The organism is Arthrobacter rhamnosi (assembly GCF_054510855.1).
In genome coordinates this window covers 225,901-281,445 of sequence record NZ_JBTNDT010000004.1, presented here as the reverse complement: position 1 = coordinate 281,445, position 55,545 = coordinate 225,901, and the positions used below count along the sequence as shown (strand labels likewise).

Below are 55,545 nucleotides of genomic sequence, written 5' to 3'. Positions count from 1 at the left end.
CCTCGTCCATGAAGACCACCTGGTCGGCGACCCTGCGGGCGAAGCCCATCTCGTGCGTCACCACCGCCATGGTCATGCCGCGCTCGCACAGACCGGCCATGAGGGTGAGGACGCCCTTGACGAGTTCCGGGTCGAGGGCGGAGGTGGCTTCGTCGAAGAGCATGACCTCCGGTTCCATCGCCAGTGCACGGGCGATGGCCACCCGCTGCTGCTGTCCGCCGGACAGGTCGCGCGGCCGGTGGTCGGCGCGCTCCCCCAGCCCCACCTCGGTGAGGCGCCGTCGGGCGCGCTCGGTAGCCTCGCTCTTCGACATCCCCTTGACCTTCCAGAGGGCGAGGGCGACGTTCTCCAGGGCGGTGTGGTCCGGGAAGAGGTTGAAGTGCTGGAACACCATGCCGATCCTGCGGCGCAGGACGTCCGGCCGGACGCGCAGGGCGTCCTCGCCGTCGAGCAGGACGTCACCCGAGCTGGGCTCGTGCAGCCGGTTGATGCCCCGCAGCAGGGTCGACTTGCCGGACCCGGACGGGCCGATGATGCAGGTGGTGGTGCCGGGTGCGATCTCGAGGCTGACGCCGCGGAGGACCGGGACGTCGCCGTACGCCATGCACAGGTTCTTCAGCTGGAGGCTGGAACCGCGGAAGGTGAGCTGGTCGGCGGAGGTGCTGGTGGTGCTGCTCATGTGTTGCTCCCTGTGGTGAGCGGGGTGACCGCATCGAGTTCTGTGACTTCCTTGAGCCCGCTCGTCGGAGCCGTGGGCCGGCGGCGGCCGGTGCGGAAGCGCTGGTCGAAGTAGTTCACGAGGTGCGTGAGCGGGACGGTGACGACGAGGTAGAAGATGCCCGCCAGCACGAGCGGCGAGAGGTTCCCCGTGTTCACTGCGGCGTCCTGGCCGACGCGGAAGAGTTCGCGCTCGGAGACGAGCAGGCCCAGGAAGTAGACCAGGGACGAGTCCTTGACGATCGCGATGAACTGGTTCACGAGTGCCGGCAGCACCCGGCGGACGCCCTGCGGGATGACCACGAGTGCCATGGCCCGTCCGTAGTTCATGCCGAGGGCACGGCAGGCCTCCAGCTGGCCCTTGTCGACGCTCTGGATGCCGGCGCGGAAGATCTCGCCGATGTAGGCGCTGGCGATGAGGCTCAGCGCGATGATGCCCAGCGGGTAGGGTGACGGCCCGAAGATGCTCTGGCTGACCTTCGCGAAGCCCTGCCCGATCAGGAGGATGGTCAGGATCGCGGGGAGGCCCCGGAACAGGTCGGTGTAGATCCGTGCGGGGACCCGCAGCCAGCGGGAGGTGGAGATGCCCATGACGGCGACCACCATCCCGAGGACGAGGCCGATGACGGTGGAGGCGGCGGAGATCACGAGCGTGTTCACGAGGCCCACCGTCAGGAGCTGCGGTGCGACGGTGAGCATCGAGTCGACGTCGAAGAAGGTCTTGACGAGGTTGTCGAGGAAGTCCATGAGGGGCTCTCAGTTCGTTGGGTGCGACACCGGGGAGGCGCGCAGTGCCGGCCGTGCGGCTACTTGCTCGTGGGAGCCGGGGTCGCCGTCTGCTCGGCGCTCGGCAGGTACTGCTCGGGCATCGGGGAGCCGGGGAACCACTTCTCGTAGAGCTCCTTCCACGTGCCGTCCTCCATGGCGTCGCCGAGGGCTTCGTTGAGCGCGGCCTTGAACTCTTCCTTGTCCTTGGCGATGGCGAAGCCCGCCGGTGCGTCGAAGGACGGGATGTCCGCTGCGGACACCAGGCCGAACTTCTCCATGTAGTCCTGCGCTGCCTCGTAGTCGAGGAAGTGCGCGTCGACGGCGCCGCTGTTCACCGCGGCGATCGCGGTGTTGTTGTCGGGGAACCGCACGAGGTCCGACTCCGCGAAGTTCTTCACCGCGTAGGCCTCCTGCAGCGTTCCCTGCACCACGCCGATGCGGTGGCCCGCGACGTCCTGCTCGCTGCCGATGCCCGAGTCCTCGCGGGTGATGAGGGTCAGGTAGCCGGCGAGGTAGCCGTCGCTGAAGTCGACGGTCTGCTGGCGTTCCTCGGTGATCCCGATCGCTGCCACTCCGACGTCGAACTGCTCGTTGGCGACGGCGGAGAGCAGGCCGGAGAAGTCCTGGCCGGTGAAGACGACGTCGTCGACCCCGATGCGGTGGGCGACGTCGGTGAACAGTTCGACGTCGAAGCCCGTGAATTCCCCCGACTCGTCGGTGAAGGTGTACGGCTTCGAATCCCCGAGGCTCGCCACGCGGATGGTCCCGGGCTCGATCAGGCCGTAGGGGTTCTCCTCCCCGCTCGAGGCGGCGGTGCCGCCGCAGCCGCTCAGGGTGAGGGTTGCTGCGAGTGCGGCCGCAGCCAGGGCGAGGGGGCGGGAGAGAGTGCGCATCATGTCCGGGTACTCCAAAGGGTTCTGGTGGGGGTGGTGGCCCATGCTCGCTGTCGGCAATGCCTTGGCCTTGCTTGTTGAGTCCGGTCTCACCTGCCTAGAATGAGACCGGACTCACACGGGTTGGTGAAGAACGTACCCCGCGCTCCGACGTAGGTCAACTCTTTTCGGAAAGGGCTTCATGGAATCTTCTTCAGCGTCCCGCTACACGACCGTTGCCGATGTCGCACGCCTCGCCCAGGTGTCCAAGGCCCAGGCGGCACGCGCCCTCGGCGGCTACGGCGCGGTCAGCGACGAGGTCCGCTCCCGCGTCCTGGCTGCCGCGGAAACACTGCAGTACCACCCCAACGAGCTGGCCCGGAGCATGAACACGGGCCGCTCGAAGACGATCGGCGTCGTCGTCGGGGACATCGAGAACCCCTACTTCAGCCTCGCGATGCGCGGCATCTACGACACCTCGAAGGCCGGCGGCTTCGACGTCATCCTGATCAACACCGGGGAGGACCTCGCCACGGAGATCGACGCCGTCAACGTGCTCCTGGACAAGCGGGTGGACGGGATGATCGTCGCGCCTGTCACCCGGTCCTCCAGCACGCACCTCAACCGCGTGGTCGAGTCGGGACGCCCGGTGGTCCTGCTGGACCGGAAGCTGCCGAGCCTGCCGGTGGACTCCGTCGTCGCCGAGATGCGGCAGGTGTCCTACGAAGCCGCGCGCCACCTCCTCGACGAGGGGCACACGCGGGTCGGCTACATCTCCTCCCTCGACGTCGGTGGTGTCGGGTTCACGCTGGACCTGGACCTCGGCACGAATCCCGTCACCGAGAGGATCGCGGGCATCCGCCGGGCCTTCGACGAGGCCGGCGTTGCCCTGCCGACCGACCTGATCCGCCTCGGGGCAGGCAAGCAGCACAGCATCGGCGATCTGGTGCAGGCATTGGTGGCGGGTCCGGATCCGGCCACCGCCATCGTCGCCTCCGACAGCGTGATAGCCCTCGAGGCCCTCGCGGAACTCCAGCGCGCGGGCGTCCGCATCCCCGACGACGTCTCGTTCCTCATGTTCGATGAGCTGCCCTGGGCCTGCCTGATGACGCCGCCCATCACGGTGGTCGCCCAGCCCGTGTACGACCAAGGCGTAGCCGCCGCGGCGCTGCTGCTCCGGCGCATCGGCGGGGACCGGAGCGAGCCCGAGCACCTGGCCCTGCCGTCCCGGCTCATCCGCCGCGGATCGGTCGCGCCGGTCGGGTCCGCGATAGCCGCTGCCTCGGCCTGACGCCGGGGAAGCGCGGATTCGGGGCACGCTCCGGAAAGGCCGATACTGGCAGGACGACCACTACCACCCGCCACCCGGAGGATTCATGAAGATCGCACTGCTCGGCGTCGGACGCATGGGCCACGAACTCGGCGTGCACCTGCTCGCCGCCGGCCACGAACTCACCGCGTGGAACCGGACGGCCGGTGCCGTCGAACGCCTCCGCGACGCCGGGGCCGCACAGGCGGATTCGCCCGAGGACGCCGTTCGGGACGCCGACGTCGTCCTGACGGTGCTCTTCGGCCCGGACACCGTCCGCGAGGTAGTGCTGTCCGGGCTGGAGCTGCCCGCCGAGGCCGTCTGGTTCGACGTCACGACCGTCTCCCCCGACGACGCCCGCGAGTTCGCCGAGTACGCGGCTGCCGCCGGGGTCCGCTACGTCCACGGGCCCGTCATCGGGAGCCTCGCCCCGGCACGTGCGGGCCAACTCGGTGTGCTGCTCGGCGGCGCGCCGGAGGATGTCGACGTGGTCGAACCCCTCGCCGCCCTGTGGGGTGACAGCGAGCGCCTCCGCCGCGTCGCGACGCCGTCCGACGCCGCGACCGGGAAGCTGCTCGCCAACCTCGCACTCGGCATCACCCTGCAGGGCCTCGTCGAGGCGCTGCGCCTGGGCAAGGCGAACGGGCTCGACGCCGCAGCCGTCCTCGACCTGCTCCAGGGGACCGGCCTCGGGGCCATCGCCGGCATGAAGGGCCCGGTCATCACCGGGGGTACCTTCGGGGACACCCAGTTCTCCGCGGACCTGCTCGCCAAGGACGTGCGGCTGATGCTGCGCTCCACCCCCGATCCTCTCCCCGCTGTCACTGCGGTCCTGCAGTCACTCACCGAGGCGCAGCGCGCGGGAGCGGGCGACGACGACATCGCCGTGATCGCGAAGCCGGAACTGGGCTAGGCAGCGACACCGCAGGCCGATGCGAGACGCCGGCACGGCGGAAGGCCCCGATACTGCGGCCGACGTCAGGACGCCGACATCAGGACGCCGACGCCGGAACGAGGCCAGGACTGACGGCCGGGGCCGGGGACCCCGTCAGTCGACCTGCGGGAAGCCGAGGTCGATCGCCGACGTGGACGGGTCGGGCCAGCGGGTGGTGACGACCTTCCCGCGGGTGTAGAACCGGATGCTGTCCGGCCCGTACATGTGGGTGTCGCCGAACAGCGAGTCCTTCCAGCCGCCGAACGAGTACGTTCCGACGGGCACCGGGATCGGGACGTTGACGCCCACCATGCCGGCTTCCGCTTCGACCTCGAACTGGCGCGCCGCTCCGCCGTCGCGCGTGAAGATCGCGACCCCGTTGCCGTACTGGTTGTCGTTGACGAGGCGCACGGCGTCGGCGTAGGTCTCGACGCGGACCACGGCCAGCACCGGGCCGAAGATCTCGTCGTCGTACACCTTCATGCCGGGCTTCACGTGGTCCACGAGGGAGACGCCGAGGAAGAAGCCGTCCGAGTCGAAGTGCTGCTGCGTCCCGTCGACGACGACGGTGGCACCCTCGGCGGGGGCGTTGGTGACGTAGGAGGCCACCCGGTCCCGGTGCTCCGCAGTGATGAGCGGACCCATCTCGGAGTGCGGATCGATCCCCGGGCCGATCCTCAGTGCACCGATGCGTGTCCTAACCGCGTCCACGAGCTCGTCGGCGATCCAGCCCACGGCGACCACGACGCTGATGGCCATGCACCGCTCCCCCGCGGATCCGTAGGCGGCGGAGACGGCCGCGTCCGCTGCCATGTCGAGGTCGGCGTCGGGCAGCACCACCATGTGGTTCTTGGCTCCGCCGAGGGCCTGGACGCGCTTGCCGTTGGCCGCCGCGCGCGAGTAGATGGTCCTGGCAATCGGCGTGGAGCCGACGAAGCTCACGGCTTTCACGCCGGGGTGGTCGAGAATGGCCTCCACGGCCTCGCGGTCCCCATGCACCACGTTGAGCACGCCGTCCGGCAGCCCGGCCTCGGAGAAGAGCTCGGCGATGAACACCGAGGAGGACGGGTCCTTCTCACTGGGCTTCAGCAGCACCGTGTTCCCGCAGGCGATGGCGCTGCCGATCATCCACAGCGGCACCATGGCGGGGAAGTTGAACGGCGTGATGCACGCGACCACGCCCACGGGCTGGCGGATCGAGTGGACATCGACGCCGGTGGACACCTGCTCGGACCGCTCACCCTTGAGCATGTGGCCCAGCCCGGTCGCGAACTCGATGTTCTCCAGCCCGCGGGATATCTCGCCCTCCGCGTCCGAGAGGACCTTGCCGTGTTCGCTGGTCAGGATCGCGGCGAGCTCGGACTTCCGTTCGGTGAGCAGCTGGCGGACCCGGTAGAACACCGCGGCCCGCTTCGCCAGGCTCGCCGAGCGCCAGCCGGGCAGGGCGGCCTCCGCTGCGGAAACGGCCTCGTCGACGCGCGACGGCGATGCGAGGGCCACCTCCTTCTCCTGCTTCCCCGTGGCGGGGTTGAAGACGGGGCCGAAGCGCTCGGCGTCGGCCACGCGTGCGCCGTCGATGTAGTGCGGGATCTGCTGCATGGGAATCCTTCGGTTGGAGGCTAGAGCGTGCCGTCGACGAGCTTGATGATCATGGAGCAGTCCTTGCCGCCCTGGCCGTCGTCGATGAGCCGCTGGAAGAGCTGCTGGACGTGCTCGCCGATCTCCAGCGGGGTGTTCGTATCGCGTGCCGCCGCGACCGCGAGCCCGATGTCCTTGTTCGCCAGGTCCGTGGTGAAGGTCGGCGCGAAGTCGTTGTTCGAGGCGGCGGTCTCCACCACTCCGGGGACCGGGTACCAGGTGCGCAGCGCCCAGCTGTCACCCGAGGACACCGAGGCGATGTCCCAGAACACCTGCTTGTCGAGGCCGAGCCGGTCCGCGAGCACCGCCCCCTCGGCCGTCGACGCGAGGTTGATGAAGAGCATGAGGTTGTTGCAGATCTTCGCGGCCTGGCCGGTGGTCGGGCCGCCGGTGGGGATGATGTTCCGCGCCATCGGTTCGATGAACGCGGTGGCATCCTTCACCGCACCCTCCTCACCTCCGATCATGAAGGTGAGCGTCCCGGCCTTCGCCCCACTGATGCCGCCCGAGACGGGGGCGTCCACGAAGCGGAATCCCTTCTCGGCGGCTGCCGCGTGGAGGGCCGCCGCGGAGTCGATGTCGATCGTGGACGAGTCGACCAGCAGCGTCGACGGATCGGCGGAGGCCAGGATCCCGTCGTCGCCGAGGTACACCGCCCGGGCGTGGTCACCCTTCGGGAGCATCGTGAACACGACGTCCGCCCCCTCGGTCACCTCCGCGATCCCCGACACCGGCGTGACGCCGGCCGCCTCGGCAGCCGCTACCGCGTCGGCGCTGAGGTCGAAGCCCCGCACCGTGTGGCCCGCCTTCACCAGGTTGGCGGTCATGGGGCCGCCCATGTTCCCGAGTCCTATCCAGCCGATCGTTGCCATGTCCGGGCTCCTTCGCTCGTGGGTCTGCAGAGGGACGACGACGACGCTCACCTGCCGCCGTCGTCGTCCCGGTGGTTCCGGTATCGCGCAGTTCCGGCCTGCGGCCACTACTGCGTCGGGCTACTGCTTCGGGCTACTTCTTGGCGGCGGCGAGCAGGTCCGCCGTGCCGCGGGCATCGGCCTCGTCGACGTCGAGCAGCGAGATGCCGCGGGTCTCGCGGAGTAGGAGGACCGCGACGATGGTCACGCAGCAGGCGAGCAGCAGGTAGACGGCGACCGGGGTCGTGGATCCGTAGTCCCGCAGCAGGGTCGTCGCGATGATCGGCGCGAGGGACCCGGCGACGATCGAGGTGACCTGGTAGCCCAGGGAGACGCCCGAGTACCGCATGCGGGTCGGGAACATCTCGGCCATGATGGCGGGCTGGCCCGCGTACATGAGGGCGTGGAACATCAGTCCGATGCTGACGGCCGCGAGGATGATGGCGTCGTTGCCGGTGTCCATCATCGGGAAGGCGAAGAAGCCCCAGGTGGCGCCGAGCACGGCACCGGCGAGGTACACCGGCTTGCGTCCCACCCTGTCGGAGAAGCGCCCCACGACCGGGACTGCGCAGAAGTGCAGGAAGTGCGCCACGAGCAGGAGCAGGAGGATCCGCGTGCGGTCCTCGCCGACCACGGTGCTCAGGTACGTGATGCTGAAGGTGACCACGAGGTAGTACAGGATGTTCTCGGCGAAGCGCAGGCCCATCGCGGTGAAGACGCCGCGGGGGTAGCGGCGGAAGACCTCTGCCACTCCGTACCCCTTGGCCTCCTCGATGACCTCCTTGCGGGCCTCGAGGAAGATCGGCGCGTCGTTGACCTTGGTGCGGATGTAATACCCGACAAGGACGATCACGGCGGAGAGCCAGAATGCCACGCGCCAGCCCCAGCCGAGGAACGCCGTCTCGTCCAGCACGGCCGAGAGACCGAACAGGACGCCCGTGGCGAGGAGGTTGCCCAGCGGCACGGCCGACTGCGGCCAGCTGGCCCAGAAGCCGCGGCTCCGGTTCGGGCTGTGCTCGGCGACCAGGAGGACGGCACCTCCCCACTCACCGCCGACGGCGAATCCCTGGATGAAGCGCAGCACCACGAGCAGCCCCGGGGCCCAGTAGCCCACCTGGTCGAACGTGGGCAGGCAGCCCATGAGGAACGTCGAGACGCCCACGAGGATGATGCTCAGCTGCAGCAGCTGCTTGCGCCCGTACTTGTCACCGAAGTGTCCGAAGACGATGCCGCCGATGGGACGGGCCACGAACCCGACCGCGTAGGTCAGGAAGCCGGCGATGATCGCATCGAGCTCCGAGTCGGCGTTGGGGAAGAAGACGGTGGCGAAGACGAGCGTCGCCGCCGCCGCGTAGAGGAAGAACTCGTACCACTCGACCACGGTGCCGGCCATCGAAGCGACGACCACCTTCTTCAGGCCCGACTGTTCGACGTCGGCCTCCTGGCGGTGCGGCGGGGTGTGCTGGGTTGAACTCATGCGGGCTACTCCTTCGGTGTCTTCGTCGACACGTCCTCGGTGGTGCGGTTCGCCGTGAGCGGCCTCCGCTAGCCGGTGCGCATTGTGATGACGGGCACACCGGAGCGTTAGAAGTATTTCGCCCCGGCGGTGGCATGATCAACGCCGATTAGTGCAGAGCCCTTCTGCATTTACGCACAAGGCGACGCTGCGGCTGGGCGTTCGAGTGATTCCGAATGACCTGTGTGAGGGGCCAACCATCCGGGTACGGTACGAAGTATGGCTACCCCCGATACTCCCGGTCCCGACGCAACCCACCAGCGCCCCGAGGGTGTTTCCGACATCACGGTCGAAGCACTCGGAAAACTGTCCGAAGCACTCGAGGTCGTGGAACATGCCCGCGGACTCCTCTACGGATTCCACCGACTCACCGGCACGGCGGATCTCAACCTCTCCGAAGCCGAAGAACTGTTCCGCAAGGCGGGCCACACGGACATCGCCGACAAACTCGCGAGCGAGATCATCGGCCGCAACGTGATCGAGGGGCGGTGGACGTTCCAGATCATGGAGGACTATGACGACCACTACTACTCCGAGTTCAAGGCCTTCGAGAAGGAAGCCCGCGACGCCTTGGTCGAGGGCAAGCGCCACCTCTTCGAAGCGGAGATGAAGGAAGACCGCCGCACCAAGGGTAAGGAGCACCACGAGGCCCTGCCACCCGAGGCCTGAACGCCGCCGCTGCTGCTCCTTTCCAGCGTTTTTCCTGAGTTTTCCGGATTGTCCGAAGCATCTGTTAGACAAGGGAAGTCACGAATCGAATCCTGCGTGGAGTGCGGATCGCTGTGACCACGTATCTGGGGGCACAAGTACATGCAATTCGGGGACATGCTGCGTCAGGCGCGCAGCGCCAAGGGACTGACCCAGGAGGAACTGGGAGCAGGGGTGTATTCCACCCACTACATCTCCCTCCTCGAGCGCGGACAGCGCCAACCGACTCCCGAGATGGTGCAGCATTTCGCGGCGCGCCTCGGGATGGACGCGCAGACGCTCAACTGGTGGGTCGAGCCACCGGGCGCCGAAGATCCCCCCGCGCTGGCAACCGCGATGTTCGCAGCGAACTATGCGCGGGACATGCACGACGACGCCCTCGCGGCGTCCGAGGCCGAATACGCTGCGAGCATCGCCTTTGAGCAGCGCAACGCTGCGGCGTGGTGGGACATGTCCCTCCTGCAGGCGCAGTCGCTGATCGCACTGCGCCGGTTGGAGGACGCGGAGGCCGTCCTGCTGCGGATGGAGAACTCGTCGCTCATGGTCGCAACGCCGGAAGTGCGGTCCGTCGTGCAGGCACGACTTTCCATCATTGCGCGCAGCACGGGGCGCCTGCTCGAGGGCATCGACCTCGCCCGGCAATCCGTCGAGTCGGTAACGCACCTCGCCGAGCCGTCGCCGGCCCGCCTCCAGGCCGCGTTCATCCTCATCGCCGCGCTGTCCGTGAAGGGCGACCTCGAGGAGGCGTGGGAGGTGGCCCAAACCCTCAGCATCTGTGAAGGCGCTCCATCCGTGCCGTCACTCCTGGTAGCACGGGGGGCCTGGGCGGTCGGGAACGTCGCCTTCCGCCGCGGTGAGGTCGACGTCGGACGTGAGCAGCACGCACTCGCCGCCAGGCTCCTGCTTCCCCAGACGGACCTGACCGCCTGGGCAGAGTTCCACAAAGCGAGTGCGACCTTCAAGCTGCATGCGGGCATCGTCGACGATTCCGTCCGAGAATCGCTGCGCAAGGCGGAACAGGGTCTGGACCTTATCGGTACGCCCAGCCAGCACCTCGAACTGACCATCGCCAAGGCCTACTTCGCCATCCTCACGGAGGATCTGGACACGGCGGGCAAACTCCTAGGAGAGGTCGCCGACCAGCGCAACCTCCTCGAGTTCGAGTTCACGGTAGATCTCGAGGCTTGCCTCGGGCAGTACTACGCGGCAAGGGAGCACCACGAGAAGGCCGCGCACCACCTGTCCGAAGCGGCCCGTCTCTACTCCGAGGCCGGAGCGGACGAGAAGGCCCGCGAGCTGATGGACCAGGTGCAGTCGCTGTCCGACTGAGCGCCCTCCTGACTGACCGGTGTCAGACAAGGTCTTTTTTCGGCACACCGTAGACAGTCGCCCGGGGCAGTCCTAGCATTTCACCAGCACGGGGACTCCTGGGGGACAGGGCCGTGCGCGTAGTCCAGCGGCCTTGCCGCTGCTCGGTGCTGGGGCCGGTCAGAGAGTCTCGACGATCCCTCGCACCCAAGGACGAACTTCATGAAGGGTACAAGCACGCCCATCGTGGTGGCCGCACTCGCGGTCGCCCTCATCTCACCAGCCGGCGCCGCAACCGCGACGCCCGGCTCCTCGCATTACAGCTGGACAGTCACCGCCGGTGAGCCGGACACACTGGCGACCGGCCTTGTCGGCCCGCTTCGCGTCGCCGTGGGCCGGGGTAATACGGCCTACGTCTCGCAGAATTTCGGCGGACAGCTCACCAGTGTGGATCGGAAGGGGGTCCTGGCCACGCTCATCGACAAGCCCGGCATCGAGATCGGAGGCGTGTCCACCCATCACGGCGAGGTGTATTTCACCGAAAGTGCCGGCGGTGGGCCCGAGGGTGAGGGCCCGCTGATCGCCAACGTCAGCGTTCTCGAGAAAGGTGCCGTCCGCGTGATCGCCGATCTCGCCGCGCTCGAGACCGCCAACAACTACGATGCCGCCAACGCCTATGGCTTCCAGAACCTCGACCCCGCATGTGCAGGACTGATCGCGCCGGAGCTCGCGCCCATCGTGCTGCCCCATGGGGGCGAGACCTACTCGCACCCCTATGCAACGGCGGTGTCGAACTCCGGCCGCTACGTGTACGTAGCCGACGCCGGCGCCAACGCTGTGTTCACCATCGACACGCGGAGCAACACCGTCAGCGCGGCCGTCCTCGAACCTGTGCCGACGCTGATCACTCCGGAGCTCTTCGCCTCTGCCGCCGAACAGGGGTTCGAGCTGCCCGACTGCGTCATCGGGTCCACCTTCAACAGCGAACCCGTCCCCACGGACATCGAACTCGGCCCGGACGGCATGCTCTACCTGACGTCGCTGCCGGGAGCCCCCGAGGATCCCACGCTCGGGTCGGTACGCCGGCTCGACCCGGCCACCGGCAGCATCGAGGTCATCGCGTCCGGCCTCACGACACCGACCGGGCTGGCGCTCGACCGGCGGGGCAACATCTTCGTCGCCGAGTTCTTCGCCGGCAGGATCTCTGTCATCGCCGCGGGGACTTCCGAGGCGGTCCCCCTCCTGGAGGCTGTCCTCCCTGCCGACGTCGAGATCGACGGCAAGTACCTGTACGCCACGACGAACGCACTACCGAGCGAAACGGAACCGCCGAACGGCATGCTGGTCCGCTCACGCCTGGACTACAGCAGGCAGTAGTCGCACAACGACGACGCCGTGTCCCGAGTAGGGGCACGGCGTCGTCACGCCTGACCGAACCGAAGATGCGCTCAGGCGTAGATGCTCTTGAAGTACCGGCTCCACGGCTCGGCCTGGTCGTGGCCGGTGCCGGAGAAGTCGTGCACCGTCATGCCGACCGTGGCCCCCCACGCATTCCGGCCGAAGAACCGGTACAGGGTGTCGCCGGTGCGCAGGCCGAGGAAGTGCTCCGTCAGGTAGTCGAGCTCGGCGTCGAGCGGTGCGCCGTCGGGTCCGATCACCGTGACGCGCTCCCCCTGCACCGCGCCGTCGAGCTCCAGGGCGCTGATGAGGCGGGTGAAGCCGTCGGGCACCGCGGAGGAGGCGGGTGCCTGGATGTCCGTGAACGTGACGGGCATGCCGTCGAAATAGCGCAGGTACTGGTCAAGGGTGTGGAGATAGAAGTGCGTGTGCAGCGAGGCGCCGTCGTACTGCTGGTCCCAGTCGTCCACGAAGATGCCGCTGTGCACGTAGTGGAGCCTGGTTCGCTCGTCGCCCAGCGGTTCGAGGACGTGCTCGAGCTGGTTGAACCAGCCGTCCTCTCCGTCCATGCGGTTGACGAGGTGGTGCGGCCTCTCCTCCACCGGGAAGGAGGAGGGCCAGTCATCGGTGGGGAACATCCACGCGGGCGTGCCCGTGGTGACGGCCTCCCATACCCGTTCGGGCGCCCCGCCCACGATGGTGTCCACGACGATCTCGAAGGACCCGTTCTCTTTCATTGCTTCTCCTCAAGGGCTGGCCCGGTGGCCGGGCTGGTAGGTGGGGTATCGATCGGTGCCGGGCGGTGCGCCCGCGCATCCTTCAGTGTCGGATGGAGCGCGACGACCACCCGGTGGCGCCGTCCGCCCGCGCCTGGCCGGTGGTATCGAGCCGCAAGTTGCCCGACGGCGGTGCCGAGCTCCTCCGCGAAGGCCGCACGGTCGGCGGCGGAGGCGAAGGTCACCTCACCGTCGATCGCGAAGGTCGGCAGGGTCTTCCCCGCCGTCGCGGCGCCGGTGATGAGCCGGCCCACCTCCTCGACGAGGCGCGCTGCGAGCGCCAGCAGCCAGAACGCGGAGAACCGGTCGGTGAACCGCCGCGGGTCGGGTGCCACGGAGGCCAGGGCTGACGGTGAGATCACGAACGACGCCGCAGTCGCCTGCAGCACCCGCTCGGTCATGTTGCCGCGCCGCCGCTCCTCGACCAGTTCGACCAGGCCGACGGCTTCGAGCGCGCGCAGGTGGTAGTTGACCTTCTGCCGCGGCAGGTCGGTCAGGGACGCGAGCGACGACGCCGAGCCGGGCTCGCGGAGCAAGTCGAGTAGCCGCGACCGGGTCGGGTCCAGGGACGCGACGGCGGCTGCAGGGTCCTCGATGACGCGGATGTCGTCCATGGGTCCACTGTCCTGCCGACAAATGTTTTTGTCAATACTATTTTTACTGTCAGTCCGCAGCGGGGTTCGCGGCGCCCTTCTGCCAGGGCCACCTGCCGCTGATCTCGAGCTCGAGCGACCAGCTGAGGAAGGTCCGGATGAGGACGATCAGGGCCAGCACTCCGACCGATTCGAACGTAGGCGTCACCGCCACGGTGCGGATGATGTCGGCGGCGACGAGCAGTTCGAGGCCCAGGAGGATCGAGCGGCCCAGCCGCTGGCGGTACCGGTGGTATACGCCGTCCTCCGTGCGGCGCCGGAGCAGCGCGCCTCCCGCCAGGAGGGTGGCGATGACGGCGCCGATGACGATGGCGGCGACACCCGCGGCGTCGACCGCCTCGCCCACGCCCTCCATGACCTCCTGGAAGTTCACCCGGCCGCCCCGAGGGGATACGTCGGCGTGGATCGGGTGTCCGTCATCGTGATGCTCCTCCGCGATAGTCCGTTTTTCGGCGCTCGTCCGACGCTACCCCTGCATACCGCGTGCTCGCGCGCCGGCACGCACCGTGTCAGGTCTGTGGCCGGAACCGCCGGATGCTGTAGACGATGAAAACCGCAGCCAGGAGCCCGGAGACGACGAGGCCCGATCCGACACTCCAGCCACCGGGCAGCCACCAGCGGTCATCGAGCGGCCACCACCCCGGCACAGCCGGGTGCACGCCCCACAGGACACCGAGCAGCACGAGGATCAGGGCGCCGAGGAAGCTGAGGACGATGTTGCGCTTCGTCTTCACTCCCTGCGCGGCCGCAGCGAAGGCCTTCCGCTTGACGGGCTGCAGCCAGCGCCGCGCCCACTCGTACTGCTGTGCCAGAACCGCCAGCCCGGCCACGAGGGCCAGCAGGCCGGGGCCGGGAAGAACGAGGGCGGCGAGACCGATGACCACCAGGAGCCATCCCACGACGAGTCCGATGACGCGACTGGCACCGTGGGGCGTGGTCCGCCCGGCAAATACTGCACCGGTCCTGCGCTGTCGAGGGGTCCGCGCCATCAACAATTCCTCAGTAGGCTTTGCATTCCTCTATCGTTGAACTGATCAACGCTGGTGGCAACACCCGCCCGGTTCCGGGCAGGGCGTTTGCATCACGGCAGAAGCACGGCATTGCACGTCACTGGGCACGGCACGGGCAGGACCGACGTGGCGGGACCACCAGCAGTATCAGGGACTTCCCGCGCACCGCGGGCACAGAGAAGGAGATTGACCATGATTGGATTCATCCTCGCCGGCCTCATCATCGGCGCGCTCGCACGGCTCATCAAGCCGGGCAAGCAGAACCTCGGCCTGCTCGCCACGCTGCTGCTGGGCCTCGTCGGCTCGGTCATCGGCGGTGCTATCGCGAGCTTCTTCGGTACCGGCAACATGTGGGAACTGAACATCTTCGGCTTCATCGTGTCCGTCATCGTGGCAGTACTGCTGATCGGTGTCGCCGAGAGCGTCGCGGGCCGCCGCCACGTCCGGCGCTAGGACTTACCAGCACCCCGAAGGGGCGGCTCCGGCCGCCCCTTCCGCATGCCCGGACCCCTGCCCGACGTCGGCCCGGCGTATGCCCCGGCCCGGTCCGACGCGCCGAGGAGGTCCCGCACCGCGCCGGCGATCTGTGCCGTCTCGCCCGTCCGGATTCCAGGGCGTCCCGCGAGATGCCCCAGGTCCGAGTCGAGGAGCCGGAGTTCCGCGTGCTGCAGGCCTTCCACCTCACGGGCGCTGTCGGCCGGGGGGAAGTAGAGATCCGTGCTGCCGGGCATGACGATGCACCGTGCGGACACACCAGCGAGCGCTTGCTCGAATCCGCCCCGTCCGCGGCCGATGTCCGCCCGCTGCCACGTCCCGAGCATGGCCAGCAGGTCGTTCGCGTCCCATGCTGCATGGTCGGCGGCCCACTCCTCCAGCAGGTCCTCGATCGACGCGTAGCCGAGCGAACGGTAGGTCCCCGCCCGGAAGAATTCCTGCGAATAGGCCCAGCCCGCGTAGACGGCACCGAAGGCGCGCAGCCCGCGGACCGGAGGAGCGCCATAGCGGCCCTCCGCGAAGGCAGGGTCCGCCTGCAGGGCCGCCTTCACGCCTTCGAGGAACACGTGGTTGTGTGGCGAGCACCGCGCCGCTCCGGCGACGGGAAGAATCGCGTCCACCAGGTCCGGGAACCGCGCGGCCCACTCGTAGGCCTGCAAGGCGCCCATGGACCACCCCGCCACCAGGGCGATCCGCGTGACCCCGAGCGCTGACACGAGTCGCTGCTGGGCGATGACGTTGTCGGCGATGTCGACGTCGGGGAAGGCGGCGCCGGCGATGTCCGGATGGGCCCTCGACGGGGAGGTGGACACGCCGTTGCCGAACATGTCGACGGCAACGACGAACCACCGCTCCGGGTCGAACACCCGGCCCGGGCCGATCCACGGCTCGTAGCTGGCATGTGTCCCGGTGTAGTACGAAGGCAGGATGATGCAGTTGGTACCCTCGGCGTTCAGAGTGCCATGAGTCGTGTAGGCGAGACGGGCCTCGGGTAGGTCCAGGCCGGAGAGCAGCCTGAACCTCCCGAGATCGAAGGACGCGTGCATGCCGGCCTAGAAGAACTTGAGGTAGCGCTTGGTCTCCCATTCGGAGACGTGCGCCTGGTACTCGTCCCACTCCTGGCCCTTGTAGTCCAGGTATGCGTTGTACATCGCCTCGCCGAACACGTCACGCGACAGCCCGTCCGCCCCGAATTCCTCGAGGGCCTCGCCCAGGGTGCGGGGCAGGAGTCCGAGGCCCTTCGCCAGGATGTCCGCCTCGGAGTAGTTGTACATGTTCTCGGTGTGCGGCTCGCCCGGATCCAGGTTCTCCCGGATGCCCTCCAGCCCCGCCGCCAGGATGATGGCTGCGCCGAGGTACGGGTTGCAGCTGATGTCCGCTGCCCGGCATTCCACCCGGCCGCCGCCCAGCGGGACGCGGATCATGTTGGTGCGGTTGTTGTCGCCGTAGCTGACGAACACGGGCGCCCAGGTCGAGCCCGACATGCTGCCCTTGCGGACCAGTCGCTTGTAGCTGTTCACTGTGGGCGCGATGACGGCGCAGATGGCGGGGGCGTGCTTGAGCACCCCGGCGATGAACTGGTAGCCGAGCTCGGAGATGCCGCAGCCGCGGGGGTCATCGTCCGATTCGAAGAGGTTCTCCCCGGTCTCCACGTCGGCCAGCGACATGTTGAAGTGGGCCCCGGACCCGCTCCTGTCGGCGAAGGGCTTGGGCATGAAGGTGGCGAAGTAGCCGTGCTTGCGGACGATCTCGTTGGCCATGAGGCGGAAGAAGACGGCCCGGTCGGCCATGGTGAGCGCATCGGAGTACTTGAAGTCGATCTCGAACTGGCCCCTGGCGTCCTCGTGGTCGAAGGAGTACACGCCCCAGCCCATGGTGGTCATGGCCTCGACCAGTTCGGTGAGCCAGTCGAGGTTGTCGAGGGCCGCGGGCGCCGTGTAGCAGGGCTTGTCCAGGTTGTCGCGGTCACTGGCTTCCGTCACCCCTGCCGGAGTGTCCTTCAGGACGAAGAACTCGGTCTCGATGCCCAGGTTGAAGGTGTATCCCATGGCGCGGGCGGCCTCGAGCTGACGCTTGAGGATGTTCCGCGAGGCGGCCTCGAAGGGCTCACCCCCGGTGTACAGGTCGCTGGCGAAGAAGGCGACGTCCTTGCGCCAGGGAAGCTGTACCGCACTGTCCAGGTCGGGACGGGCGGACAGCTCCTCGTCGCTGATGTCCTGCGGCATCCCGTCGAGGGCAGCGCCGGTGAACAGCTCCGATCCTGCGGCCATCTGGGGCAGGTGGGAGAGCGGCACGAACTTCGTCTTGATGTTGCCGTGGATGTCGACGAAGCTCGCCATCGCATACTTGACGCCCGCCTCCTGAAGCTTGCGCTGGACGGTCTCCACTGCTGCGCCTGTGGTTACAACACTCATGTCGATCTCCCTCTACGATCTCCGCCGGGACCGCTCCGGCCCCTTTTCGATAAGCTATTGAAAAGCTTCGCCGGAGCCAATTTCGATGAAGTGTCGATATTGTTTCCGGGGCGTAAATACCTGAAGGGCGGGCCTTCTTCCGCCCGATGCCCGGCGTCTGCGTAGATACGCTGGCGCTTCCACCACCACGAGGAAAGACACTTATGAGTCGCACAATCACGACCGGCAGCACGGGTGCCGGCAGGCCCCGGCTCAGCGGCGCCACCGGCGCATCGCCGAGGAACGACATCATCCGTGAGGCGACCGCCCTGTTCGTCGCCAAGGGCTATGCCGAGACGACCATGAGCGAGATCGCCCGCAGTTCGGGGCTCCGGCAGTCCTCGCTGTACTACTGGTTCTCCCGCAAGGAGCACATCCTGCAGGCGCTCCTCGAGGAGAACCGGGGGTCCCTGGAACTCGCGCGGCGGCTGGAGCCCTCGGCCGGCAGCGCTTCCGCCCGCCTCTACGCGGTGCTCGCTGCCGATACCATCCAGCTCTGCTCCTCGCCGCTCGACTTCTACGAATTCGAGCGGGTGGCACGAGCACAGCCACAGAACTTCGGGGCCTTCTTCGACGACTACGCGGAGCTCCATGCCCTGACCGCATCGATCATCCGGCAGGGCGTGGAGCAGGGCGGACTGCGCGACGTCGACCCCATCCCTGCCGCCACCGCAGCCCTGGCCCTGAACGAGGGGCTGCAGCGCCACTACCGCCAGCCCCTCCCCGGCGCCACCGAGACCTACTCGATGGAAGGTATCGCGGGCCTGAGTGCCGACACCTCCCTGCGGTCGATGCTGGCCTCGCCGGCCACCCTTCCCGACATCCGCAGGGAGGCCGCCCGCCTCATCCCCGAAGTGGCGCCCGAGAGTTAACCAGCGCGTAACAGATTCGATATGGCATCGAAAACGGCCGGGCCAAGCATTTAGATAGCGTATCGAAACGCTGCGGCCCGCGAGCGCAGGCCTCCCTCCCACCGTTCTGGAGACTTGCATGGACACTGCAGCAATCGCGGGCAATACGGCGTGGGTCCTGACCGCCGTCGTCGCCGTCGCCCTGATGCTTCCCGGCCTGGCCCTGTTCTACGGCGGCATGGTCAGCCGCAGGACCACCATGAACATGATGCTCATGGTCCTCGGATCCTTCTGCGTGGTCGGCATCCTGTGGGTCGCGTTCGGCTACTCCGCCGTCTTCGGCAACTCGATCGGCGGTCTCGGCCTACTGGGAGATCCCACCGAGTACGCGGGACTCGGGCAGCTCCTGACAGCACCCGACGACGCCGCCCTCCCCCCGCTCGCCCTGGCCGCACTGCATCTCATGTTCGCTGGCCTCACCGCGGGGATCGTCGCCGGAGCGGCAGCCGACCGCATGAAGTTCGGCGCCTGGCTCGTTTTCGCCGGCGCCTGGGCGACGCTGGTCTACTTCCCGGTGGCACACTGGGTCTTCGCCTTCGATTCGGCCGACGGGGCGGTGCAGGGCGGGTGGATCGCGAACACGCTCGGCGCCATCGACTACGCGGGCAGCACCGCGATCCATGTGAACTCGGGAGTGGCCGCACTCGCGCTGGCACTCGTGCTCGGCAAGCGCCGCACGTGGCCCGTGCAGCCTAAGGCACACAATCTTCCCTTCACCCTGCTCGGCGTCGGCCTGCTCTTCACCGGCTGGATCGGCTTCGATGGCAGTGGCCTCGGCGCGGCAGACAACAATGCGGCGGTCGCATCGTTCAACACGATCGCCGCCACCTGCGCCGGCGTCTGTGTCTGGCTCCTCGTGGAGCGCCTGCGCGACGGCCACCCCACCACCCTCGGCGCGTCCTCGGGTGCCATCGCGGCCCTTGTGGCCATCACGCCGTCGTGTGGAGCGGTGACACCGCTCGGCGCCCTCGCCACCGGTGGTGCCGCAGCCGTAGTCTGCTACTTCGCCGTGTCGCTCAAGTACAAGCTCGGTTTCGACGACGCCCTCGACGTCACGGCGCTGCATTTCATCGGCGGTGTCGCAGGCGGCCTCCTCATCGGCCTGATCGCCACCCCCGAAGCGCCCAGCGGCGCGCAGGGCCTGCTCTACGGAGGGGGCTTCGACCTCCTGCTCCGGCAGGCCACCGCGATCCTCTCGGTCTTCGCCTACACCTTCACGGTGACGTGGCTGCTCGCGAAGGTACTGGACAAGACGATGGGCATCCGGGTCCCCGAGGCGGTGGAGGCGAAGGGCCTGGACATCAGGCTCCACGCCGAGAACGCATACGAGAACGGCTCGGACAAGGCCCACTCACCACGGGGCCACGCGGAGCAGCTGCACCACCTGGACGCTGAACCGATGGCGGCCGAGGAACCTCGGGTGAGCTGACAGGTCTGTCCCAGGAGGGCGGTGGCTCTACGCGGCCGCCGCCCTCCTGCGTGTCCGGCACGCCCCGCCCCTCCCGCTCGTTCACCCGGTATAGACGCCTCACCCCTCCCAGCTTGCAGGTGTAGCGTTGACGTCAGATGGGGCGAAGATTCGTTCGGAAGGCTCAATCATGAACAAGAACTGGCGCTGGCTCCCCGCCGGCATCGTTCCGGTGGTCATCGTCACTGCTGCCGTGAGCGGTTCGGCCGTTGCCGAGGCCCAGCCGCAACTCCCCGCCAGGACCGCGCAGGAGCTGCTCGAGTTCGTGGCCACCAGCGCCGACGACGCCTACTCCGGCACCGTCGAGCAGTCCTCCAACCTCGGCCTGCCGGACCTGAGCCTCGCCTCTCCCCCGGGCCGTACCCCCAGCTCGGACCCGACGTCCATGGTCCTCGAACTCCTGACCGGTGAGCACTCCGCCCAGGTCTACGTCGACGGGCCGGACAAAGCCAAGGTCCAGGTGCTCGACCAGCTGGCCCAGCGCAGCGTCGTCATCAATGAGACCGACGCCTGGTACTACGACTCCAGCGCCAACGAAGCAGCCCACGCCGTCCTGCCCGACAAGGACGCCGTGAAGGCCGAACTCGAGGCGAAGCTGCAGGAGAAGATCGCCGAACACCCCGAGCTGCAGGACATCCCGCGGACGCCGGCGGAACTCGCGCAGGCCTTCCTCGCGAGGATCGATCCCAGCACCGAGGTGACCGTCGACGGCACCAGCCGCGTCGCCGGCCGCAGCGCCTACGAACTTCTGCTGACCCCCGAGGACGCAGCGACCCTGATCGGGTCCATCGCGGTGAGCATCGATTCCGAGACCGGGGTCCCGCTCAGCGTCACCGTGCAGGCCAGGGGCCAGGAGGAAGCTGCGTTCGAGGCAGGCTTCAGCGCCGTGGATTTCAGCACCCCCGATGCGGGCATCTTCGAGTTCACCCCGCCGGAGGGCGCCGCCGTCACGGAGGCACCCACCGCCGACGAGGCGACGGCCCACGTCGACGAGGCGAAAGCGCGCGTCGACGGCAAGGACCAGACCGCCCCCTCCGAGGAGCCCGTGGTGATCGGCGAGGGCTGGAGCACCATCGTGGAACTGCCGGTCGGCAGCGCCGCGCAACTCGGGCTGAACCTCGGCACCGGCGAAGCGGCCGGCATGGGCGACATCATGGAGGTCAAGCCCGGCATGGATCCCGAGGAGGTCGCCGGCGCCCAGGCCATGCTGGAGCAGGCACTCACCGAGGTCGACGGCGGCCGCGCCCTGCAGACGTCGCTCGTCTCGGTGCTGATCACCGACGACGGACGCATCCTCGCAGGAGCCGTCAGCGCCGACCAGCTCGTCGCCGCGTCCCGCCGGTGACCGCGATTGCCCGCCCGACCCGCACGCCGAGTGCGGGCCCGCGGGTCAGCGCGGGTCCGCGGTCGCCCGCGGGAGAGTTCGCGATCGAGACGCACGGGCTGACCAAGGTCTTCGGCCGGCAGAAAGCGGTGGACGGCGTCGACCTCGCAGTACCCCGCGGCACGGTCTTCGGATTCCTCGGCCCCAACGGGTCGGGGAAGACCACCACCATCCGGATGCTGCTCGGCCTCGCGTCAGCCTCCAGCGGCGACATCCGGCTGCTCGACGGCGACATGCCGAAGGACGCCCGGACCGTCCTGCCACGGGTGGGTGCCCTCGTCGAGGGTCCCGCCATCTACCCGTTCCTCTCCGGGCGGGCGAACCTCCAGCGGTTCGACGCCGCCGACCGCCACACCTCCCCCACCACCCGGAACAAGCGCGTCGACGCCGCCCTCGAGCGCGTGGGCCTCGGCCACGCGGCGCGGAAGCGTGCGCACGCCTACTCGCTCGGCATGAAGCAGCGCCTCGGCATCGCCAACGCGCTGCTCGCCCCGCGGGATCTGCTGATCCTCGACGAGCCCACCAACGGCCTCGACCCCCAGGGCACGCGCGAGGTCCGCAACCTCATCCGTTCCCTGTCCGACGACGGCACCACCGTCTTCGTCTCCAGCCACCTACTAGCCGAGGTGGAGCAGATGTGCACCGGGATCGCCATCATGAGCGCAGGCCGCCTGGTCGCGCAGGGCACGCTCGACGAGCTCCGCGCCGAGGGCACCGCCCACGTCCGCATCACGACGCCCGACCACGCCGACGCCCACCGCGTCCTCACGGGGCTCGGCCTCACCCCCGAGCGCCACGGGCGCGACGACGTCCTCACCGCGGAGCTCTCCGTCCCCGGCCTCCTGCCGGAGACCGTAAACGCGGCCCTGGTGCGTGCGGACGTCCGGGTGCGAGGGTTCGAGGCCAGTGGCGCCTCCCTCGAGGACCGCTTCGTCGCGCTGACCGGAGAGGGGTTCGACGTTGCCGGCTGAATCCGTCGAGACCCGCCCCCGCACGGGAGGCCTCGGACTGACGCTCGTGCTCTCCGAGATCAGCGTCCTGTTCCGCAGGGTGCGCACCTGGGCGATGATCGGCGCACTGGCGCTCATCCCGATCCTCATCGCCGTCGTCGTCCGGGTGTCCTCGGACGAGTCGGCGAGCGGTCGCGGTCCGGCGTTCCTCAACAGCATCACCCAGAACGGGCTGTTCGTGTCGCTGACGGCCCTGACCGTCGCCATTCCCCTGTTCCTGCCGCTGACCATCGGCGTCGTCGCGGGCGACACGATCGCTGGCGAGGCGAACCTCGGCACGCTGCGCTACCTGCTGGTGGCCCCGGCCGGGCGCATCCGGCTGCTCCTCGTGAAGTACGCGGGGGCGGCGCTGTTCTGCTTCGTGGCGACGCTGACCGTCGTCATCACCGGCGCCATCATCGGGGCGCTGCTGTTCCCGATCGGGCCCGTGACGCTGCTGTCCGGCGACACCGTGGGCATCCCCGGCTACTTCGTGCGGCTGCTGCGCCTGGCCCTCTACGTGACGGTGTCCCTGATGGGCCTCAGCGCCATCGGCCTGTTCATCTCGACGCTCACGACCATTCCGGTCGGCGCCATGGCCGCGACGGCCGCGCTGGCCGCCGTCTCGCAGATCCTCGGCGCACTCCCCCAGTTGGAGTGGCTGCACCCCTGGCTGTTCACGAACTACTGGCTGGGCTTCGGGGATCTGCTGCGGCAGCCGATCGTGTGGAACTCGTTCGCCGACAACGCGCTGCTGCAGTTCGGCTACATCGCCGTCTTCGGGACGCTGGCCTACGGGCGGTTCAGCACCAAGGACATCCTGAGCTGAGCCCGCCTACGTGACCTTGCGGCGCCCGATCCAGGCGAGCAGCCCCGTCACTGCGGACTCCAGCGTTCCGAGCACGTCTGCCGGTGTCTCCTCGACGGAGTCCTCGGGCCGATCCAGGCCGAACCACTCACGCAGCTCACACTCGCTGACGGCGCGGATGGCTTGACCCGCACCGATGTACTGGAGCGCCTTCCGCTCCTTGTTGCTACCCGAGGTGAGGAAGACCGTGCGCCGGCTGGCATCCTCCTGACCGACGACGAGCATCGTGGTCTTCTTCGTGACGTTGTTGGCCGGAGTTGCCCCGAGGGCGGCGATCCGGCCCATTGCTTCCTCGCGCGTCATCGTGGTGAGGTCCCCGGTGAACACCACGATCTGGCCGTGGAGGGGGTTCGACGGGTCCGCCTGACCATTGGCCTGAGGAAGCTCGGCGAGGGTCGGGGTTTTGGCGTAGCGGTGGGAACCGGTCGACGACGTCGGCTTCGTCGCCGGCCAGAGCAGGTCCAGCGAGTAAAGTGCATGCTTGCGCGCGATGGCGACGACGGCGGCCGCGCAGATCTCGGCGTCGCTCCCCGCGTCGTGGTGCTGGAAGGCTCCCAAACCCAGGGCCTTCGCGACATGCGGGAGCTTGTTCGAGTCGAGGTCGAGGAGGCGGCGCGCGAGGTCGACGGAGCAGTGGAAGGTGGCGTCCGGCACTGCCAGCCCTGACTCAAGGCAGGCACCACGCAGCACCGAGCGGTCGAAGGATGCATTGTGGGCGACGAACCGGTCATCGCCGGCGAAGGCTCGGATGCGCTGCAGGCTCTCGGGCCATTCCGGAGCAGTCCGGACATCACTCGGGCGGATGCCGTGGACCGAGACGTTCATGGGAGCGAACTCACTGACGGAGCGTGGTGGCCGAATCAGCCACGACGCGGTATCGACGACGACGCCGTTCCGTACCTTCGCCAGACCGACCGCGCAGACCGAGCCGCGCTTGCTGTTGGCCGTCTCGAAGTCGATCGCGGTGAAGTTGAGACCGTGCACTGTTCCCCCTGAGGCTGTCGCCACTCGTCCGCGGCCCTGCCCAGCCTATCGGCCCGCACCAGGCGCGCCTTCTCCCGGCCTCTCCTGCAATGCGTAAATCCTGCGGCAATCCTGTCTCCAACCGGGCGGACGAACCAGCGCGCCACTGCGCATCGCCCGGTAGATTCGACCTACCCGGGCGAGGCTCAGCTCGCCCGGGCTTCAGGTCCAGGGGGACTCGCATGGCGTCGGGAAGCGGAACATGAGTGCGGCTGTCCCGCTCGACGGCGACGAAGCGTACGTCGAGCCCGCGACGCTCGGGCTGCTCAAGCGGCGCGTCCCCGGCCAGTCCGTCATGGAAGAGCTGCTCGACGGCCACGGTGCGGTGGACACGCGCGGGCTGCTGGCCCGGGTCCTCGGCGTCCACCCGCTGAAGGGTGATAGTCGCCCCTGGTACTGGGGAGCACTCGGCGAGCGCGCGGTGGGTCGAACCCTCGCCGCACTGGGACCGGAGTGGACCGTCCTGCACGCCGTTCCGGTGGGTGAGAAATCATCCGACATCGACCACGTGGTCATTGGTCCAACAGGCGTCTTCACGATCAACACGAAGCGGCATCCCGGACAGAACGTCTGGACGGCGAAGGGCACCTTGATGGTCGCCGGGACGCGGTACCCCTACGTCCGCAATTCCGAGCACGAGGCAGCACGGGCAGGAAAGCTGCTCTCCGCCGCAGTCCTGCAGCATGTTCCCGCGTCGGCTGCGATCGTGGTCGTCGACGCACGCCAGGTCACCGTGAAGGAGAAGCACCGGTCCGTGGCGGTGCTTCGCCAGAACCAGCTCCTGCGGTGGATCACGCGGCGTCCGGTCATCTACACCGAGCAGCAGGTCGCGCTCCTGTCGGCGGCTGCGGCGCAGCCCTCGACCTGGCGGCGTACCGCGCCCGTTCTAAGGGACCCGACCGAGGTCGTCCTGCCGTTCGAGGCACTGCACGGGCTGGTGGAACAGGCACGACGACGGCGGATCGGCTGGCTCCTCGCGGTACCCGCGGCGTTCCTCGCGTCGGCCGTGGGCGTCCTTCCCCCGTTCTAATCGAACGACGGAGCAACCGAATGGCTGCATGGGTCGCGGAGCACCATCCCGAGATCGAGGTCCGCCGGTGACATCGAGGGCGTTGCGACCGGCCTACTTCTTCCGCATCTTCTTTACCCCATTGGCGACCTGGCGGTACAGCCGTTTCGCTTCAGGACTTGTTGCAACCTGATAGGCCTTTTTGCCACCCTCGATCACCTTCTTGGCTTTGGCCTGGGCCGCGGGATCGTTGGCGATCGAGTACGCCTTGGCGCCGGCAGCCTTGGCTTTTCCAGCACCATTCTTCAAAAATTCCGAGGCCTTGTCCCTTCTGCCCGCCATGGTGTGCTCCTCACGCTGGTGCTGTGTCCAGTGACACTAGCACTGTCGGACACCAGGCGATTCGGCTGGCCGATCCCGCTGCCCTGGCTGCCCTGCTGTCGCGTCATCGACCCTCGGTCCTCGGTCCTCACAGTCGACTACAGCTCCGGCACCCGCTTCGCCCACCCCGTCGCTTGCTCAAAGGCATACGTAACCTGCAGCAGCTCGATGTCCTTTCCGTGCGGCATCACCAACTGCAGCCCCACCGGCAGGCCGTCGTCACTGAAGCCTGCAGGCACCGACACCGCGGGCAGACCTGTCGCCGAGATCAGAGTGGCCGACCGCATCCAGTCCAGGTACGTCTCGAACTCCACCCCGTTGACCGACGTCGGGTAGCGCTGCGACGCATCGAAGGGGAGCACCTGTGCGGTCGGGCTGGCGAAGACATCGTACTTTCCGAAGTAGCGCCGCACACCAGTGTCGAGACGCGTCCGGGCGACAGCCGCGTCCACCATGTCCTGCACCGTCAGCTGCAGTCCCTGCTCCACGTTCCAGCGGATCTCGGGCTTGATGGAATCGCCGTGCTTCTTCACGAGCTCCCCGAGGCCGAGCACGAAATCGAAGGCACGCGTCGTCCCGAACACCTGGTCGGCGCCGCGCAGGTCGGGCGCCGCTTCCTCGACGATGGCACCGAGGTCGGCAAAGACCTGCAGTTGGCTCTCGAGGACCCGCAGCACCTCGTGATCCACCGGCACGCCGAGTCCGAAGTCGGGCGACCATCCCATCCGCAGTCCGGTGAGGTCCCGCTCGAGTGGGGCCGTGAACGAACCGGAGACGGGGTAGGGGTAGGGAACAGCGGGGTCGGCGCCCGCGATCGCCGCCATCCCCAGCGCGATGTCGGCGACCTCGCGCGCCATCAGCCCGTTGCGGTTCAGCCACGCCCAGGCGTTGCGGGTCGGTAGGGACGGAACGACGCCGATGGAGGGCCGATAGCCGACGATATTGCAGAACGACGCCGGGTTGCGGAGCGAGCCGCCCATATCGCTGCCGTCGCCCAACGGCTGGATCCGGGCCGCGATCGACGCCGCCACTCCCCCACTACTGCCGCCGGCACTCAGCGAGGTGTCATAGGGGTTGACCGTCGTGCCGAACAGTTCGTTGAAGGTGTGCGCGCCGGCGGCGAACTCCGGAACGTTGGTCTTGCCCGTCGTCACGACGCCGGCCTTCTTGAGGCGGCCAATGATCAGGTCGTCGAACGTCGGCACGAAGTCCTTGAACGCCACCGATCCCTGCGTGGTGCGCAGCCCTTTGGTGTTGTGGGTGTCCTTGTGTGTCATCGGCAGTCCGTGCAGCGGCGGAAGGTCCGCGCTCGACATCGTCAGCTCGTCAGCCGCCTCCGCGAGCGCTGCAGCGCCCTCCCGGTCCTGGGTGATCACGGCGTTAATGGAACCGTTGACGGCATCGATGCGGTCGAAATGGGCGTCGAGCGCTTCGCGCGCTGACACCTTCCGACGGCGGATGGCGCCGGTCAGGTCGACGGCGGACAGTTCGTGGAGCTCAGTCCTCACGCCGTTCCGACCTTCGACAGCAGCGCCGTCATCGCTGCCCGGACGCCGGTGGTCAGTGTCGGCTCGATCATCGGGGCGAAGAACGGCGAGTGGTTGCCCGGAACCGGGCCGTCGCCGTCGAGCAGTTCCTGCGGGTGCCCGCCGAAGAACCAGTAGACGCTCGGGACACCGATGGCCTCGGCCAGGAGACCGAAGTCCTCGCTCCCCATGACGGGCGGAGCCTCGATGACGGCGTCCTCACCCAGGACCTCGCCGAGGACAGCCATCAGGTCCTCGGTCGAGGAGGGATCGTTGTAGCACTGGGGGAAACTGGAGATCTCCTCGATGGTCGGCTCCGGGGCGCCCGACGCCGCCGCCTCCGCGCTGATGATGCGCCGAAGTGAGCCGAGGACGCGCTCGCGCACGTCGACGTCGAACGTCCGCACGTTGAGCGTGAACTCCGCCGATGCCGGAATGATGTTCTCCTTCAGGCCGCCATGGAAGGTGCCGATGGTGACGACGGCAGACTTCATGGGGTGCACCTCGCGGGAGACGATCGTCTGGATGCGCACCACCATGTGGGCGCCGAGGACGATCGGGTCGATCGACTGCTCCGGCTGCGAGCCGTGCGCCTGCTTGCCCTGTACCGTGACCTTCCAGGAGTCTGCCATCGCCATGGCCGTGCCCTTGCTGATGTTCACCGTGCCGGCGAGCCCTGGCCAGACGTGCTGCCCGTAGATGATCGACGGCATCGGCGCCTTGTCCCACAGCCCGTCCTCGACCATGGCCTCCGCGCCCTCGCCGATCTCCTCGCCCGGCTGGAAGATGAACACCACCGTGCCGGCCCAGGCGTCGCGGTTCTCGGTCAGCAGCTGCGCGGCGGTCAGCCCTACGGTGATGTGGGTGTCGTGCCCGCAGCCGTGCATGACCGGCACGGCCTTCCCGTCGGCGAGCGTCCCCGTCGTCGTACTTGCATACTCCAGCCCGGTACTTTCCTCGATCGGCAGTCCGTCCGTGTCGGCGCGGTAGCCGACCACCGGTCCGTCGCCGTTGCGCAGGATCCCGACGACGCCGGTGCCGCCGCACATGAACGTCTCGAGTCCGAGGTGGGTCAGCTTTTCGAGGATGAACGCGGCGGTGTGCGTCTCCTGCATGGACAGCTCGGGGTGCGCGTGCAGGTGCCGGTAGAGCTCGTGCATGGCGGTGGTGTGCGCGTCGGAGAGCTCGAAGACGGCGGTATCGATGGTCATGGTGTCCTTTCGGAAGGCAGTCCTGATCCCGAGTACATCAGGTGTGGCGGTCGGAGCGCGAGGGGAACCCTTCGCGGGCTGTTCACCTCCGTGCCCAGCGAGGGCCACCCGCCCGTGACTCCCACTCGGCAGCGTGGACACCAGACCACCGCTGTCGAACGAGGAGCCCTTCGTGAAAGCAATTGCCCGCGCCATCACCCTGTTGGTGTCCGCCGTCCTGGTCACGGGCGCCGCGAAACCCGCCGTGGAGGACTTCCCCGCGACGATCGACGGCGGCGCCTGGCCGGCCGGGCACGTGCAGGGCATCGCCGTCGACACCGCGAACGAGTTCGTCTACTACTCCTTCACCTCGATGCTCGTGAAGACGGATCTCGACGGGACCGTGCTCGGCACCGTCACCGGCTTCACTGGACACCTTGGCGACCTCGACTTCAACGAGAAGGACGGTCGCGTCTACGGGTCCCTGGAGTACAAGGAGGCCGAGTCCTTCTACATCGCCATCTTCGACGTCGACCGCATCACGGGGATGGACATGGACGCCGAGACGGACGGCATCGTCACAGCTGTCTACCTCGACGAGGTAGTGCAGGACTTCACCGCGGACATGGACGGCAACGGCGTGTTCGACGGCAACATCGCCCACACCCCGGACCACCGCTACGGCAGCAGCGGGATCGACGGCGTCACCTTCGGCCCCGCGTTCGGGCGGAAGAACGGCAAGCAGCTGCTCACGGTCGCGTACGGCGTCTACTCGAACACCGAGCGCGACGACAACGACCACCAGGTGCTCCTGCAGTACGACGTCACGCGCTGGAAGAAGTACGAGCAGCCGCTCACCCAGGCCGCCCCGCACACCAGCGGCCCGACGACGACCGACGGCAAGTACTTTGTCTACACCGGCAACACCACCTACGGCGTGCAGAACCTGAGCTACGACGCCTTCACCCACACCTGGCTCCTCGGCGTCTACAAGGGCGTCAAGGAGCAGTTCCCCAATTACTCGCTCTACGCCATCGACGGTTCGTCCCGTCCCACGCGAGGCGTGATCGAGGGCCAGCCGACGCGTGAGGAAGGCCTGCTCCTCCCCCTCCTCCAGCAGGGCCTCTTCCACGAGCCCACCGGGATCCGGGGCTGGAACTTCACCGCCGACGTCGGCCTCGAGTCCCTCGGCAACGGCTACTTCTACATCGCCACCCAGGGCAGAGTCGTCGAGGACGGCGTCACGAAGCAGACCGCTGTGCTGGACCTGTACCGGTGGACCGGGGCGGCAGAATCGCCCTTCGAGCTCGTGGGGCGGTAGCTCGCACCCGCAGAGGACCAGGCCGATTCCTGTGCCGCGCCTGCTGCTCGCAGGGGGTTGCGCCGCCGTGGATAGGGTGGGGTCACCGCTTGGAGACGCCCGGGCGCGGACGACCAGCACCCGAGGAAGAATGAACGCCGACTACGACTTCACCCGTCTGCCGATGATCGAGACCCCGCGCCTGCGACTCGAGCCTCAGGGGCTGGAGCATTTTGACGGCGTGTGGTCGAACGTGAATGACCCGGAGCTACAACGCTTGACGGGCACGCATGCGCAATTCACCAGGGACCAGATCCGCGCATGGCTGGAGAAAGTGCCGGAAAGCGAGGACCGCGCCGACTGGGCCGTCGTGCGGCGCGACACGGGCCAGTACCTCGGCGAGGTGGTCCTGAACGACCTCGATGAGGCGAATGCGTCGATCGGTTACCGCATCGCTCTCAGCGGGAATGGCGCGACCGGCAACGGCTACGGCACCGAAGCCGGGCGTGCCGTCATCGCTCATGCCTTCGACGAGATCGGCCTGCACCGGGTCGGGTTGGAGGTCTACGCCTTCAACCAGCGGGCCATGCGGTCCTACCGGAAGATCGGTTTCGTGGAAGAGGGGACCATGCGCGACGCGCTGCACTGGAACAACGGATGGGTGGACGCCGTGATGATGTCGATCCTCAGCACCGACCCCCGGCACCGACCGGAACCGGGGTCGGGCTGATGTGGGGTTTCTGACACCGCACAGCCTGTCCCTGACCCGCAGCGTTTGGCAACCGGCGCGGAGCCCGAAGGGCCAATTTGGCGACCCCGGGCGAAGATGGGACAGAATGCGTTCATGGACATCACCGACAACGGACCGAACCCGAACGCCTTCGACATCGAGACTGCGACGACGGAGAACGCCGCCTATCGCCGCGTCGCCTGGACCGGCAAGCACCTGCAGGTCACGCTCATGTCGATCGAGCCCGGCGGCGCTATCGGCCTCGAGGTGCACCACGGCACCGACCAGTTCCTGCGTATCGATGCCGGGAAGGGCCGCGTGAAGATGGGTCCCTCGAAGGACGACCTCTCCTTCCAGCGGGACGTCGAGGATGGCTGGAGCATCCAGGTGCCCGCCGGCACCTGGCACGACGTCGAGAACACGGGAGACGAAGCGCTGCGTCTCTACACGATCTACGCGCCGACGCACCACGCGCAGGGCATTGTGCAGGAGACGCCGGAGGACGCCGAGAAGGACGAGGAGCAGGGCCGCGACGAGCCGCCGTCGTGGGTCGAGGAAGTCGACGACAAGGGCGAAGAGAGCGCCTGAGTCGCTGTACCGCGCCGACAACCATCTAGAAGAGGGCCCACCATGACCAGCACCGTTCTCGTCGCAGGCGCCACTGGCGACCTCGGGTCCCGGATCGTCCGCGAACTGCTCGGCGACAGCTCGAATCCGGACACCCTCGTCCGGGTCCTGACCCGCCCCGGCAGCGGAACGGCTCAAGCCATGTATGCCGGGGAGGATCGGGTGGAGATCCACGAGGCCGCCTACACGGACGAGCCCGCCCTCGTTGCTGCATTGTCGGGCGTGGACGCCGTCATCTCGGCTGTCAGCGGTACGGACACCGTCATCCTCGACGCCCAGCGGGCCCTCCTGGCGGCTGCCGTCAAAGCGGGCGTGAAGCGGTTCATCCCGTCGGATTACTCGGCGGACTACCGCCGGGTGACTCCCGGCAGCAATCGCAACTTCGAGCTCCGGCGCGAGTTCGCCGCCACGCTCGACGCTGCGCCCCTCCGCGTGACGTCCGTCCTGAACGGCGCTTTCACCGACATGCTCACGGGACAGGCCCCGATGATCCTTTTCGGGCGGCGCCGCGTCCTGTTCTGGTCCTCCCCCGACCAGGTCCTCGACTTCACCACCAAGGACGACGTCGCCCGTGTCGTTGCGCTCGTGGCCCTCGATGCGGAGGCTCCCCGCGTCGTCGAGATCGCTGGGGACCGCGTCACCGCTCGGAGCATCGCCCATACCCTCAGCGGCCTCACTGGTACACCCTTCAGCACACAGTGGGCCGGCACCACGGGGATCCTGTCGACCATGAGCAGGGTCGGGCGGGCCCTGTCGAAGGACAAGAACGCGACGTTCCCGGCCTGGCAGGGCATGCAGTACTTCGTCAGCATGTTCAGCGGCGAGGCCCAACTCCACCACGTCGACAACGAACGCTATGGTCCGCATCACTGGACCTCGGTGCGCGAGGTGGTTCAGGCGCACCTGCGAAGGACGGCTGTCGAGTCCGCGTAGACGGCGGGTTCTCCGGCCCCTTCAGGCGTCGGTTGGTTCACCTTCGGGCAGGTGGTCCCCCACCAGCCCCTCCTCCGGCACTTCCTCCTCGGGGAGGACCTCTTCCGGCAGGTCCTCCTCCACCTTGAAGGTCGCACCACTCATCCTGAACAGTTCTCCCATTCCGAAGGCGGGGTCGGCCGGCGTCCATCGGGTGCGGGAATTCAGGTAGGAGTCGGGGTCCAGGGCCAGCAGTCCCAGGATGACCTCGGCGATGATCCGACCGCCCACCGGCCCCAGCCGGTGGCCGCCCTGCAGTTCCGCCTCCTTGAGGATGTAGAACCAGAGCGGCGCCTTGCTTCCCCATTCAGGTTCGTACAGCCCGAGCCTGGTGTTGGGGATGGGAGGGACGCCGAGTGCCGTGGCGACGTCCTGCCCTGCAGGAAGGCCGAGCTTCACGCCCCGCAGCAGGTTGCGGTGGGCGAGGGCGTAGATGGCGCCATCGATGTGGCTCACCACCGTGGGAGGCAGGTTCGCCAGGGGGAAGGACAGCTGCGTGTCGAGGAGCCGGGCGGTGTTGCGTCCCATGGGCGGCTCCACCCCCGGGATGTCGAAGAAGTAGTTCCAGTCGGCCCGCGCGTCGTACGGTAGAGGACGCGAACCACGCAGGTCCTGCCCCGGAGGACCGAACAGTGGGAAGGTGGTGTTGTCGTGCATCTCGTATTCGGCGCGGATCATGCTGTGACCGAAGCGGTAGGCGCACACGGAGAACTCCAGCGGGATCATCGGCTTCAGGCGGTTCCCGGGCTTGTAGAACCTGGTGTCGACCCTGATGGTCCCATCGGACTGGGGAAGCAGCATCGACCGGACCATCGCGGGCCCGACCATGCGGGGCAGGAAGTCGTTGACGATCACCCACTGGTAGTGCCAGCGGACGAGCCTGCGCGCGTCGGCGAAGGAGTTGCCGAGGCCTACGAAGTGGTTGTGCAGCTTCAGGAACGCCAGGTGCATCTGGGAGACGATGAGGTTCTCGTCGTTCCGCCCGTCACCGATGATGGCCGCTCCTGTGGACGTGCGGGGCAGGTCCGATATCCCTTCGGAGGTGGTCGCGACCAGGAGCAGGGAAGGGTTCTTGGGGTCGTAGAGCTGCGGGTCCTCCGCCTGGCCGCGGCCGTAGACGGAGCCGAGGTCGAAGAACGGGGTGTTGAAGTTCACCAGGGCCAGAGGGTCGGCCTTCTGCTGGGACAGGGGCGTGGTGTCGTGCGTGATGTCGTGGTCCATGAACTGGCCCAGGTAGGTGTACCCGGCCGGCATCTCCGCGTTGTCGAAACCGTCCTCACTCGAGGACACATCGGCGAGTGGTAGTCGTGGGTCGATCATCCGCTGGGCCATGACAGCCAGGAGAGCCTCCGACGGGGCGAACGGCTTCAGGGACGGGAACATCAGGCCGAAACGGCCCTGCTGGCTGCGCCGCGCCTTCACAGCGATTTCCGCGCCTCGCGGGTTGCCGACCGCGTGCCCCGTCGCCGGCCCCAGATTGGCAGGCTTCTGCACGGGCGGTGCCGGCACCGGGGCCGCGGAGGCCCTTGGAGCTCCCATCGGCAGGACGGACAGCAGGCTCGCTCCCGCCGCTGAGAACATCGCACCCCTGCGCGAAAGCCCGGACGGCTCGTCGGATGTCGATGATGGTCGCTCGACGACGGCCTCGGCGGCTACTTCTGCACTCACGGGTCTCCCTTTCAGGGAAGCCGGTCGTGCCTCCCAAATGCAGTCAACCGGGGAGACCTTGGTCTTATCTTGTTCTTACCTTGGACACGATCCCTCGGAATCCGGACGGGAGTGTCCGGGTGGGCACTGTCGCCGAGCTAAGCAGCCGATTCCTCTTCCGAGGACGCGTACTTCTCGATCCAGCCCAGCGCATCGGACTCGGAGGTGAAGTAACGGGTCCGGGTCAGCGAGTTGTGGGCGAACCCGGCGAGGACCTCGTCGACGGGACCGTCGCCGACCAGCGCGACGACGCTGAACCCGCGATAGGTATTCATCTCCATACGCGTTCTCAGGGTCAGCCCGTCGATCCCGCCCATCACCACGACCAACGGCAGCATCTGCCCGTCGCTGAGCTCCTTCAGGGACAAGGCTGCGTCAACAGCCATGGCGTGGGTGATTCGCGCACCGGCTTCCCATCGCAGGAACAACACATCATGCTTCCGAGCAACCGCGAACTGATCCACCAGACGTACTCCCACATAGAGGCACCCCGACCGGGGTCGGGGCAGAACAAAGGCTGAGACCAGTGCGCCCAGACTAGATCAGCTCTCCGGTCCGAAGCATCTGTTACCGAAACAACCGCCGCCTGAGCTGTCACACTTTCAGAAAAAAGACCACCGGAGTGGACCGTGTACTATATCTTTTCCTGTCATCCGCTCCGGCGATGTCAGGAGCATCTCATTCATCTGCAAAGGGGCAATCATGAAGAAGAGCACGGCGACGATCACCCTGGGCGCCGCAGCAGCGTTCACCGCACTGTCTGCCGCACCGGCCCAGGCCTTCCCGTACCAGACCTGCGACGAGGCCGCAGCCGCGGCGGTCTACAACATCCCGGTCGGCTCCCCGGCCTACACCGCGGCCCTCGACGTCGACGGCGACGGCATCGCCTGCGAGAGCGATCTCTACGTCTACCGCCCCGAGTTCGTCCCGGGCGGCACCACGGAGATCCGCGGCGCGGAGCCCCAGGTCGGACAGATGCCGGTGGGCGGCGCGGACACCGGGGTCGCACAGGACCCCGTGGACACTACCGCGTCATCGGTTCTCGGCGCCGGCCTCGTGCTCGCAGCCGTGGCCGGCGCAACCTTCGTCGTCCGTCGTCGTGAGGCCACCGCCTGAGCCCGCAGTCCCACCGGCCCGAACCGACCACCGGTGACCAGCAGGCCGGGTGAGCGCGGGCCGGCAGTCCTCCTCGGGCACATGAATGCCACCGACGGCGCACCCGGCGTTGGGTGAGGCCTGTACCGCGGGAAGGGGGCGACGTCGTCGCCCTTCGACTGCGGAACCTGATCTCGGGTCTCAGTCGAGGGTGAAGTGCGTCCAGCGACCGCCGAGCATTGTCGCTGCCACCTGGAAGTCCCGCAATTGCTCACCGCTGGCCACGAGTGGATCCAGCTCGGTGATCACGAGGTCGGCGAGCGACCCCGCTTCGAGCGTCGCACGCCCGTCGGTGGACGCTGCGAGGGCCACCGAGGACAGAACGCGTTGCTCCCGGTGCCATGCTTCCCGACCGTCACGCGTACGGAATACGGCGGCGGCCATCGAAACCCACGGATCGAGTTGCGCGACGGGCGCATCCGAGCCGAGGGTGATCCTCGCTCCTGCTGCCACCAGGCTCGCGAAGGCGAAGGCCCTGTGTGTGCGCCCGGGCCAGTAGCGGTCCGCGACGTCACGGTCATCCATCGCGTGCTCCGGTTGGACGCTCGCCGTGATCCCCATCCGCGCGAAGCGCCGGAAGTCCTTCTCGTGGACGAGCTGGGCATGCTCGATGCTGCCGCCACAGCCGACTTCCTCGAATGCGTCGAGCGCGAGAGAGTTCGCGGCATCCCCGATGGCATGGACCGCAGGGACGAGCCCGGCCGACGACGCGCGGCGGAAAAAGTCGACAAGGTCGTTCCCGTCCATGATGGAGATCCCGTGCCCTTCGTCTGCGCCCTCGAGCCCGGGATACGGGTCGTGGCAGAACGCGGTCCGGGTGTTCAAAGAGCCGTCGGTGATGATCTTGAACGGTCCCATCGTGACCAAGCCATCGGTACCGTCGATGGTGTCTCCTGTGCGCAGGCCCCTCGCGATGACGGCGTAGAGATCCTGAGGGTACACACCGGTCCGTACCCTCAGGCCACGCGTGCCGGTGGCGACACGGCGCACCCAGCGGTCGATGGAGAGTGTCATCTCGAGGTCGACGATGCCGACGACACCCCTGGCGGCCGCGGCGTCGACCGCATCTGCGACCCAGGCGTCGAGGTGCTGGTCGGGAACCGCGCTGATGCGTGTGTTGACGTCGAAGGCGGCCTGTTCGCGCAGCAACCCCGTGGGATGGCCGGCGGAACCGTGCTGGGCGAGAGCCCTGGAATTGAGCCACGCGGCATGGAGGTCCTTGCTCACCAGGACAACGGGCACGTCGGCGCTGACGGCGTCGAGCAGCCCTGCTGACGGTGCATCCGGCCACAGTCCGTCCTGGAAGCCGTAGCCGATCAGGGGCTGCCCGGCGGGAGGTGGTGCCGCACGCAGGCGTTCGGCCACGAGCATCACCACCTCGGCGGCAGATGTCGCCGAGGACAGGTCGAGGCGCTGTCGTACGAGGGCCCATTGGCTCATGTGCACGTGCGAGTCCCACAGGCCCGGTGACACCCATCGTCCGCCGGCATCCACGACCTGGGCTGCACCGGAACGGATGGATTCACCGATAGCCGTGATCATCCCGTTCTCGACCAGGATGTCGAGCGGCTTGCCTGCCGTCCCGACCAGCCGAGCGGAGCGGAGCAGGACGTCACTCATCTCGCTCCTCATCCCTGGACCCGCCGCATCTCCCGGGCGAGGGCCGGATGGGGGTAGTGCTCGCCGTGCTCGAGCTCGTCGATGATGCGCTCCCTCACTGCGGGCGCCTTGTCCTGGCTGAGCTTCAGCCTGGCGTCGAAGCGGGTCACGCGCAGGCGGATGCCAACTGTTCCCTGGGCGACGCGGCGCGATCCCTCGGGATCCAGGGTCAGCGAGCTGGGCTCCGGCATGACGCGTTCGAAGTGGTCGACGAGCTTTCCCAGCACCAGGAAGTTCTCCTCGTCGGACAGGATCTCCGGCGTCGCGTACAGGTGAGCCGTGACGTGGTTCCACGTCGGGATGATCTGGTCGCTGGGGTACCAGCCCGGCGAGATGTAGCCGTGCGGCCCCTGCACGATCAGCAGCACCTCGTGGTCGCCGAGTTCATGCAGCTGCTCGTCGGGGCGCCCGACATGACTGACGATGCTGATGGTGTCATCGGCAGTCTCTTCGAGGATCACCGGGTAGTGGGATGCAACGAGACCGCCGGCGGGTGAGGACACGATGGTCGCCCACGGATTCTCCCGGACGAGTCGCTTGACCTCGCCGACATCGGACAGGACGAAAGAGGGCGTGTGGCGCATGCTCGTCACTCTGCCACGATTGCCACTTGCCTTCGAGGACATCCAGGAATGCGCCGTCGAGGGCACCGCGTCGGGGTGCCGGGCACTTCCGGACAACTGGATCGTTCAGCATGACATTGGGCTTTGCTGAGTGACCCCACTGGAAAGAGCCGAGCATGCTGAGACAAATCCCCCTCGCCGGTTTCGTCGGTCTCGTCGTCGCCGTCCTGGTTACCGGCTGCACGACGAGCAGCGGTGCCGGCCCGTCGGGGAACTCCACCGATGGAACGTCGGGACCCGACGTCGGCGTGAGCGGAGCGGCCGGCGCACGGGACGTCACCACAGGTCTGGCCCTGCCGTGGTCCATGGCGTTCCTCGACGGCACCCTCCTCATCAGCGAGCGGGACACCGCACGGATCTTCGAACTCGACGAGGCAGGCAATCGACGGGAGGTCGGCACGGTCGAAGGCGTGAAACACGGCGGAGAGGGTGGCTTGCTCGGTCTGGCCGTCGACGACCAGGACCGCCTGTATGCCTACTCGACCGGTACGGACGGGAACCGGATCCAGCGCCTGACGCTCGACGGCGCTCCCGGTTCCCTGGCCCTGGGGGACGCGGAGACCCTCGTCGACGGGCTGCCCTCGAACAGGATCCACAACGGTGGCCGCATCGCCTTCGGGCCGGACGGCATGCTGTATGCCGGGGTGGGCGACGCCGGCGAACCCGACAGGGCGCAGGACCTCGACTCCCCGGGGGGAAAGATCCTCCGCATGACGCCGGACGGCGAGGTCCCCGCGGACAATCCCTACCCCGGATCCCTCGTCTTCAGCTATGGTCACCGCAACGTTCAGGGTCTTGCCTGGGCAGCGGACGGCACCATGTTCGCCAGTGAGTTCGGGCAGAACACGTGGGACGAACTGAACATCATCGAGGACGGCGGGAACTACGGCTGGCCGGTCGTCGAGGGCATCGCCGAGGAAGAGGGATTCGTCGATCCGGTCCAGCAGTGGAGCCCGTCCGAGGCGAGTCCGAGCGGAATCGCGGTGGTCGACGACACGGTCTTCATCGCCAATCTGCGCGGCGCGAGACTGCGTGCCGTACCGGTGGGCTATCCCACCACCAGCACCGAGTACCTGGTGGGTGAGTACGGCCGGCTCCGGGCGGTGATCGAGTCGCCGGACGGACGCCTGTGGGTGCTCACCAACAACACCAACGGACGGAGCGAGCCGCGTCCGGGTGACGACCGCATTGTCAGCATCGATATCCCGGCCTGACCTAACGGGTCGAATCGCCCTGGTACGCCACGACGACGGCGGGCAGCCATTGTTTGTGACTGCCCCGCCGTCGTTCCCTGCTGCCGTTATTCGCAGCCCACCCCGTCGCCATTCCCGTCGAACTTTGGCTCGAAGCCAGGGTCTCCGGGTCTGATCGGTGCGGCGCCCGCGGCGCGGACGGCGTCGCAATTTTGGTAGAAGGGCGCGGGGGCCGGAGCTGGCGCCACCGGTGCGGGTGCTACCGGTGCGGGAGCCACGGGTACGGGGGCCACGGGTACGGGCTCGACGACCGGAGGTGCGACAGGAGCCGGTTCGACGGCAGACGGGGCGACGGGTTCCGCTACGACGGGGGCGGGCGCCTCGGTCTCCACTGGCGCGGGGGGCTGGGTGACGGACGGCGCCATCTGGTTGGTCGGGGCTAGGATGCCGTTGCAGTCCGAGAGGATTCCGGCCATGGCGTCGTGCTCGGCCTGCGTCACCCAGAGGGTGTAGGTCGCCTTGACCGAGACCTGCCGAGCGACGTACTCGCAGCGGTAGGACTTGTCCGGCGGCAGCCAGGTGGCGGCGTCGCCGTCGCCCTTCTGCTGGTTCGTGGGCCCGTCGGTGGCCTGCAGGTTCAGCGGGTCGTTCGCGAAGGCGACGCGCTGGTCGAAGGTCAACTGCTGCGCGCCCTTCTGCCAGGCGTCGGAAAGTGCGACGACGTGGTCGATCTGCACGTCGCTGCTCGTCGCCTCTCCGCGCAGGAACGGGATGACGGTTCCGGTGTAGGGATCATCGAGCACCCCGGACTGCACCTTGCAGGGCACCGAGTTCACATAGGCGATCTCCGTCAGGTCGCGATTCAGCATGTCGTTGCGGGTGTCGCAGCCGTTGTGGTCGACGTCGGCCCACGCCTGACCGAACTGCTCGCGGTCGTACCCGGTCTTCGGCGCACGCCCCTTGATGGGCAGAGTTTTCAACAGGGCGAGGGCTGTGGTGTTGGGGACCGGCTGGCTCGACGGCGCGCGTGGCGTCCCGGACGCGTCCTCGACGGCATCGGAGTCGAGTGGAGCGACGCCCGACGTTGTTGCGGTGGGCTTGGGCGATGGTGTCGGTTTCGCGGACTGTGTGGCCTTCGCAGACGCAGTGGGCTCTGCTGTTGCGGACGGCGTGCCGGTGCTTTGCTTGGTGGCCGGTTCAGCCTCCTCAGTCGCCTGCTCGGCGGAGGCCGTCTGGACCGCGTCGTCCGAGGGTGCGACGGCGCCGCCGATGAGGAGGGCGACGACGGCAGCTCCCGCGGTGATGGCCCCGGCTTTGCGTCCAGCGAGGCGTGCCCACGACGGACGGTTGGTCAGGAGCGTGTAGAGCCCCGTGAAGAGTGCGAATGTCGCCGCCATGACGAGCGCCCCGCTGAGGCCATTGGTGATGAGGCCGATGACGATGAGGAACAGGGCGAAACCGGCGACGATAGCCGTCGAGCGCCGCACCTCCAGCTTGATCGTCGATGACGATTTTTGGGCAGGCGGACGGAATGAAGAATTGATGGAGGGCCCCCAGGGTTGATGCTGTGTCTTGGGGAAGTTTACGCGTAGGCATCCTTGGGATCTGGACTGCCCGCGATGGTCGATCGACCGGTCGTTTTGTTACACCTCGCAAGCTCAGTTTTCGCTCAGGATCGGCAGATCTTGGTGCCATCCTCGATCTCGATGGTCAGGTTCGTTGAAGGGGCCGGGCCAGCTGACAGACACCAATCCTTGATGAACTCGGGGATCCGGATAGCCGATGGAGCTATCCCCTGGGCCGCGCAGAATCTGTCACGCTCTGTGACTCAATTCGTAGAGGTACGGATTTGTGCTAAGTCTTTGATGTGGTCCCTCCGCGAGAACGCGCTTGTTCCGATCAGCCTGCATCAGGCCCGGAAGGCACATCCGCATCAGGCGGCACACTCCGCGAGCGGTAGTGGCGGATTCTCCCGTCTGAACCAACCGCTCCAACACCGTATTCGTACCCGTAGAAAAAGGCCGATGAATCCTGCTCGTTTCCGCCGCCTCACACCGGCAACCATTCTCACCGCGGCGGTACTCGCCTCAACTTTGACGGGCTGCACCACCCCTGACCAGTCGAGTGCAGCGGCAGTCAATACGACAGCCGCCTACCAGTCAGGCACCGTGGTGCGGGTGGTGGACGGCGACACCCTCGTCATTAATTTCGACGACGCGGACCAGACCGTACGTCTGCTGAATGTGGATACGCCTGAGACCAAGCACCCCGACAAGCCCGTCGAGTGCCTCGGCCCGGAGGCCACCCAGAAGCTCGAATCACTAACTCCGCCCGGAACGAAGGTTGCGCTGGATTTCGATGTCGAGCGAACTGACAAGTACGACCGCGTGTTGGCCGCCGTCTTCATCGAAGGCCAGACCCTGGTCAATGCGGAACTCGCGCGGGTGGGCCTGGGCGTACCCGTTCTCATCGAGCCGAACAAGAAGTACTACGACGAGGTGCAAGCGGCATACAACGAGGCCACGACGCAGGGTGTCGGACTACTCGACCCCGCTGCGGGCTGCACCCTTCCGGCGGAGGTGACTGATGCCATGGAAACCCTCACCGCGGCAACTGAGGCATCGGTTGGGGAGACAGGAGCAGCTGCCGCTTCAACCGCTGCCGGCATCCTCGCCGCCCTGACCAGTGCGAAGGCCGCACGGGAAGCCCTTGAGGCAGGCAAGGACACTGTCCGCGTTCTTGCACTCGGAGCCGATCGCACGGCCGCGATGATGCGCGACCTCGACAAGCAGATCGCGAAGGGCGAGCAGTCACTGGCAACCGCCAACACCAAAGCCACAGCGCTCAAAAAAGCCGAGGCCACCGCCGAGCGCAAGCGCGTCGAAGCGGAAAAGGCAGCCCAAGCTGCAGCGGCTGAAGCAGAAGCCGCCAGGGCGGCGGAAGCTGCGCGGGTCGAGGCCGAGCGAATTCAGGCTGAAGCGGCAGAAGCCGCACGCGTCGAAGCCGAGCGTGTGCAGGCTGAAGCAAACGCTCGTGCTGAGGCGGACCGATTGGCGGCGGACGCAGCAGCAGCCGCGGAGCAGGAGCGGATCCGGAACCTTCCGCCCGCACCGGAGCCCTACATCCCGCCCGTGGCGCCGTACGTCCCTCCTGCTCCCCCTGCAGCTCAAGATCCTTATCCGGGCTACACCGGTCCTCGTTGCTACGCGCCGGGTGGGAAGACCTACCGCCCCTGCTGAGGTTGAGCACCTAACCCGATCATCGGACTGGCTCATAGCCCTCGAAGCCGCGTGACCAACTTTGCTGGGATCGCCAGACCGGTGCAGGGGCGACCGCTACGTCGTCTCACCAAGGGAACTACTGACGCTGACCATAAATTAACTCTTCGAATGCATGGTGCACCTTGCTGGGAGCAGAACGTGCCCCAATGGGAGAGGATTGGTCGTCGTGAGCAAGTCCGCCGCGGTAGTCGTTCGCAGAGGTGAGTCGACCGGTGAACCTACGCCTCTCGTCGCCAGACTGAGTTCTCCTGGGCAGTGCACATGACCGGTAGCACAACCTCCAGACGTCGACGCCGTCCGGCCCGCGCGCTCCTCGCTGCCCTCCTGCTCGGCGCGCTCGCTGCAGCGTTGGCGATCATGGAGCCCAGCTTCCTCAGCGACCTGCGCTCCGGCGGCGGCGCGCTCCTGGCAGGTCCGGAGTGCGTCGTGCAGACGCAGGAGGGCGAGATCGGGCTCGACCGCGAGGAGGCAAAGGTGGCGACGACGGCGGTGGCACTACGAGCCCGCGATGCGGAGGCTTCGGACACCTCGGGCATCGACGAGGCCGTCCTGCAGGTTCTGGTCGAGGGACCGTCCGGCGATGCAGGGCCGGCTCTGAGCTGCAGGGGTTCGGTCGATGACGCTTTGAAAGTGGAGGAGATGACTGCCTCCGGCCTGACTCCCCGCGCCGAGCAGGTGCGGACGGCGATGACCGAGGTGTTCGGCGAGCAGAGCCTGGGCGGCTTCGCGCCGGGCGGCGTGGGCCAGGGACACGGGGAGGAATCTACGCACTACGACGGGCGGGCCATCGATGTGTTTTTCCGTCCAGTGACCGAGGAGAACCGGCGCGAGGGGTGGATGCTGTCCCACTGGCTGGTGGCCCACGCCGAGGACTTGGACATTCAGTACGTCATCTTCGACGACCAATTTTGGAGTGCACGCACCGCTCGCGGGCAGTGGCACCCCTACGACGCGCCGGCTCCGGCCAACGAGATCCTGCGGCACCTGGATCATGTGCACGTGGACGTGCTGCATGGCGGCGGAAGCGCTGCATCCACAAACAACGCACGTGCGTCGAACTACCTAACCAGAACACCTGGCTGAACAGTGACTAGATCACATAGCGACCCCGTGCAGCCATACCAACCGTGTTGGGGGCTCTCCAAGCTCTGGGCGTCCGATGCGCCTCAATCAACTAGAGCGTGGGTTCCAAATCCTTCGTCCCATGGGAGCATCACGCAATATCACTTACGCGCAATAAAAGCCGGTAAGTGCAATTGGACTTCCTACTGGTAGCGTCATTGTGCAGCTAGCCTCCCCAAGCAGGATGGAACTTCAATGAGCACCGACACAGGCTCTTCTTTCAACGGCGAGTACTCGATGAGCGCATACGACGAGCAGGTTTGGGACAAGCTCGATGGGCATTGGCAGCGCCGCAATAACCGCCGTGGTCTTCCAAATTGGGCAAGCACCGCCCTAGATCGCAGTAGTCAGGTCGCGGGCAACGCCATCAGTCGTATCGCAGACTCTGTACCAGACGCGGTCAGTGAACCCATCAATCGCGCGAGTGAAGTGGTCGCCAGCAAGGCTGGACGACCCATGGCCGAAGCTGCAATAGCCTTACTCGAATTGGTCAACAACTGGGCGATTGAACTAAATGACCCGAAAACCGTTGAGAAGCTCGCACGCAAACGTGGCATCACGCTGAATTCATTCTCTGAGCTGCGCCAGCAGGATTTGAAGGTTTGTGATCGCTTGCTGACCCGTAACACGCTGAGGTGGCGGACCGCTGGTGCACTCGAAGGCGGAGCGATGGGCCTCCTCGCCCTCGTGCCTGTTGCTGGCATTCCAGTCGCGATGACGGCAGACATCCTCGTCATTCAGGTCCTAAGCACTTCCATTGCTACTCGCATTGCGTACTCCTATGGGTATGATGCGAAAGATCCCGAAGAGCAGCTCTTCATCCAGCGGCTGGTGCGCCGATCGTTCATGACGCAGGCATCTAAAGCTGAACCGTTGCATAAAGTCGCACAGGCAGCGGGTGCGGCCAAAGGACGCGTAAATTGGTCGCCCAAACTTCGAACAGATCATCGACTTTTGGCCGTTCTTGAGAAATTGATGCAGCAGCTTGGTCCCACAGGCGCTAGGGTCCCAATTCAAAACGTCGCCAAAGTTGTTCCATTCGTAGGGATCCTCATTGGAGCTGGAATGAATTCTGCGATTCTAGGGAATGTGGCCGCTGATGCTCAAAGGTACTGCCAAACGCGGTTCCTGTGTGAACGGTATGGACTGCCGTTGCCCGCGGCACTGGTATCCGAGCCCGAAGACGATCCTGACGTTGCGTGAGTAATTGCTGCTCATCTTTCGGGTGCGTGGCGGCTAACGACACACGCCACTGCTAAGCCTCGAACGCGCGCTTGAACTTCAACAAGCTGCAGATTCGTGAGGGCGCGCTCGGCGACGGTGCTCGACACAGTGCCGCCGCACGCCGATGGCAGGTTGCCCCGCTCTTACAGCCGGATGTCGCGTTAGCCAAAGCTGCAATTTGAAGGGGCTACGACACGGAGACAAGTTCTTTTATGGGCGGGTTGATTCGCTTCCTACGATCGTGCGAGCCGGGACAGGTGGGGACCGGTCTTGCCTATCCTCGCAGGTAGGTCCGTCATTTAAGTCGCGATCCGTTTAGCCACCATGTTTTGCATTCGATCGCATTGATGCGTTTTATGCGCTGCTCCTGAACCATCTGTTGCCCTACTGAGGAAACCCCCTTCGTCATCGCTCCTAGCGCATTCTCGATGCGAACCTTTGCGAAGCCAGGGTGTCCGCAGGCGGGTTGTCGGATAATGTCAGCTGACATTATGAAGAAACAATTGGGGCATGCGCCCTCTACTCCTCACAGAGGCTCAGCGTTCGTTCGCCGAGAAATCCTCAAATGCGCGCTACAATGAGGCGAAATACGTCCATGCCACTCGAGCGCCGGACGCGCAAACCAATAATTGGCTTTAGGGCCACTTGAACGCCGAAAGGGCGCCGATGATCGCAAAGCTTTTTAAGAACATCGCGTTCATGATGGTTGGCCTCGTTGTGGCACTGGCTGGGCTTGGTATAGCCAATCTAAACGGATTCAGTCTATTTCAGGGGAACCAGACGAACTGGAGCCAGCCAGCTCTGCTGACATCAGTCAAGGACATCAGCCAGTACCACGCCTCGGTGGGCACTTTCCAACAGGTACTTCAGGTTGAGGACGACGTCCCGTGGGTGCCCGACATCATCGCGGGCCGGGAGACGACGTTTATTGCGGTAGGCACCGTCCACGCCTATGTAGATCTGTCGGGCATCACAGAGCAGGACTTGATCCTGTCCCCTGATGGCAAGTCGGCGAGGGTGCGGCTGCCAGAGTCGCAGCTTGACAAGCCCAACCTCGACCAGAAGCTGACATACCAAGTTCACCAGGACCGCGGCGCATTGGATCGAATAGCCGACGCAATCGATCTGCCCGAGCAGTCGCAGTACTACCAAGAGGCAGAGGCGAAGATAGCGGCCGCTGCTGAGGAATCAGAGCTTCGGAACCAAGCGGCGGAAAATACCGAGGCTATGCTGACTGGCATGTTTAGCTCGCTCGGAATCGAGGTAACCTTCCTCGGCCCAGCAACCGGCTAGTACATATTCCCTCCTGCTTAAAGCCGGAGGGGAATGGCGTTGGGGGACGGTTGCTTCGCGGTGAGTAAGGGCGAGCCTGTCATAGCGGGTGCCGACTTCTCTCCGTTGCTTGCCGACGCCTTCGAGTTCGTGCGCGCCCCGGCGTGGCGCGTTGTCCGAACCATTGTTGAGAGTGGGATCGAAGCCTATGATCCTCCCGGGGAGGAGCTTGGTCTCGACCAATTCCATGAGGGGTAGTCCCATGACCGACTTCTTCACCATGAGACCGGGCGAGACTGCAGCGCCAGTGCCGCCAGGGCCCATTCTCTGTACCGGATCGGCGAGCATGCGGCGTATCCACCGTTTCTTCCTGTGGGCGTACGACGAGGCTCCCGGTCTGGTGAGATCCGTCGAGCCAGGCGATACCGACCGTGCCGCCTACGTCGGCGAGGTACTAGGGAATTTCGACAAGGTGCTCCATGTACATCATGAAGGCGAAGACCTTCTCATGTACCCGCGGCTTGCGGAAAGAGCACCGGGGTGCGCGTTGCACATAGAGCTGATGCTCGAGCAGCACAGGCAGGTCACCCAACGGCTCGAGAGCATCGAGCCCGTTCGCCTGAGCTGGATGGAGACAGCCGACGCAAGCGTGCGAGCGGACCTCGCTGATCGGTACGAGGAGCTATCGACCGTCCTCCAGGTGCACCTGCGCCGTGAGGTCACCGAGGTGATGCCCGCTGTGGACAGAGTGATGACCGAGAAGGAGGGGAAGGAGATCGGGAAGCACGGGGTGGAGACGTTCGACAAGAAGTTCCTGGTCGGATACCTGGGGATGGTGCTGGCCACAAATCCGCCCGGCGAGCGCGAGGAGTTCTTCAAGGAGATCCCGCCGCCGGTCCGTCTCGCCTACCGCCTCGTAGGGCGCAGGCTCTATCGGAAGCAGTACGCCACGCTCTTCCCAGGACGTGTCATTCCCGACACGCTGTGAACCACTGTGAAGGGTGCAGACGCCGGATAAAAGCACCAACCACCCCAGGAGGACTGCGTGCCGAGGAAAGAGTCCAGAACCTTCGTGGACAGGACCGACGCCGGACGGCGGTTGGGGCAAAGGCTTGCAGGGCTACGAGGTCAGGACGTGGTGGTGCTCGGTCTGCCCCGTGGTGGTGTTCCGGTTGCCTTCGAGGTGGCGAAAGCCCTTGGTGCACCACTGGATGTGATCGTGGTGCGGAAGCTGGGGGTTCCGTTCCGGCCAGAGCTTGCCATGGGCGCCATTGGGGAGGGCGGCACCCGGGTCCTCGATGCGCACATCCTCTCGCAGGCTCATGTCACGGAAGAGGACCTGCAAACGCTCGAGACGAAAGAACGCCAACTCCTCGAGGAGCGCCGGACCCGGTACCGGCAGGGAAGAACCAGGACAGATGTCCGCGGGCGAATCGTCGTCGTCGTGGACGACGGCATGGCCACGGGCTCCACTGCGCGGGTGGCGTGCCAGGTGGCCAAGCAACTCGGCGCGGCTCGGGTGATCCTGGCGGTACCAGTCGCGCCGGCATCGACTGTGGCCTCGTTCTCGGATGCAGACGAGATCGTGAGCCTGGTTTCACCACGGAGGTTCGAGGCAGTGGGCTGCTACTACAACGACTTCTCACCCACCGACGACGACGAAGTGATCACGCTGCTCCACGCCGCGGCCCGCTCACGGAGTGGTCCCGACGGTGGTTGTCCTGATTCGCGGGAGGGGCAGTAGCAGGCCGACGCCACCGGCAACCGGGTCGGCCTGAAAACACAATCAGGCTTAGGCCTCCGGGCTCGTCAGACGGTAAGCCTCTGCGTCCACGGGACGTGCTGAATGGGTGGGGTACCCAGCCGCGATTTGACGCTTGACCTGCTCGAGCTCGTCCTTGAGCGAATCGACAGAGGCACGATACTTCCTGAATTCAGCCTTCCGGCGTCGAGCGTTGGCGAAGCTGACACACGCGGCGAGGATGACCAGGGGGAATGACACCAGCAAGGCCCAGCCGGACGCAGCAAGGAAGTCCAGCGCTATGGGGAGGGCCTGCTGGAACGCCCGGAAGTCGTTCACCCCGCCGACTACTCCTTCCAGTGCGGAGTCCAGTGGCACCAGGAACTCCCCTACCATCGGCGTCTCGGAGAGCGACGGAGCACTCAGGGGTGCGCTTCCTTCTGGGGACCACCGCGGCTCACTGAAGTGGTTCAGCACGTAGATCCCAGCAGCCGCGTTGAGTGCGGCGAAGAGCAGAACGGCACCGAGCGCGATCCAGTGGAAGCTGCGCCGAAGCAGGACGCCCGCCAGCAGCGCGACGACGGCGGAGGCGATCCAGCTGAGGATGTGCAGTGCGTCGACGCTCATGCCGCCGAGTGGATCCAAGGAGTGCCCCCATAGAGATGATTCGATGTTCGCTCCAAACGTCAGATCTGAGAGCTCGCCGTCAGGCTACATCTTTTCATCGATCGTGATGGTCAAGGACACCTTGGATGCCTGCTGAAGAACGGCGGGCCGCCCACCGAGAGGTGAGCGGCCCGCCGTCATTCGCCGTGAACCTAGAACGTCCGAATAGGAATCTCCGCCGGGGCCGTCAGCAGCGACTCGATCTCGTCGTCGAGCTTCACCAGGGTGATGGACGCGCCGGCCATGTCCAGGGACGTGCAGTACTCCCCCACATAGCTGCGGCCCACGCTGATGCCCTGCTCCGCAAGGCGCTTGTGCGCCTGCCCGTACAGCAGGTACAGCTCGCTGATCGGGGTGCCACCGAGGCCGTTGACCATGAGGGCGACCCGGTCGCCGTCGCCGAACGGCAGATCCTTGACCACCGGACCGAGGAGTTCCTCGACGATCTCGTTGGCCGGCATCATCTTGGCACGACGGCGTCCTGGCTCGCCGTGGATGCCGACGCCCATCTCGACCTCGTCCTCGCCGAGCTCGAACAACGGACTGCCCTTCGACGGCGGAGTGCACGCCGTGAGGGCGACACCCATGGTCCGGGTCACCGAGTTGACCTTCTCGCCGATCCGGATGACCTCGTCGAGGTCCGCCCCGCGCTCCGCGGCAGCGGCCACGGCCTTGATGACGAAGAAGTTGCCCGCCACGCCGCGGCGGCCGATCGTGTAGGTCGAGTCCTCCACGGAGACGTCGTCATTGATGAACAGCGTCTTCACCTCGATGCCCTCGGCCGAGGACATCTCCTGCGCCATCTCGAACACCATCTTGTCGCCCGTGTAGTTGTTCACCAGCAGAAGCACGCCTTTCGGCGAGGCCATGAGCTTGGTCGTCTCGTACACGTAGTCGAACGGCGGTGCGGCGAAGACGTCGCCCGGGCACGCGGCGTCGAGCATGCCCTTGCCCACGATCATCACGTGCGCCGGCTCGTGCCCCGACCCGGAGCCCTGCACGATCGACACCTTGTTCTGGTCCGGGCCGTCGGCGCGCATGATCAGGTTGTACTCGGGCACGTACTTCAGCGTGTCCGGGTTCGCGAGCGCCAGGCCCTCGAGCATCTCCGGGACGAACTGCTGCGGATCGTTGACGAACTTCTTCATGAGGGCTCCACGTCGTTGTGAGTAGGGATGAGTTGGGCTAGAAGTACGTTCAGGGCCAGTCGGCGACAATGCGTTCCGCGATGATCGCGACCGCCACCGCCCCGGCGTCCGGGGAACCGATGCTGCGTTCCCCGCTGTAGCTGGCGCGGCCGCGTCGAGCCTCGAGGGTCGACGTCGCATCCGCGCACTCGCGGACCTTCGCCGCGAAGGCTGCACGGCACTCCTCGGGCGATGCGCCCGCCGCCAGCTGCCGCTCCAACTCGTCGGTCGCCGGGATCAGGGCATCGAGAAGGGTCTTGTCACCGAGGTCCGCATTGCCGCGGGCTTTGATGCCGTCGGTGGCTCCACGCAGCATGGCGACGACGGCAGTGCCGTCGATCGTGTCCGTCGTCTTCGCTGCCGCAGAGGCCCGCAGGAACGCCGTCCCCCACAGCGGCCCGGACGTCCCGCCGATCCTGCTGGAGATGGCGAGCGCGATCTGCTGCAGGAAGGTGGCGACGTCGTCCCGCTTGAACGAGTCCCAGTCCGCCAGGACCTTCTCGAAGCCACGGGCGAGGGAGTAGCCGAGGTCGCCGTCGCCCACCACGGCGTCGAGGTCACCGAACTCCTTCTCCTTATCGACGGCGGTCTGCGCCAGGGAGTGGACGACGTACTCGACGTCGGCGAGGTCGGTGGCGCTCATGGGTTCTCCGTTTCGGTGGTCGCGGAATTGGGGGCGGGTGTGGACAGCAGTTTCTGCAGGGTTGCGAGGGTGACGATGCCGGACGGGCCAGCGCCGTACGGGTCGGCGAGGACCTCCGCCTGCTCTCCGTCGGGATCCCCGAGGGAGCTGACCACGAGGGACGCCCCCTTGAAGTCCTCCTCGCGGGTGAAGCCACTGACGGTCACCACAGTGCGCAGTCCGGCCCCGACCGCGGCCCGGAGCCCGTTGCCGCTGTCCTCGACGACGATCGCGTCATCTGCCGACACCCCAAGCTCGGACAGTGCCAGCAGGTAGATGTCCGGCGCCGGTTTCTTGGCGGGCACCACGTCACCGGCGAAGACGGAGAAGTGCGCGGCCAGATCATCCCCGACGGCGTGCGTCAGGACGGCGCGGACCGCGGGCTCCGCAGAGGTGGAGGCGACGGCGAGCGTCCACCCGGCGTCGTGCGCTTCCTGCACAATGCGCGCGATGCCCGGCCGCGCCGGCATGACGCCGCTCTCGACGAGTCCCTTGTAGACCTCGGTCTTCCGCTTGTGCCAGGAGAGGATCGCCGCATCGATGGCGGCGCCGTCATTCAGGCCCAGCTTTAGCGCTAGCGCCGGTGTGAGGATGCTGCGCATGCGCTCCTTGCCGCCGCCGATCCTCACCTTCTCGGCGTACTCCTCGACGCTCCACTGCACTGGGACACCGAAGTCTGTGAACGTCTGGTTGAAGGCGGGGAGGTGGCCGTACTGTTCGGTGTCGGCGAGCACGCCGTCGCAGTCGAAGATCAGGGCCGGCATGGTCAGAGGCCGCCCTTGCCCGCGCTGCCGAACTGGGCGCAGAGGTCTGTGACCATCGCGACGACGTCGGCCCGCGTGTGCTTGAACAGCGATGGCGGATCCCACTTGCTGTTCTGTTCGGCCTGCTTGAGGAACGCCAGGCTGGACTGCATGTACGTCTCCTTGAGCGCCGTGGAGATGTTGACCTTCGCGCAGCCGCGGGCGATGAGGTCGGCGAACTGCTCGGCGCTGAGGCCGCTCCCTCCGTGGAGGGCGATGGGCACGTTGCGCGCTTCGACGATCTGCGTGACGCGTTCGACGTCGAGCACGGGTGCCGCCTTGTAGCTGCCGTGGGCGTTGCCGATCGAGGGGGCGAAGACGTCGATCCCGGTGGCGTCGATGAACGCGAGCGCCACCTCGAGGCTCTGCTGCTTGGAGACCTCGTCGGAGCCGTGATCGTCCTCGACGCCGGTGATGGCCTCGATCTCGCCCTCCACCTGGGCGCCGTAGCTGCGGGCCTCCGCGACCACCTCGATGGTCTGCCGCTGGTTCTCCTCGACCGGGAGGTTGGACGCGTCGAAGAGCACCGAGTTCCAGCCGGCCTTGAGGCATTCGGTGACGACATCGCGGTCCGGGCAGTGGTCCAGGTGCAGGGTGACGGGCACCTCGATCCCCCGCGTCATCGACTGCCACATGTCGAAGAGCACGCGGGACCCGATGCTCCGCACGGTCTTGACCGAGGTCTGCAGGATCACCGGCGAGTTGGCCTCCACGGCACCGGCAAGGACGCCCTCCATGGTCAGGTCATTGAAGATGTTGATGGCGGGCACACCGTAGCGTGCCTCGAATGCCGGGTCGACGATGTCCTTCAGCGGTACAACGGCCATGGTGATTCCTCCTGGTCAGGCTTACCCCCACGCTAGGTGCGCATTGCCGCGCTGAATATGGGGGTTCTCCCGCCCTCCCCCTGGGGGTAATCACCACCTCGTCAGGCGCGGGCTTCGGTGGTTGAGTGGAGCGCGGCCGCTTCGGCCGCCGCTTCTTCTCCACTTCAACGACGAAGGACACCCCATGCCCCAGGGATCAGTGCTCGAGACCATCACCGCCGAGGAAGCCCGCCGTGTCATCGACGCCGCCGCGGCGAAGGCCACGGAGATCGGTCAGCCGATGGACATCGCCGTCGTGGACGCCGGCGGCAACCTGAAGGCGCACGTGCGGATGGACGGTGCGAACATCGGCAGCATCACCATCTCGATCAACAAGGCCTACACGTCCATCGCGTTCCAATGCGAGACCGGCGACCTGCAGGGTGTCACCCGGCAGGACGGCCCCATCTACGGATTGAGCGACGCCCACGGCGGCCGGCTCGCGGTGTTCCCCGGCGGCATCCCGCTGGTGCGCGACGGCAGCATCATGGGTGCCATCGGCGTCTCCACCGGAACCATCGAGCAGGACCAGGAAGTGGCGACGGCGGGCGCGGCCGCCTACTGAGGCTGCCGCACCAAGGTCAGCGCGCTAGACCCGCTCATCCTCACGGAACGTGCTGGACTCGGCGATCCGCTTGATGGCGGCAAGCGTCTTCGGGATGCCGTCGAGCGCCTGCTGGATCCGATCGATGATTTGCGCGGGAGCATCATCCCCGAACTTCTCCTCGAACATGGCGATGCCGCCCGGCAGAAAATCCCAGGATTCGGTCAGGGTGGTCCCGGTGCCGGCCGGCGTCAGCGTGTAGCCCCAGCGGACTCGATCGCCGCCGACCACCCAGGCGAACTCGCGGCCGCGCTCCGCGGCCACGACCTGCGACCGGGTCTCCCACGTGCGGTGCGGAAGCTCATTGCGCCCCGCGAACCAGGCACCGACCTGGCCTGCAGCGGCGTCGTCCTCCCACCAGCACCGCGTACACACCGGGCTCCACTCGCCGGTGCGGGTGATGTCCGAGACCAGGTCGTAAATGCTCTCCGCCGATACTTGGATCGTGACGGACTCCTGGTGGTGGCGGATCTCTGTCTGGCTCATGCGCCCATTCTCACAGAAGATTCCCCTCGTCCTGCGGGATGGGCTGCAGCGCTCTGTGCCCGCATAGACTGAGGCCTCGCGCTGGCTACGGAAGGCCCCCACATGTTGAACGCTGAACGAACCGGCACCGGAAAGCCACTCGTCCTCGTACATGGGCTCGGCTCGAGCGTCCGCACCTGGGACCTCGTCCTCCCCCTCCTGCAGGAACAGCGCGAAGTCATCGCCATCGACCTCCCCGGATTCGGCGGCAGCGAGCCGCTCGCGGGTGAGGTGACCATCGCAACCCTCACGGACGCCGTCGAGCAGTTCCTCGAGCAGGAGAACCTGCGCGACGCGGATATCGTCGGAAGCTCGATGGGTGCGCGGATCGTGGTCGAGCTGGCGCGGCGGGGTCACGCCGGCAACGTCGTCGCCCTCGATCCCGGAGGATTCTGGAACGACACCCAGGTGCGCATCTTCAACGGCAGCATCACCGCGTCCATCGCCCTGGTACGGCGCCTCCAGCCCGTCCTGCCGTCACTCGTCCAGCACGCTGCGGGCCGGACGGCGCTGCTCGCCCAGTTCTCCGCAGCCCCCTGGAAGCTCGACCCGGACCTCGTCCTGACGGAGCTCCGCGGATTCGCCGCCTCGCCCAGTCTCGACGAAGCGCGTAAGTCGCTCGCGCATGGGCCGCGCCAGGCCGGCGCGCCGAAGGGGACGATCAAGGGAACGCTGGCGTTCGGCTGGGGCCGGTCGGACAGGGTCACCCCGCTCAGTGAGGCCGCCGTCGCCATGTCCCTCTATCCGGACGCCACCCTGCACGTCTTCGAGGACTGCGGGCACTTCCCGCACTGGGACCAGCCGCAGGAGACAGCCCGGTTCATCTTCGACGCCACCGCCGCTGGGTCGTCGTAACTATCCGCTGAGCCGCACACCTGGTGAGCGTGCTGGTGGCGCCTCAGCACGTAGGCCTCCGCCGGGCGTGGCCGCCTACCTGGAGTTCGCGATCGCATGACCCTGGTGCTGCAGGCCCACCAGCATGGTGCGGTTACGTGCCCCGGTCTTCCGCAGCATGGCGCTCACGTGCTTCTCGACCGTCTTCACCGAGATGGCGAGCCGTGTGGCGATCTGCTTGTCCGCCAGCCCCTCGGCCAGTAGGTCCCGCACCTCGAGTTCGCGGGCCGTCAGTGATACCACCTCGCCTGTGTCCGCCGCACGATTCTCGGTGAGTCGCGTAAACATCGCCCCGTCCAGCAGGGCATCCCCGCGGGCGGCGGCGACGACGACGCGCGCCACCTCCGCGGGCGTCGAGGACAACGAGAGAAAGCCTCGCACGCCCGCTGATGCGGCGGACGCCAGCAGTTCATCCGCGAAATGGTCGACGACGGCGACCACCGGCCGCTCGACGGTGTCCGTTTCTGTCACCCGGGCTTCGGCATACCGGGACAGCAGGTGCTCGTCGAGGACGATCATGTCCGGCTGCAGGAGGGACACCGATTCGGTGAGGTCCTCGAGCGTCCCGAACTCGCCGAGTACCTGCACCGACGGCTCGGACGTCTCGAGCAACCGGACGAGCCCGGCCCGGAGAAGGGGTTGGGTGCAGGCGACTAGGACCTTCCAGCGTTCGCGGGAGGCGTCGCCGTTCGAGGAGTACGGCACCTGCGCCCGGACGCTCGTCCCCCAGCCCAGCGTGGACTCCATGTGGAGCTCGCCGCGCAGGTAGTGGGCCCGGGCTGCCATGCCGTGCAAACCTAGCCGACTCCCCTTCAGTTCCGTGGTCTCCTGGCCCTCGAACCCGCGGCCGTTGTCCTCGATGACGGCCGTGATGCCGGTGGTGTCGTAGAAAATGCCGACCCGGCACGCGGTCGCGCAGGCATGCGCTAGCGCGTTGGCCACGGCTTCCTGGATGATCATGAAGAGCTGATGCGCGACGACGGGCGCCAGTTCGTGAGGATTGCCGGTCACGAGGAGCGTCACGTCCATCGGATGGTTTGCGCTCACCCGGTCGAGTTCCTGGCGGACCGCTTCCTCGAGCGAGCGGTCGGCCAGGCTGGAGGGTCCGAGTCCCAGCACAGTGCGGCGAGTCTCGAAGAGCGCCTCGTGGGCAAGCACCCGGGCGGAGTCGATGTGCTGGGTGGAGGGCGATCCGCTAGGGGTGGCCTTGTCCGCGCGGTCGAGGTGCAGCAGGAGCGAGCCGAGTGACCGGCCAATGGTCTCGTGGACCTCCTGTACTGCGCGTTCACGCTCGCTCGCGACAGCCGCTTCCCGTTCCTTTGCCGCAGCGGCCTGGTGAAGCCGGGAGTTCATGATGGCGATGGCGGCGTGGTTGGCGAAGAGTTCCACAAGGGAGGCGTCGCCGGGGCTGAAGATACGACCCGGACCGTCGCTGAAGATGGCGAACGTGCCGATGATGGTGCCGGCCCAGGTGATGGGGACGCCGATGACGGCGCTCCCCCACCGAGGGTCCGCCGGGTCGATGTGGCCCATCGGTACGGACGCGTAGCGATCGAGGATGACAGTGCCACGGGTCTTCACGATTTGCCCAGTGAGGCCCTCGGTCAGCGGGAAGGTCTGGCCCTCGCGGCAGCCGACGCCCTGGTCCACTTCCTTACGGTAGTATCCCTCAGCCTCGTGGACGATCGAGATGGAGCCGCTCTCGCACCCGAGGAGGGCGGCGGCGTGCCCGAGGACGCGTTCGAGGAGCGGGACCAGCTCGAACTGTCCGGCGAGATCGCGGGCCAGTTCGGTGATGCGGTCGAGCTGGGAGGGCTGCGTGTGGTTCTGCTGGTTCTGGGTGTTACTGGGCGTGGGAAGCTGCTGCATGTACGGCACCTGTCTCCTGCGACCGGGCGCGACGCTGCGCTCGGGGTTTTAGGATAGCGGGCCGGGAAAAACATGCCTTCGGCGGAGACGTCATCACCCAACGTATACCTCTTCATCTTCACGCCAGCATCCGCCAGTCTTTCAGGACAGGAAGACCGTAACCTCCTTCAGCACTTCATCCGGATACTTGAGCTCGCACTCCCATATAACGTGAACTGACCAGCCGAGTACCTCTAGGTCACGAAGCTGCTCTCTGTCCCGCTTAACGTTCCGGAGTCGCTTTGCCGACCAGAAAGCGGCATTGGTCTTAGGCGAGCGCTGCCCGATGCGACAGGAGTGCTCGTGCCAGAAACAACCATGAACGAAGATCACCTTCCGCCGTCCCGGAAAGACAAGGTCCGGTTTGCCCGGTAGGCGCTTATCATGAAGCAGATACCGGTAACCCGCCCGATGAATCATGCGGCGAACCTGCATCTCCGGCTTAGTGTTTGTTGCGCGGATCTTTGCCATGTTCGCGCTCCGCTGCTCTCTCGTCAGCCGATCCGTCATAGTGCCATCTTAAGAGAGGTTACGACCCATCAATCCGGCTGAACTGAACGACTTATCCGTCGACGTAGCCTGAATATTC

General features: G+C 66.8%; 55 protein-coding genes (1 of these 55 only partly in view). 26 read left to right on the top strand and 29 right to left on the bottom strand.

Features of this window, described 5'->3' with window-relative positions; genetic code table 11:
- The 3 genes in view from ACX80I_RS10180 to ACX80I_RS10170 are tightly spaced (at most 59 nt apart) and all read right to left on the bottom strand, a layout consistent with a single transcriptional unit that may run on beyond the window.
- A protein-coding gene (locus ACX80I_RS10180) for an amino acid ABC transporter ATP-binding protein (RefSeq protein ID WP_459344995.1) crosses the window boundary here: on the bottom strand, window positions 1-679 show its 5' portion. The gene continues 89 nt to the left of window position 1, outside the view; the window shows 679 of its 768 coding nt (coding positions 1-679); its start codon is at window positions 677-679; the stop codon falls past the left edge of the window.
- Entirely contained in the window at window positions 676-1,464 is a 789-nt protein-coding gene (locus tag ACX80I_RS10175; protein ID WP_459344994.1) for an amino acid ABC transporter permease, read from the bottom strand. The genes ACX80I_RS10180 and ACX80I_RS10175 overlap by 4 nt, the downstream gene beginning before the upstream one ends.
- A 59-nt stretch (window positions 1,465-1,523) precedes the next feature.
- Window positions 1,524-2,381 (bottom strand): ABC transporter substrate-binding protein, encoded by an 858-nt coding sequence (locus tag ACX80I_RS10170; protein ID WP_459344993.1) that lies wholly within the window; start codon window positions 2,379-2,381, stop codon window positions 1,524-1,526.
- A 178-nt stretch (window positions 2,382-2,559) separates the two neighbouring features.
- On the opposite strand from ACX80I_RS10170, the gene ACX80I_RS10165 reads away from it, so the two are divergent.
- A complete protein-coding gene (locus ACX80I_RS10165) occupies window positions 2,560-3,648 on the top strand; it encodes a LacI family DNA-binding transcriptional regulator (protein ID WP_459344992.1) in 1,089 nt (362 codons plus the stop codon).
- A gap of 85 nt (window positions 3,649-3,733) precedes the next feature.
- The gene (locus ACX80I_RS10160; RefSeq protein ID WP_459344991.1) at window positions 3,734-4,579 is read left to right on the top strand and encodes an NAD(P)-dependent oxidoreductase; all 846 of its coding nucleotides are present in this window, start codon (window positions 3,734-3,736) and stop codon (window positions 4,577-4,579) included.
- A 135-nt stretch (window positions 4,580-4,714) separates the two neighbouring features.
- Here ACX80I_RS10160 and ACX80I_RS10155 read toward each other — a convergent pair whose 3' ends face one another.
- From ACX80I_RS10155 to ACX80I_RS10145, 3 genes are all read right to left on the bottom strand, one after another.
- Window positions 4,715-6,199, bottom strand: coding sequence for a CoA-acylating methylmalonate-semialdehyde dehydrogenase (locus ACX80I_RS10155; RefSeq protein WP_459344990.1), 1,485 nt, complete (start codon window positions 6,197-6,199; stop codon window positions 4,715-4,717).
- Between the two features lie 20 nt (window positions 6,200-6,219).
- Entirely contained in the window at window positions 6,220-7,110 is an 891-nt protein-coding gene (gene mmsB, locus ACX80I_RS10150; protein WP_459344989.1) for a 3-hydroxyisobutyrate dehydrogenase, read from the bottom strand.
- Between the two features lie 133 nt (window positions 7,111-7,243).
- Entirely contained in the window at window positions 7,244-8,626 is a 1,383-nt protein-coding gene (locus tag ACX80I_RS10145) for an MFS transporter (protein ID WP_459344988.1), read from the bottom strand.
- Between the two features lie 258 nt (window positions 8,627-8,884).
- On the opposite strand from ACX80I_RS10145, the gene ACX80I_RS10140 reads away from it, so the two are divergent.
- The 3 genes from ACX80I_RS10140 (at window position 8,885) to ACX80I_RS10130 (ending at window position 12,058) form a co-directional block, all read left to right on the top strand.
- Window positions 8,885-9,334 (top strand): hypothetical protein, encoded by a 450-nt coding sequence (locus ACX80I_RS10140; RefSeq protein ID WP_459344987.1) that lies wholly within the window; start codon window positions 8,885-8,887, stop codon window positions 9,332-9,334.
- Between the two features lie 141 nt (window positions 9,335-9,475).
- The gene (locus tag ACX80I_RS10135) at window positions 9,476-10,702 is read left to right on the top strand and encodes a helix-turn-helix domain-containing protein (RefSeq protein ID WP_459344986.1); all 1,227 of its coding nucleotides are present in this window, start codon (window positions 9,476-9,478) and stop codon (window positions 10,700-10,702) included.
- 201 nt (window positions 10,703-10,903) lie between these two features.
- Window positions 10,904-12,058, top strand: a complete 1,155-nt coding sequence (locus ACX80I_RS10130; protein WP_459344985.1) for a ScyD/ScyE family protein — start codon at window positions 10,904-10,906, stop codon at window positions 12,056-12,058.
- 71 nt (window positions 12,059-12,129) lie between these two features.
- Here the strand turns inward: ACX80I_RS10130 and ACX80I_RS10125 are convergent, their stop codons facing one another.
- The 4 genes from ACX80I_RS10125 to ACX80I_RS10110 all read right to left on the bottom strand — a co-directional run bounded on the left by ACX80I_RS10125 (window position 12,130) and on the right by ACX80I_RS10110 (window position 14,497).
- Window positions 12,130-12,816: an SRPBCC family protein gene (locus ACX80I_RS10125; protein ID WP_459344984.1), complete on the bottom strand. Its 687-nt coding sequence runs from the start codon at window positions 12,814-12,816 to the stop codon at window positions 12,130-12,132.
- The gene (locus ACX80I_RS10120; RefSeq protein WP_459344983.1) at window positions 12,813-13,469 is read right to left on the bottom strand and encodes an ArsR/SmtB family transcription factor; all 657 of its coding nucleotides are present in this window, start codon (window positions 13,467-13,469) and stop codon (window positions 12,813-12,815) included. The genes ACX80I_RS10125 and ACX80I_RS10120 overlap by 4 nt, the downstream gene beginning before the upstream one ends.
- 49 nt (window positions 13,470-13,518) lie before the next feature.
- Window positions 13,519-13,881, bottom strand: a complete 363-nt coding sequence (locus ACX80I_RS10115; RefSeq protein ID WP_459344982.1) for a DUF1622 domain-containing protein — start codon at window positions 13,879-13,881, stop codon at window positions 13,519-13,521.
- Window positions 13,882-14,017: 136 nt separating this feature from the next.
- Complete coding sequence (locus tag ACX80I_RS10110; RefSeq protein WP_459344981.1) at window positions 14,018-14,497, bottom strand: PGPGW domain-containing protein; 480 nt, start codon at window positions 14,495-14,497, stop codon at window positions 14,018-14,020.
- 213 nt (window positions 14,498-14,710) lie between these two features.
- Between ACX80I_RS10110 and ACX80I_RS10105 the strand changes: the two genes are divergently transcribed.
- On the top strand, window positions 14,711-14,971 hold the full coding sequence (locus ACX80I_RS10105; protein WP_459344980.1) for a GlsB/YeaQ/YmgE family stress response membrane protein: 261 nt from the start codon (window positions 14,711-14,713) through the stop codon (window positions 14,969-14,971).
- On the opposite strand, the gene ACX80I_RS10100 is transcribed toward ACX80I_RS10105, so the two are convergent.
- Both ACX80I_RS10100 and glnT read right to left on the bottom strand, forming a co-directional pair.
- Window positions 14,968-16,059 carry an alpha/beta fold hydrolase gene (locus ACX80I_RS10100; RefSeq protein ID WP_459344979.1) on the bottom strand — a complete coding sequence of 364 codons (1,092 nt, stop codon included), beginning with the start codon at window positions 16,057-16,059 and terminating at the stop codon, window positions 14,968-14,970. The genes ACX80I_RS10105 and ACX80I_RS10100 overlap by 4 nt on opposite strands.
- A gap of 6 nt (window positions 16,060-16,065) precedes the next feature.
- Entirely contained in the window at window positions 16,066-17,427 is a 1,362-nt protein-coding gene (glnT, locus tag ACX80I_RS10095) for a type III glutamate--ammonia ligase (protein WP_459344978.1), read from the bottom strand.
- 203 nt (window positions 17,428-17,630) lie between these two features.
- Between glnT and ACX80I_RS10090 the strand changes: the two genes are divergently transcribed.
- From ACX80I_RS10090 to ACX80I_RS10070, 5 genes are all read left to right on the top strand, one after another.
- Window positions 17,631-18,338 carry a TetR/AcrR family transcriptional regulator gene (locus ACX80I_RS10090; RefSeq protein ID WP_459344977.1) on the top strand — a complete coding sequence of 236 codons (708 nt, stop codon included), beginning with the start codon at window positions 17,631-17,633 and terminating at the stop codon, window positions 18,336-18,338.
- A gap of 118 nt (window positions 18,339-18,456) precedes the next feature.
- On the top strand, window positions 18,457-19,806 hold the full coding sequence (locus tag ACX80I_RS10085) for an ammonium transporter (protein ID WP_459344976.1): 1,350 nt from the start codon (window positions 18,457-18,459) through the stop codon (window positions 19,804-19,806).
- A gap of 169 nt (window positions 19,807-19,975) precedes the next feature.
- Window positions 19,976-21,190 carry a LolA family protein gene (locus ACX80I_RS10080; RefSeq protein WP_459344975.1) on the top strand — a complete coding sequence of 405 codons (1,215 nt, stop codon included), beginning with the start codon at window positions 19,976-19,978 and terminating at the stop codon, window positions 21,188-21,190.
- 5 nt (window positions 21,191-21,195) lie between these two features.
- The gene (locus ACX80I_RS10075) at window positions 21,196-22,200 is read left to right on the top strand and encodes an ABC transporter ATP-binding protein (RefSeq protein WP_459345159.1); all 1,005 of its coding nucleotides are present in this window, start codon (window positions 21,196-21,198) and stop codon (window positions 22,198-22,200) included.
- A complete protein-coding gene (locus ACX80I_RS10070; RefSeq protein ID WP_459344974.1) occupies window positions 22,190-23,047 on the top strand; it encodes an ABC transporter permease in 858 nt (285 codons plus the stop codon). The genes ACX80I_RS10075 and ACX80I_RS10070 overlap by 11 nt, the downstream gene beginning before the upstream one ends.
- A gap of 6 nt (window positions 23,048-23,053) precedes the next feature.
- Here ACX80I_RS10070 and ACX80I_RS10065 read toward each other — a convergent pair whose 3' ends face one another.
- Window positions 23,054-24,070 carry an exonuclease domain-containing protein gene (locus ACX80I_RS10065; RefSeq protein ID WP_459344973.1) on the bottom strand — a complete coding sequence of 339 codons (1,017 nt, stop codon included), beginning with the start codon at window positions 24,068-24,070 and terminating at the stop codon, window positions 23,054-23,056.
- Window positions 24,071-24,311: 241 nt separating this feature from the next.
- Here ACX80I_RS10065 and ACX80I_RS10060 point away from each other — a divergent pair, with 241 nt between their 5' ends.
- A complete protein-coding gene (locus ACX80I_RS10060) occupies window positions 24,312-25,139 on the top strand; it encodes a nuclease-related domain-containing protein (RefSeq protein ID WP_459344972.1) in 828 nt (275 codons plus the stop codon).
- Window positions 25,140-25,232: 93 nt separating this feature from the next.
- On the opposite strand, the gene ACX80I_RS10055 is transcribed toward ACX80I_RS10060, so the two are convergent.
- From ACX80I_RS10055 to ACX80I_RS10045, 3 genes are all read right to left on the bottom strand, one after another.
- On the bottom strand, window positions 25,233-25,460 hold the full coding sequence (locus ACX80I_RS10055) for a hypothetical protein (RefSeq protein WP_459344971.1): 228 nt from the start codon (window positions 25,458-25,460) through the stop codon (window positions 25,233-25,235).
- A 137-nt stretch (window positions 25,461-25,597) separates the two neighbouring features.
- Complete coding sequence (locus ACX80I_RS10050; RefSeq protein WP_459344970.1) at window positions 25,598-27,007, bottom strand: amidase; 1,410 nt, start codon at window positions 27,005-27,007, stop codon at window positions 25,598-25,600.
- A complete protein-coding gene (locus ACX80I_RS10045; protein WP_459344969.1) occupies window positions 27,004-28,236 on the bottom strand; it encodes an amidohydrolase in 1,233 nt (410 codons plus the stop codon). Before ACX80I_RS10045 ends, ACX80I_RS10050 begins: the two co-directional genes overlap by 4 nt.
- A 172-nt stretch (window positions 28,237-28,408) precedes the next feature.
- On the opposite strand from ACX80I_RS10045, the gene ACX80I_RS10040 reads away from it, so the two are divergent.
- The 4 genes from ACX80I_RS10040 to ACX80I_RS10025 all read left to right on the top strand — a co-directional run bounded on the left by ACX80I_RS10040 (window position 28,409) and on the right by ACX80I_RS10025 (window position 31,805).
- Entirely contained in the window at window positions 28,409-29,536 is a 1,128-nt protein-coding gene (locus ACX80I_RS10040; protein WP_459344968.1) for a hypothetical protein, read from the top strand.
- Window positions 29,537-29,666: 130 nt separating this feature from the next.
- Window positions 29,667-30,245 (top strand): GNAT family N-acetyltransferase, encoded by a 579-nt coding sequence (locus tag ACX80I_RS10035; protein WP_459344967.1) that lies wholly within the window; start codon window positions 29,667-29,669, stop codon window positions 30,243-30,245.
- Window positions 30,246-30,359: 114 nt separating this feature from the next.
- Complete coding sequence (locus ACX80I_RS10030) at window positions 30,360-30,833, top strand: cupin domain-containing protein (protein ID WP_301229310.1); 474 nt, start codon at window positions 30,360-30,362, stop codon at window positions 30,831-30,833.
- A 42-nt stretch (window positions 30,834-30,875) separates the two neighbouring features.
- Entirely contained in the window at window positions 30,876-31,805 is a 930-nt protein-coding gene (locus ACX80I_RS10025) for an NmrA family NAD(P)-binding protein (RefSeq protein WP_459344966.1), read from the top strand.
- Window positions 31,806-31,826: 21 nt separating this feature from the next.
- Here ACX80I_RS10025 and ACX80I_RS10020 read toward each other — a convergent pair whose 3' ends face one another.
- Complete coding sequence (locus ACX80I_RS10020; RefSeq protein ID WP_459344965.1) at window positions 31,827-33,512, bottom strand: peroxidase family protein; 1,686 nt, start codon at window positions 33,510-33,512, stop codon at window positions 31,827-31,829.
- Between the two features lie 137 nt (window positions 33,513-33,649).
- Window positions 33,650-33,982, bottom strand: a complete 333-nt coding sequence (locus tag ACX80I_RS10015) for a DUF7793 family protein (protein WP_459345158.1) — start codon at window positions 33,980-33,982, stop codon at window positions 33,650-33,652.
- 271 nt (window positions 33,983-34,253) lie between these two features.
- Between ACX80I_RS10015 and ACX80I_RS10010 the strand changes: the two genes are divergently transcribed.
- Window positions 34,254-34,667 carry an excalibur calcium-binding domain-containing protein gene (locus ACX80I_RS10010; protein WP_459344964.1) on the top strand — a complete coding sequence of 138 codons (414 nt, stop codon included), beginning with the start codon at window positions 34,254-34,256 and terminating at the stop codon, window positions 34,665-34,667.
- Between the two features lie 180 nt (window positions 34,668-34,847).
- On the opposite strand, the gene ACX80I_RS10005 is transcribed toward ACX80I_RS10010, so the two are convergent.
- Both ACX80I_RS10005 and ACX80I_RS10000 read right to left on the bottom strand, forming a co-directional pair.
- Window positions 34,848-36,326 (bottom strand): amidohydrolase, encoded by a 1,479-nt coding sequence (locus tag ACX80I_RS10005; RefSeq protein WP_459344963.1) that lies wholly within the window; start codon window positions 36,324-36,326, stop codon window positions 34,848-34,850.
- 8 nt (window positions 36,327-36,334) lie between these two features.
- Window positions 36,335-36,949, bottom strand: a complete 615-nt coding sequence (locus ACX80I_RS10000) for an FMN-binding negative transcriptional regulator (RefSeq protein WP_459344962.1) — start codon at window positions 36,947-36,949, stop codon at window positions 36,335-36,337.
- 155 nt (window positions 36,950-37,104) lie between these two features.
- Between ACX80I_RS10000 and ACX80I_RS09995 the strand changes: the two genes are divergently transcribed.
- Entirely contained in the window at window positions 37,105-38,202 is a 1,098-nt protein-coding gene (locus ACX80I_RS09995) for a PQQ-dependent sugar dehydrogenase (protein WP_459344961.1), read from the top strand.
- Between the two features lie 86 nt (window positions 38,203-38,288).
- Here ACX80I_RS09995 and ACX80I_RS09990 read toward each other — a convergent pair whose 3' ends face one another.
- The gene (locus ACX80I_RS09990; RefSeq protein ID WP_459344960.1) at window positions 38,289-39,668 is read right to left on the bottom strand and encodes a GmrSD restriction endonuclease domain-containing protein; all 1,380 of its coding nucleotides are present in this window, start codon (window positions 39,666-39,668) and stop codon (window positions 38,289-38,291) included.
- Window positions 39,669-40,004: 336 nt separating this feature from the next.
- Between ACX80I_RS09990 and ACX80I_RS09985 the strand changes: the two genes are divergently transcribed.
- From ACX80I_RS09985 to ACX80I_RS09960, 6 genes are all read left to right on the top strand, one after another.
- On the top strand, window positions 40,005-41,420 hold the full coding sequence (locus ACX80I_RS09985; protein WP_459344959.1) for a thermonuclease family protein: 1,416 nt from the start codon (window positions 40,005-40,007) through the stop codon (window positions 41,418-41,420).
- Window positions 41,421-41,723: 303 nt separating this feature from the next.
- Entirely contained in the window at window positions 41,724-42,545 is an 822-nt protein-coding gene (locus ACX80I_RS09980; RefSeq protein WP_459344958.1) for a VldE C-terminal domain-containing protein, read from the top strand.
- A 234-nt stretch (window positions 42,546-42,779) separates the two neighbouring features.
- Window positions 42,780-43,787 carry an EcsC family protein gene (locus tag ACX80I_RS09975; RefSeq protein ID WP_459344957.1) on the top strand — a complete coding sequence of 336 codons (1,008 nt, stop codon included), beginning with the start codon at window positions 42,780-42,782 and terminating at the stop codon, window positions 43,785-43,787.
- 687 nt (window positions 43,788-44,474) lie between these two features.
- Window positions 44,475-45,101 carry a DUF4230 domain-containing protein gene (locus tag ACX80I_RS09970; RefSeq protein WP_459344956.1) on the top strand — a complete coding sequence of 209 codons (627 nt, stop codon included), beginning with the start codon at window positions 44,475-44,477 and terminating at the stop codon, window positions 45,099-45,101.
- A 241-nt stretch (window positions 45,102-45,342) separates the two neighbouring features.
- Window positions 45,343-46,068 carry a hemerythrin domain-containing protein gene (locus tag ACX80I_RS09965; protein WP_459344955.1) on the top strand — a complete coding sequence of 242 codons (726 nt, stop codon included), beginning with the start codon at window positions 45,343-45,345 and terminating at the stop codon, window positions 46,066-46,068.
- A 57-nt stretch (window positions 46,069-46,125) separates the two neighbouring features.
- Window positions 46,126-46,824 carry a phosphoribosyltransferase gene (locus tag ACX80I_RS09960; RefSeq protein ID WP_459344954.1) on the top strand — a complete coding sequence of 233 codons (699 nt, stop codon included), beginning with the start codon at window positions 46,126-46,128 and terminating at the stop codon, window positions 46,822-46,824.
- A 48-nt stretch (window positions 46,825-46,872) separates the two neighbouring features.
- Here the strand turns inward: ACX80I_RS09960 and ACX80I_RS09955 are convergent, their stop codons facing one another.
- From ACX80I_RS09955 to ACX80I_RS09935, 5 genes are all read right to left on the bottom strand, one after another.
- Entirely contained in the window at window positions 46,873-47,448 is a 576-nt protein-coding gene (locus ACX80I_RS09955; protein ID WP_459344953.1) for a hypothetical protein, read from the bottom strand.
- A 191-nt stretch (window positions 47,449-47,639) separates the two neighbouring features.
- Window positions 47,640-48,635, bottom strand: coding sequence for a dihydroxyacetone kinase subunit DhaK (gene dhaK, locus ACX80I_RS09950; RefSeq protein ID WP_459344952.1), 996 nt, complete (start codon window positions 48,633-48,635; stop codon window positions 47,640-47,642).
- A gap of 49 nt (window positions 48,636-48,684) precedes the next feature.
- Complete coding sequence (gene dhaL / locus ACX80I_RS09945; protein ID WP_459313630.1) at window positions 48,685-49,317, bottom strand: dihydroxyacetone kinase subunit DhaL; 633 nt, start codon at window positions 49,315-49,317, stop codon at window positions 48,685-48,687.
- A complete protein-coding gene (locus ACX80I_RS09940; protein WP_459344951.1) occupies window positions 49,314-50,120 on the bottom strand; it encodes an HAD-IA family hydrolase in 807 nt (268 codons plus the stop codon). Before ACX80I_RS09940 ends, dhaL begins: the two co-directional genes overlap by 4 nt.
- A gap of 2 nt (window positions 50,121-50,122) precedes the next feature.
- Window positions 50,123-50,986: a class II fructose-bisphosphate aldolase gene (locus tag ACX80I_RS09935; protein ID WP_459313632.1), complete on the bottom strand. Its 864-nt coding sequence runs from the start codon at window positions 50,984-50,986 to the stop codon at window positions 50,123-50,125.
- 184 nt (window positions 50,987-51,170) lie between these two features.
- Between ACX80I_RS09935 and ACX80I_RS09930 the strand changes: the two genes are divergently transcribed.
- A complete protein-coding gene (locus tag ACX80I_RS09930) occupies window positions 51,171-51,590 on the top strand; it encodes a GlcG/HbpS family heme-binding protein (RefSeq protein ID WP_459344950.1) in 420 nt (139 codons plus the stop codon).
- 24 nt (window positions 51,591-51,614) lie between these two features.
- On the opposite strand, the gene ACX80I_RS09925 is transcribed toward ACX80I_RS09930, so the two are convergent.
- Window positions 51,615-52,115, bottom strand: a complete 501-nt coding sequence (locus ACX80I_RS09925; protein WP_459344949.1) for an SRPBCC family protein — start codon at window positions 52,113-52,115, stop codon at window positions 51,615-51,617.
- 102 nt (window positions 52,116-52,217) lie between these two features.
- Between ACX80I_RS09925 and ACX80I_RS09920 the strand changes: the two genes are divergently transcribed.
- Complete coding sequence (locus ACX80I_RS09920) at window positions 52,218-53,009, top strand: alpha/beta fold hydrolase (RefSeq protein WP_459344948.1); 792 nt, start codon at window positions 52,218-52,220, stop codon at window positions 53,007-53,009.
- Window positions 53,010-53,084: 75 nt separating this feature from the next.
- Here the strand turns inward: ACX80I_RS09920 and ACX80I_RS09915 are convergent, their stop codons facing one another.
- The gene (locus ACX80I_RS09915; protein WP_459344947.1) at window positions 53,085-54,917 is read right to left on the bottom strand and encodes a hybrid sensor histidine kinase/response regulator transcription factor; all 1,833 of its coding nucleotides are present in this window, start codon (window positions 54,915-54,917) and stop codon (window positions 53,085-53,087) included.
- A 141-nt stretch (window positions 54,918-55,058) separates the two neighbouring features.
- Complete coding sequence (locus ACX80I_RS09910) at window positions 55,059-55,466, bottom strand: very short patch repair endonuclease (protein ID WP_459344946.1); 408 nt, start codon at window positions 55,464-55,466, stop codon at window positions 55,059-55,061.
- Window positions 55,467-55,545 lie beyond the last annotated feature (79 nt).

Coding starts and splice junctions, on each gene's coding strand:
- ACX80I_RS10175 (WP_459344994.1), bottom strand. CDS start 1,464: ATGGACTTCCTCGACAACCTCGTCAAGACCTTCTTCGACGTCGACTCG.
- ACX80I_RS10170 (WP_459344993.1), bottom strand. CDS start 2,381: ATGATGCGCACTCTCTCCCGCCCCCTCGCCCTGGCTGCGGCCGCACTC.
- ACX80I_RS10165 (WP_459344992.1), top strand. CDS start 2,560: ATGGAATCTTCTTCAGCGTCCCGCTACACGACCGTTGCCGATGTCGCA.
- ACX80I_RS10160 (WP_459344991.1), top strand. CDS start 3,734: ATGAAGATCGCACTGCTCGGCGTCGGACGCATGGGCCACGAACTCGGC.
- ACX80I_RS10155 (WP_459344990.1), bottom strand. CDS start 6,199: ATGCAGCAGATCCCGCACTACATCGACGGCGCACGCGTGGCCGACGCC.
- mmsB (WP_459344989.1), bottom strand. CDS start 7,110: ATGGCAACGATCGGCTGGATAGGACTCGGGAACATGGGCGGCCCCATG.
- ACX80I_RS10145 (WP_459344988.1), bottom strand. CDS start 8,626: ATGAGTTCAACCCAGCACACCCCGCCGCACCGCCAGGAGGCCGACGTC.
- ACX80I_RS10140 (WP_459344987.1), top strand. CDS start 8,885: ATGGCTACCCCCGATACTCCCGGTCCCGACGCAACCCACCAGCGCCCC.
- ACX80I_RS10135 (WP_459344986.1), top strand. CDS start 9,476: ATGCAATTCGGGGACATGCTGCGTCAGGCGCGCAGCGCCAAGGGACTG.
- ACX80I_RS10130 (WP_459344985.1), top strand. CDS start 10,904: ATGAAGGGTACAAGCACGCCCATCGTGGTGGCCGCACTCGCGGTCGCC.
- ACX80I_RS10125 (WP_459344984.1), bottom strand. CDS start 12,816: ATGAAAGAGAACGGGTCCTTCGAGATCGTCGTGGACACCATCGTGGGC.
- ACX80I_RS10120 (WP_459344983.1), bottom strand. CDS start 13,469: ATGGACGACATCCGCGTCATCGAGGACCCTGCAGCCGCCGTCGCGTCC.
- ACX80I_RS10110 (WP_459344981.1), bottom strand. CDS start 14,497: ATGGCGCGGACCCCTCGACAGCGCAGGACCGGTGCAGTATTTGCCGGG.
- ACX80I_RS10105 (WP_459344980.1), top strand. CDS start 14,711: ATGATTGGATTCATCCTCGCCGGCCTCATCATCGGCGCGCTCGCACGG.
- ACX80I_RS10100 (WP_459344979.1), bottom strand. CDS start 16,059: ATGCACGCGTCCTTCGATCTCGGGAGGTTCAGGCTGCTCTCCGGCCTG.
- glnT (WP_459344978.1), bottom strand. CDS start 17,427: ATGAGTGTTGTAACCACAGGCGCAGCAGTGGAGACCGTCCAGCGCAAG.
- ACX80I_RS10090 (WP_459344977.1), top strand. CDS start 17,631: ATGAGTCGCACAATCACGACCGGCAGCACGGGTGCCGGCAGGCCCCGG.
- ACX80I_RS10085 (WP_459344976.1), top strand. CDS start 18,457: ATGGACACTGCAGCAATCGCGGGCAATACGGCGTGGGTCCTGACCGCC.
- ACX80I_RS10080 (WP_459344975.1), top strand. CDS start 19,976: ATGAACAAGAACTGGCGCTGGCTCCCCGCCGGCATCGTTCCGGTGGTC.
- ACX80I_RS10060 (WP_459344972.1), top strand. CDS start 24,312: ATGAGTGCGGCTGTCCCGCTCGACGGCGACGAAGCGTACGTCGAGCCC.
- ACX80I_RS10055 (WP_459344971.1), bottom strand. CDS start 25,460: ATGGCGGGCAGAAGGGACAAGGCCTCGGAATTTTTGAAGAATGGTGCT.
- ACX80I_RS10045 (WP_459344969.1), bottom strand. CDS start 28,236: ATGACCATCGATACCGCCGTCTTCGAGCTCTCCGACGCGCACACCACC.
- ACX80I_RS10035 (WP_459344967.1), top strand. CDS start 29,667: ATGAACGCCGACTACGACTTCACCCGTCTGCCGATGATCGAGACCCCG.
- ACX80I_RS10030 (WP_301229310.1), top strand. CDS start 30,360: ATGGACATCACCGACAACGGACCGAACCCGAACGCCTTCGACATCGAG.
- ACX80I_RS10025 (WP_459344966.1), top strand. CDS start 30,876: ATGACCAGCACCGTTCTCGTCGCAGGCGCCACTGGCGACCTCGGGTCC.
- ACX80I_RS10010 (WP_459344964.1), top strand. CDS start 34,254: ATGAAGAAGAGCACGGCGACGATCACCCTGGGCGCCGCAGCAGCGTTC.
- ACX80I_RS10005 (WP_459344963.1), bottom strand. CDS start 36,326: ATGAGTGACGTCCTGCTCCGCTCCGCTCGGCTGGTCGGGACGGCAGGC.
- ACX80I_RS10000 (WP_459344962.1), bottom strand. CDS start 36,949: ATGCGCCACACGCCCTCTTTCGTCCTGTCCGATGTCGGCGAGGTCAAG.
- ACX80I_RS09995 (WP_459344961.1), top strand. CDS start 37,105: ATGCTGAGACAAATCCCCCTCGCCGGTTTCGTCGGTCTCGTCGTCGCC.
- ACX80I_RS09980 (WP_459344958.1), top strand. CDS start 41,724: ATGACCGGTAGCACAACCTCCAGACGTCGACGCCGTCCGGCCCGCGCG.
- ACX80I_RS09975 (WP_459344957.1), top strand. CDS start 42,780: ATGAGCACCGACACAGGCTCTTCTTTCAACGGCGAGTACTCGATGAGC.
- ACX80I_RS09970 (WP_459344956.1), top strand. CDS start 44,475: ATGATCGCAAAGCTTTTTAAGAACATCGCGTTCATGATGGTTGGCCTC.
- ACX80I_RS09965 (WP_459344955.1), top strand. CDS start 45,343: ATGACCGACTTCTTCACCATGAGACCGGGCGAGACTGCAGCGCCAGTG.
- ACX80I_RS09955 (WP_459344953.1), bottom strand. CDS start 47,448: ATGAGCGTCGACGCACTGCACATCCTCAGCTGGATCGCCTCCGCCGTC.
- dhaK (WP_459344952.1), bottom strand. CDS start 48,635: ATGAAGAAGTTCGTCAACGATCCGCAGCAGTTCGTCCCGGAGATGCTC.
- dhaL (WP_459313630.1), bottom strand. CDS start 49,317: ATGAGCGCCACCGACCTCGCCGACGTCGAGTACGTCGTCCACTCCCTG.
- ACX80I_RS09940 (WP_459344951.1), bottom strand. CDS start 50,120: ATGCCGGCCCTGATCTTCGACTGCGACGGCGTGCTCGCCGACACCGAA.
- ACX80I_RS09935 (WP_459313632.1), bottom strand. CDS start 50,986: ATGGCCGTTGTACCGCTGAAGGACATCGTCGACCCGGCATTCGAGGCA.
- ACX80I_RS09930 (WP_459344950.1), top strand. CDS start 51,171: ATGCCCCAGGGATCAGTGCTCGAGACCATCACCGCCGAGGAAGCCCGC.
- ACX80I_RS09925 (WP_459344949.1), bottom strand. CDS start 52,115: ATGAGCCAGACAGAGATCCGCCACCACCAGGAGTCCGTCACGATCCAA.
- ACX80I_RS09920 (WP_459344948.1), top strand. CDS start 52,218: ATGTTGAACGCTGAACGAACCGGCACCGGAAAGCCACTCGTCCTCGTA.
- ACX80I_RS09915 (WP_459344947.1), bottom strand. CDS start 54,917: ATGCAGCAGCTTCCCACGCCCAGTAACACCCAGAACCAGCAGAACCAC.
- ACX80I_RS09910 (WP_459344946.1), bottom strand. CDS start 55,466: ATGACGGATCGGCTGACGAGAGAGCAGCGGAGCGCGAACATGGCAAAG.